This window comes from Roseateles sp. GW821-FHT09H11, from assembly GCF_059415845.1.
The window spans coordinates 1-57671 of the sequence record NZ_JBWKOA010000002.1 but is presented as its reverse complement, the minus strand read 5'-3'; the positions used below and the strand labels follow the sequence as shown (position 1 = coordinate 57671).

The window sequence follows — 57671 nt, the reverse complement described above, 5'->3', positions numbered from 1 at the left end:
CGAGCCCGGCGCCGCGCTCCGCGTTGACGACGCCGTGAGCGGCCGTGTCGTTGGCGGTGATGGTCCAGTGGCCGCCGCCGTTGCTGAAGGCGCCGCTGAGCATCACCGAGCGGCCCGCCGCCAGCGTCAGGTCGCCCGCCGCCGCGCCGCCGGGACCGCGGGAGATGCCCGTGAAGAAGGTCGACCAGGTGATGTCCTGGCTGGCCTGCAGACGCACGTTGACACCAGCGCCCAGCAGCGACGCGAGGTCGCCGGAATTCAGCGTCGTCGTCCCGCCGGGGTTGTCGTTGAAGCCGATGTCGCCAGGCGACGTGGCCGCCGCCGCGTCGCCGATGACGATGTCCTGCGGGTCCAGCAGCAGCCGCGCGCCGCGGCCCAGCAGCAACCGGTCCAGCGCCACCGCCTGCACGGTGGACGCGGACGAGATCTCCACCGCGCCGCCCGCGACCGTGCCGTGCGCATCGAGTCGACCCAGCATCCGGGTGGCGCTCGCGCTCCACACGATCGCGGTCCCGCCGACGCCTGACGCGCCGTGCGCGGCGACGTCGATGCGGCTGTCCGCGTCGATGCCGACGCGGTCTGCGGCTGCGAGCAGCGGCAGCACGCCGAAACGGCCGAGGTAGCGCCCGTCGCTGTCCGCCAGCGCCGCGTCCGCGCGTCCGCCCTGGAACGATCCGCCGACACGCACCAGGCCGCCGCGCGTCGCGCCGCTGGCATCGAGCGTTGCGCCGGCAAGGGCCACGTCATGCCCCGTGACGTCGATGCGCCCGCCGCCCGCCGTCGCCGAGGACGCATCCAGCGTGCCGCCGACACGCACGGTGCCGCCGGCCCCGCCGTCGAGCACGATGGACCCGTCGACGCCGGAGAGCGTGGTCGCGCGGATCGTGCCGGGCAGGTGGATCGCTTCGCGCAAGGCCTCGCGCACCGTCGACGCGCGCAGCGCGACCAGACCGGCCTCGATGCGGCCGCCGTTGCCGATCAGCGGCCGGCTGTCGCCGTCGACCGCGTCGGCCGGCAGCATCACCTGCAGGAAGCCGTCGCCGGAGAAGTCCAGCGTCGCGGCCGAGGCGCTGCCCAGCGCTACCTTGCCGAGCGGGGCGAGGATCAGGCCGTCGTTCTCGACCCGGCCGCCCAGCAGCGCGACCTGACCGCCCTCGCCGGTGACGATGCGCCCCTGGTTCAGCACGTTGGCGCCGCGGCCGTTGAAGCGCAGCCGCCCGGCCATGAAGTCGTCGTCGGACAGGCCCAGCGTCGAGGCGACGAAACCGGCCCGCGTATCGACGAGGCCGGTCGCCGTGATCGCGATGCCCTGCGGGTTGATCAGGAAGACGCTGCCATTGGCCTTCAGCGTGCCGGCGATCTCGGAGCCCAGCGGGCCGGTGACGACGTTGAGCGTCGCCGCCTGCCCGTTGGGCTGGTTGAAGTTGACGACGCCGCCCGCGCCGATCGAGAACGCGTCCCAGCGCAGCACCGCGCGCTGAGAGTTCTGCTGGATGTCGAGCCGGTTGCCGTTCGGCGCGACGATCGTGGCCTGACCGGCGCTGACACTGCCGCCTTTCGGCAGGACGGGCAGCACCGGCAGTGACGCCGTCTGCGCGCCGGCCAGCGGCATCAGGCCGGCCAGGATGGCGGCGGTCAGCGCGGTCAGGCGCGGGCGGGTCTGCGCCGAGGCGCGGGAGGAGTGCGGGGAGCGTGTCATGGTCGTCAGAACTGGACTTGCGCTTTCACGAACGCCTGGAACTCGTCCAGGCCGAAGGGGCGGTAGCGGCGGCGGCCGGCCTCGATGGAGAGCTCGGCGCCGCGCCAGCGCGTGCGCAGGCCCGCGCCGCCGGACGCGGCGAGGCGGTGGCCCTGCGTGCCGGCGAACTCCGACCACGGACGGCCCAGCGCCGCGAAGACGTAGGGCTGCAGTTGCAGGCCCGCGCCGCCGACGGTCGGCGTCCAGGCCCGCGACAGCTCCTGGCGCAGGGTCCAGCCGTTGTCGTCCGAGATCGCCCCGGACCGGAAGGTCGACAGCGCGTCCTCGCCGTCCAGGCTGAACAGCTCGGCGCTCGGCAGCACGTGGCCGAGCGCGCTCTGCAGCCGCGCCGAGGTGCGCGCGCCCAGGCCCCAGGGCAGCTCGACGTCGGCGCTGGCGTTGAGCTCCAGCTTCGTGAAGTAGGGCCTCGCGCCATAGCGCGACACCGGCACACCGGTGGCCGCGATGTCGGCCGCGGTGCGGGCGCCGAGTCCGGGCAGACCGCGCGACAGCGTCGCGCCCAGGCGCAGCCGGGCCGACTCGCCGTTGCGGACGTAATCCGCCGCGATCCGGCCGACGCGCAGCTTGTCCTCGCTCATGACGAAGTCGAAGTCCGGCAGCGAATCGATCTGCCGGCTCGCGTCGACACTGCCCGTGAGGGTCAGTTCTTGCGCCCGCGTCAGCAGCAGCGGATAGATCAGGCGCAGGCTGTAGCGTTCGAGCTGGCTGCGCGAGCGAAGCGCGCCGGCGGGCGCCCGCGGCTGCGTGTCGGAGACGGTGAATTCCGGGTTGAGGCTCAGGCCGTCGGCCGTCAGCGGCAGGATCGCCCCGCCGCCGAGCACCCGTCGCGGCGCGTCGTCGCGCCAGGCGGTGCCCCAGTCCTTGCCGCCCGACACGTAGGTGTAGAACTGCTCGCCGCGGCCCAGCGCCTGGTTCAGGCGCAGCTGGACCGTCGTCTGCCACGGCCCCAGCGACTCGCTCAGGCGCCGGTCCGCCGAGACGGTGATCGCCGAGCCGGCGTGCTCGCCTTCCAGCACCAGCACCGTGCCGCCGACTTCCCGGCCCGCGCCCAGCGCGCTGCGCATCTGCAGGCCGGGCCCGCGACCCGCCAGCGTCAACGCGCGTTCCAGCGCCTCGCCGCGCAGATGCCGTCGCCCCAGCAGGCCCGCCAGCGTCTGCTCGACGGCCCGGCGCGCCCGCTCAGGCACGGCCGTGGCATCGATGCGCTCGAGGTAGCCGTCCACCACGCGCAATTCGAAGACGCCGCCGTCCTTCACCTGCTGCGGCGGCACGACCACGCGCACCAGCGGATAACCGGCCTCGCGGTAGAGCGCCTCCACCGCGTCGGCCAGTTGATAGAACGCGGCCACCGTCTGCCGTTGACCGCGAAGCGGCGCCGCCAGCGCCGCGGAGGCCGCGGCCAGTTCCGGGAAGCCGTCGCTGAAGCGCACCTCGTCGACGCTGACCTGCAGGTCGCGCGCCTGCGCCGGCACCGCGTTGGGCGCGGGCACCGGCAGCGGCGCGGCGGACGCGGCCGGCTCGGGCGGGCGCAGATCGCGCGGCGTGACCTGCGGCGCCAGCGGCGGCGGACTCTGCTGGGCCAGCGGCGGCGGACTCTGCTGGGCCAGCGCCGCGCCGGCGGCCAACGCCAGGGCGGTGCCGCCGAGCACGGCGGAACGGAATGGACGCATGCGGATTCCCTCGGACCGTCGGCCTCTGCGCGGGCGGTCCCTCGTTGTTCTTGCTCGTTGTTCTTCTCTCGTGGAGGCTGTCGTGGCAGCGGCGCGATCGTAGGCGCGGCCCCTCCCGGGAGGCGTAGAACGAACGGACTACACGGCCACCTCCCGGGCGCCAGACAATCGCCATCCGATGCAAACCGCACACGCCACCGCCCCCGCCGCGCCCCTCCCGGCCGCCACCGCCGCCGGCTCTCCGTACGATGCGCTCATGACGCTCATCCACGTGATCCTGGTCGAGGACGATCCGGGCTTCGGCGACGCGCTGTGCCACGTCGTGGAGGACTCGCCCGGCATGCGCCTGGCGGGCCGCGCGGTCACGCGCGCCGAGGGCCTCGCGCTGCTGGCCGGTCCGCCGGCCGACGTGCTGCTGGTGGACCTGGGCCTGCCCGACGGCTCCGGCATCGACGTCATCCGCGCCGCCGCGCGCGACTGGCCCGCGTGCCACATCATGGTCAGCACGAACTTCGGCGACGAGACCCACGTGATCCGCTCGATCGAGGCCGGCGCCTCGGGCTATCTGCTCAAGGACAGCGCCCCGGCGCGCATCGTCGAGGAGATCCGCAGCCTGGCCGCCGGCGGCAGCCCGATCAGCCCCATCATCGCCAGGAAGGTGCTGTCGCGTTTCCGCCAGGACGCCGCGCGCGCCGTGCCAGCCGAGGCCTCGCCGCTGTCCGTGCGCGAGAACGAGGTCCTGGGCCTGATCACCAAGGGCTTCTCGACCGCCGAGATCGCGGACCTCATGGCGCTGTCCCCGTTCACCGTGCGCAGCTTCGTGCGCCGCATCTACGGCAAGCTGAAGGTCAGCTCCAAGGCCGAGGCCATCTTCGAGGCGCGCTCGCAGGGATGGCTGCCGGAGTGACGCCGTCCCGCTCTTCCCCCCGCCCCTCCCCGATCGCGTGGCTGGTGCTGCTCGTGTCGCTGGTGCTGGCGGCGGTGGTCGCCGCGGTCGCGTTCGGCGCTTTCATCGACCGCGCGTTCAGCCCCGCGCTGCACCTGACGGAAGCTGACTGGCAGGTTTCCGAGCATGCCGGACGAGTCGCGCCAACGGCGACCCTGGACGCCGCCGCCTTGCCGCAGGACTGGCATCCGGTGTCGCTGCCGCTGGCCTTGCCGGTGGCGCTGCTGGGCCAGGCCGAGGCCGCGCGTGAAGGCGACGCGGCCGTGCGCACGACCTGGCTCCGCGTGCGCGTGCCGCCGGCACCGCGCGGCTTGCTCGCGGGCCAGCTGGGCCTCTACGGTGCGCGCATCAAGACCGACGGCACCATCGCCGTCTATGCCGACGGCCGCCTCGTCCATCGCGCCCAGGAACAGGGTCCGCTGTGGAACAGCACCCGCACGCCGCTCTGGGTGTCGCTGGAACCGCCCGAGGACGGCCGGCCGGTCCATGACATCCTGATCCGGCTGGAGCACACCAGCCGCAGCCAGGTCGCGGTCTCCAGCCTGTGGCTGGGGCCCGTCGATGCGCTGCGCGCCCGCCATCACCTGCGGGCCTGGCTGCAGCTGGACCTGCCGGCGATCCTGGGCGCGGGCTTCGCGGCGATCGGCGTCTTCGCGCTGTTCGTCTGGATCCGCCGCCCGCACGAGACCGGCTACCTGCTGTTCTTCAACCTCGCGGCGACGTCCTACCTGCGCGGGCTGCATTTCTACGTCTCGCTCCCGGTCGCCAACGACGCCTTCGCCTGGCTGACCGTCAACTCGCTGTTCTGGCTGGTGACCGTCGTCCACTTCTTCCTGCGATCCCTGCACGGCCAGCCGATGCGGGGCATGACGCGGGCGCTGGTGGCGGTGACGGTGCTGGTCGGCGTGGCGACGCTGCCGCTGCCCGGCCTGCTGCCCAACACGCCGCGCGTGACGCCGCTGCTCTACCTGGTGGTCGCGGGCATGGGCATCGTGGTCGGCACCGCGGGTGCGCGCGCGGCCTGGAAGAGCTCCGGCGAGGGGCGGCTCGTGGCCGCGGGCATCGGCGTGTGCGTGCTGCTGGGGATGTCGGACTGGGCGCTGCAGAACAACGTCGTCAGCCCCGAAGGCTGGTACCTCGGCGCCTACGCCAACGCGGTGGCGCTGACGGTCTTCGGCCTGCTGATGTACCGCCGATACGTGCAGGCGATCGCCACCGTCGAGGACCTCAACGCCAGCCTGGCCGAGCGCCTGGCCGCGCGCGAGGCCGAGCTCGACGAGAGCCACCGTCGCCTGCGCGAGATCGAGCGTCGGCAGGCCGTCAGCGACGAGCGTCAGCGCCTGATGCAGGACATGCACGACGGACTGGGCGCGGCGCTGATCGGCGCGATCCGGAGCGCCGAGCGCGGCGCGCTGCCCGAGCGCGACGTGGCGCGTGTGTTGCAGGACTGCCTCGACGACCTGAAGCTGACGATCGATTCGATGGAGCCGGTCGAGGCCGATCTGCTGCTGCTGCTCGCGACCTTGCGCTTCCGGCTGGAGCCGCGGCTCGAGGGCAGCGGCGTCGCCCTGCGCTGGGACGTGCGCGAAGTACCGCAGCTGTCATGGCTGGAACCGTCGAGCGCGCTGCACATCATGCGCATCGTCCAGGAGAGCATCGCCAACGTGCTGCGCCACACGCGCGCATCGGAGATCTGCCTGAGCACCTCCACCCACGAAGGCGGCGTGCGCGTGGAGATCGTCGACAACGGCCAGGGCTTCGACGCGGCCGCCGAGCTGGCCGGCGGTCGCGGGCGCGGCCTGCAGAACCAGCAGCGCCGCGCGGCGGCGATCGGCGCGCGCGTGGACTGGCGATCGGGCGCCCAGGGAACGCGCTTCAGCCTGTGGTTGCCGCTGGCACCGCGAACCGGAGATCCCGCGTAGTCACCGATCGCCGCGGCTGACGCCGTTCGGCGCCCGACCACGCTTCAGACGTTGCGCATCCAATCCGCGGTATTCGCGAACGAGGCGGCCAGACGCCGCTGCAGCTCGACGTCGAGCTCGCACTCGGCCATCGCCTGCGTCATCGCCGTCATCCACTGATCGCGCTCGGCGATGCCGATGCGGTAGGGCATGTGGCGGGCGCGCAGGCGCGGATGGCCGAAGCGCTCGACGAAGTGGTCCGGCCCGCCCAGCCAGCCGCAGAGGAACCAGAACAGCTTGTCTCGCGAGCCGTCCAGCGTCGTCGGGTGGATCGCCCGCAACTGCGCGAAGCGCGGCTCCAGGTCCATCAGGTCGTAGAAGCGGTCGACGAGTCGCCGCACCGCGTCCTCGCCGCCGACCCACTCGAACGGGGTGGCGGGAGCGTCCCCCGTCGGGGTGTCCTCGGTGCTCGCCGTGTCGTCGGCGGCACCGGTATCGGTGGAATCGGTCATCAGGAAGCGGGGAGCAGGAAGCGCGAGGCGGAGGGGGTCAGGCGTGACCCGCAGAGTATTCCAGCACCTTCGACGCGAGTCCGCGGATCCCCTGCGCCGCGTCGCAGCCGGGGTAGTGCTCCAGCAACAGCTGCCGCTTGAGCACGGCCTGCCGCACCATCGGGTCGTTCTTGACCTCGCCGAGCAGCTCCAGCTTGAAGGTCTGCCCCGGCGTCGGTCCGACGAAACGCTGCAGCACCTGCTGCAGCTGGCCGCAGATCAGCTTGCCCTCGCCCGGCCGGTTGGCCTGGTTGACGATCAGGCGCACCAGGCGGCGCTCCTGCTGGGTCGCGAGCACCTTGATCGTGGCGTACGCGTCCGTCAGCGAGGTCGGCTCCGGCGTCGCGACGACCAGCACGTCATTCGCCATCGACACCGAGAACAGCACCACGTCCGAGATACCGGCGCCGGTGTCCAGCAGCACGTAGTCGAAACGCGGCCGCACGACCTCGAGGATGTGCAGCAGCTTGTCGCGCACGTCGGGCGTCAGCCGCGAATACTCGACCATGCCCGAGCCCGCCAGCAGCACGTGGAAGCCGCCCGGCGCCGGCAGGATCGCCTGCTCCAGGGTGCAGCGCTCGGTGAAGACATCGTGCAGCGTGAGCTTGGGGTGCAGGTTCAGCACCACGTCCAGGTTGGCCAGGCCGAGGTCGGCATCCAGCACCAGCACGCGCTCGCCGCGCGCGGCCAGGGCCGCCGCCAGATTGGCGGTGACGAAGGTCTTGCCCACGCCGCCCTTGCCGCTCGTGACGGCCAAGGTGCGAGCGCCTCCGCGGGCATGGGGTGCAGCAGGAGCTGTTGTATTGCTCATTCACTATCCTGTTGCGTTACGGCGAACAACATGCCCTTTTCCTCGGCGCTCACCAGCGAGTCCACATGGCTCTCGAGGCAGGCGCGGTTGCGGCCTTCGGCCTTGGCGCGGTAGAGCTGGCGGTCCGCCCGCTCCGTCCAGATCAGCGTCGACGACCGCACCCACTGCGGCGCGAACGCCCCGCCGATGCTGATCGTGCAGGTCAGCGGCGCATGGCCGGCGCCCGCGCTGATCGCCAGCGCCTGCACCCGCTGCCGGATGCGTTCCGCGACCGTCACCCCGAACGACGTCGGGCAGTTGGGCAGGATGATGGCGAATTCCTCGCCGCCGATCCGCGCCACCGTGTCCATCGGCCGCACCGTCTGCGCGATCGACTGGGCGACCGCGCGGATCACCATGTCGCCGGCCGCGTGGCCGTGCTGGTCGTTGACCGCCTTGAAGTGGTCGATGTCCAGCATCAGCAGCAGCGCCGGTTCCCCGGACCGCGCCACGCGATCGACCTCCCGGCCCAGCGCCATCTCGAAGCTGCGGCGGTTGACCAGCCCGGTCAACGCGTCCTTGCTGGAGAGATCGCACAAGGCGTCGAGGATGCCCTGCAGCCACGGCTCCGAATACGGCTCCGCGTCGGGCAGCATCGCACCGGCCTGCTGCAGCAGCTGCAGGGCCAGGTCCAGGCGCAGCTTGTGGGCTGCAATGAGACTTTGCGGAGCGTCCAAGGTCAGATCAGGCAATTTCGAGGGCAGTCTAGCGGCTTCCCCCTCAAATGAGCGCGCAGAAAAGAGGGGTTCCCCCCACCTCTTTCACACATCAAATGGACCAAACACAATCAAACTAGCATTGTCGACAATGGTGATCACCCGGTGCTACGGCATCTCCTCTTCGAAGAAACCAAACAGCCCCATGCGCCAAGGTCAACCGGTCTCGCTCGCGGCCCCGTCGCCGGTGGAGGCGATCGATCATGAGTTCAGCTTCAGCAAGGCCGACTTCGAACGCGTCCGCCAGCTGATCTACCAGCACGCCGGCATCTCGCTGCACGACGGCAAGCATGCGATGGTCTACAGCCGGCTGTCGCGCCGCCTGCGCGACACCGGCTACAAGAGCTTCGCCGACTACCTCCAATGGCTGGAGGGCATCACCGGCCCGCAAGGCGACCAGGAGTGGCAGGAGTTCGTGAACTGCCTGACCACCAACCTGACCTCGTTCTTCCGCGAGGACCACCACTTCACGTCGCTCACCGACGACCTCAAGACGCTCACCGGCAAGCCGATCCGCATCTGGTGCTGCGCGGCATCGACGGGCGAGGAGCCCTACTCCATCGCGATGACCTGCCAGGAATCGCTGGGCGCGAACAGCGGCGTGCAGATCGTCTCCAGCGACATCGACACCAACGTCCTGAACACGGCGCGCAAGGGCGTCTACGCGGCCGAGTCCCGCGGCCTGTCGCCGCAGCGGCTCAAGCAGTTCTTCCTGCGCGGCACCGGCGCCAACGAGGGCCGCATCCGCGTCCGCCCCGAGCTGGCGAAGATGATCGACTTCCGCCCGCTGAACCTGATGCACGCCTCGTGGTCGCTGGGAGATCCCTTCCACGTCGTGTTCTGCCGCAACGTCATGATCTATTTCGACGCCCCGACGCAGCGCAAGGTGCTGGAGCGCATCCACAAGGTGATGCGTCCGGGCGGGCTGCTGTTCGTCGGACATTCCGAGAACTTCACCGATTCCCGCGATCTCTTCCGCCTGCGCGGCAAGACGATCTACGAGCGCGTCGGCTGATCGCCGCGAACGATCCGCCGCACGACGATCCGAAGAACCCCCATTCAGCGACACCCCCATGACCCTGCCCTCCGCCTCCTCCGCGATGCAGCAAAGCGCGGCGCTGGCCAGCGCCGGCGCGGCCCGCGTGGCCCAGCTCAAGTCGGTGACGCGCAAGAACGGCGAGGCGTCGTTCTTCTTCTACGAAGCGCATTTCAAGAACGCCGCGGTCAAGGTACTGCCCGGCGAATACTTCGTCGACAACGACGACCTGCTGGTCATGACCACGCTGGGCTCGTGCATCGCCGCCTGCCTGTGGGACCGCCACGCGCAGATCGGCGGGATGAACCACTTCATGCTGCCCGAAGGGCACGGCGACTCGGGCCGTTACGGCTCGTTCGCGATGGAACTGCTGATCAACGAGATGATGAAGCGCGGCGCTTCCAAGAGCCGCATGGAAGCGAAGATCTTCGGCGGCGGCGCGGTGATCGCGGGCATGAACACGATCAACGTCGGCGAGCGCAACACCAACTTCGTCATCGATTTCCTGAAGCTCGAACGCATTCCCATCGTGTCCAAGGACGTGATGGACGTCTACCCGCGCAAGGTGTGTTTCCTGCCCAAGAGCGGCAAGGCGATGGTCAAGCGCCTGGCGCCGACCAACACCGATGCCCTGGTCCAGCAGGACAAGGCCGCGGCGCAGCAGGCGCAACCGGTGGCGAGCACCGGCGGTTCGATCGATCTGTTCTGAGAAGACACTGACACCACTGAGGCAGCACGGAGCAGCAGCGTGCCCGGAAGTACCGAGGAGTAAGAACCAATGGCCAAGACCACCGTCGTCGTCGTCGACGATTCCGCGCTGGTGCGGAGCATCCTGACTGAGATCATCAACCGCCAGCCCGACATGCAATGCATCGGGGCCGCCAGCGACCCGCTGGTCGCGCGGGAGATGATCCGCAACCTCAACCCTGACGTGATCACGCTCGACGTCGAGATGCCGAAGATGGACGGCCTCGACTTCCTGCAGCGCCTGATGCGCCTGCGACCGATGCCGGTCGTGATGGTGTCGACGCTGACCGAGCGCGGCGCCGAGGTCACGCTGAAGGCGCTGGAGCTGGGCGCGGTGGACTTCGTCGCCAAGCCCAAGATCGGCGTGGCCGACGGCATCCGCGCGCTGGCGCAGGACATCACCGACAAGATCCGCATCGCGGCGAAGGCGCAGATCCGTCGCCTGCACGCGCCGGGTCCGGCCGCCGCGCCGGGCGCCCCCGCGCCGGCGGGAGGGGCGACTCCGCCGCTCAAGCCCGCCTCGCCGATCGCGAGCCTGGGCCGGCTGTCGACCGAGAAGATCATCTTCATCGGCGCGTCGACCGGCGGCACCGAAGCGACCAAGGACGTGCTGATCAACCTGCCGGCCGACTGCCCGGCGGTCTGCATCACGCAGCACATGCCGGCGGGTTTCACCCGCAGCTACGCGGCGCGCCTGGACGGCCTGTGCAAGATCCGCGTGAAGGAAGCGCAGGACGGCGAGCGCATCCTCCCCGGCCACGGCTACATCGCGCCGGGCGGCATGCACTTCAGCGTGGAGCGCTCCGGCGCCAACTACATCGCCCGCGTGCAGGACGGCGAGGCGGTGAACCGCCACAAGCCGTCGGTGGAGGTGCTCTTCAACTCCGCCGCGCGCGTGGTGGGTCAGAACGCGCTGGGCATCATGCTCACCGGCATGGGCGCCGACGGCGCCAAGGCGATGAAGACGATGAAGGACGCGGGCGCCTACAACCTCGTGCAGGACGAGGCGACCTGCGTCGTCTTCGGCATGCCGCGGGAGGCGATCAACGCCGGCGCCGCCGACGAGGTGCTGCCGCTGCACCAGATCGCCACGCGGCTGATCGAGCGCCTGCGCAGCACGGCGGGCATGTCGATGAACCGCGTGTGATGTGCGGTTGGTCGGCGGTTGAATGACGGTTGACCGGCGGTTGACCGTCACTTCCCGGCGGGGATGTCCTCGCCGGACACGAAACGGGCGCCGACGAGGCGCCCGTTTGCGTTTGGGCTCATTGCGCGCGGCCCTTCTTGTCTTCGCTGGTCCGGTCGCTGGTCCGGTTCACAGCCGGCTGCACGCGAGGCGCCATGGCGCCCTGGCGATCGTTGGCCGCGGCGACCAGCGTCGCCTGCCGGGCGGCCTGCTCGCGCGCCACGCGCTGCGCCTCCACCCGGGCGACACGCTGCTCGCGGGCGGCGATCTGCAGTTCGGCGTTGACGTCGTTGAACGCGTTGGCGTTCGAGACCAGCGCCAGCGCCGAGACGATCGCGATCAGCACGGTCAGCGCCGGGCCGATCACCGGGAAACGCGCCCACGGCGAGTAGGCGTAGCACGGCACCTGCGGGGTCACCCGGGCACGGAGGCAGGAGGTGATGTCGGGCTCGTTCATGGTCGTTCCTTCGTTCATCGGTGGGAGTTTTGGATCAGTGCTGGTAATGCTAGATGCCCAACAAGCGGTCTCCAAACGCTATATCCTTGCCTCCTTGAGTAGCCAAACTTTCCAACGAGTCGCTACAGTCGCCCTCGCTTTCCCTTCCCGTTCTCCCGGAGGACACCCGATGCGACTTCCCCGCCTGCCGCTCCAGTACCTGGCCGCCTTCCGGGCCGCCGCGCTGCATCAGAACCTGCGCGCCGCGTCCGAGGAACTCAACCTGACGCACTCCGCGGTGAGCCAGCAGATCCGTGCGCTGGAACTGCAGCTCGGCTTCCCGGTCTTCGATCGACAGGGGCGACGCGTGGTGTTGAACGCCGCCGGCGCAGCCCTGCTGCGCGGCGTGGAGCGCGCCTACCAGGAACTCGACCAGGGCCTGCGCGCCGCGACCTCCGCGCACGGCGTCGGGCAGCGCAGCCTGCGCGTGACGGTGCTGCCCTCCTTCGCGCAGCGCTGGCTGCTGCCGCGGCTGGGCCGCTGGCACGCGCGGCATCCCGAAGTGACGATCGAGATCGAAGCGACGGCCCGGCTCGTCGACCTGGAGCGGGAAAAATTCGACATCGCGTTGCGACAAGGCCTCGGCCCCTGGCCCGGCCTGACGAGTGAACCGCTCTTCGACCTCTCGATGCTCCCGGTCGCGTCGCCCGCGTTGGCGCACCAGTTGATCGGGCAGCCGCTGGAGGCGCTGGCCCAGGCGCCATTGCTCGGCGATCCGGCGCAGTGGGAGGACTGGTTCGCGCAGGCCGGATTGCGGCGCCAGGTCGTGCCCGTCGCCATCTTCAACGACTTCGGCATCCTGCTGCAGGCGGCCGAGCAAGGCATGGGCGTCGGCCTGACGCGCGAATTGCTGGCGGCGGATGCGCTGCTCGACGGCCGTCTCGTCCGCGTCGCGCCGCGGCAGGCGATGCTCAAGGAGCCGCAGCGGTATCACATCGTCTACGCGCCGCAGTCGCGCGAGGAACCTGCCTTGCGCGCCTTCATCGACTGGCTGCACGAGGAGACCGCGCAGTCGCGCGCGGCGCTGGACGGGTCGATGACCTGCCTGGCGACCGGCCGTGTCACGGGCCCGGCCACCGGCAAGGTCACGATGCCAGAAACAGTTCCTGCAGATCGCTGAGGAAGTCGAAGCCGCGCGGTGTCGCGCGGATCACGGCGGGATCGAGGTCGAGCAGGCCCTTCTCGCGCCCTTGCGCCATCGCCTTGGCGATCGATGACGGCGGCAGGCCGGTGCGCTCGAGGAAGCTCTGCAGCGTCACGCCCTCGCGCAGACGCAACGCGTTCAGCATGAACTCGAAGGGCAGCTCGTTGCGGGCGACCTCGTTCTCGTTGGACACGGCCTGCCCCTCGGCCGCCTTCTGCATGAAGGTGGCGGGATCGCGCCAGCGGACCTGCCGCAGCAGCCGGTGCGCGAAGCTGAGCTTCGTGTGCGCGCCGGCGCCGATGCCGAGGTAGTCGCCGAACTGCCAGTAGTTGGTGTTGTGCGTGCAGCGATGGCCATCGCGCGCATAGGCCGAGACCTCGTAGCGCGACATGCCCTTCGCGCCGGTGCGCGCGGTGATCAGGTCCAGCATGTCGCTGGCGAGATCAGGATCGGGCAGGTGTTCCGGCGGCGAATTCGCGAAGCGCGTGTTGGGCTCGATCGTCAGGTGATAGACCGACAGGTGCGGCGGATCGAACGCCAGCGCGATGTCCAGGTCCTGGTCGAGTTCCGCCAGCGTCTGCCCCGGCAGCGCGTACATCAAATCGATGTTGAAGGTGCCGAAGGCACGGGCCGCCTCTTCGATCGCCGCGCGCGCCTGCGTGCCGCTGTGGATGCGTCCCAGCGCGTGCAGCTTGGCGTCGTCGAAACTCTGCACGCCGATCGACAGCCGCGTCACGCCCGCCTGCGCGAAGCCGGCGAAGCGGTCCTTCTCGAAGGTGCCGGGATTGGCTTCCATCGTGATTTCGCAGCCCGGCTCCAGCGGCAGGCGCGCGCGCAGGTCGGAGATCAGCTCGGCGATCTGCTCCGGCGCGAACAGGCTGGGCGTGCCGCCGCCGATGAAGATCGACACGACCGACCGGCCCCAGATCAGCGGCAGCGCCGCTTCCAGGTCCGAGCGCAGGGCGGCGAGGTACTGGCGCGCGGTCTCCACGTCGAGCTCGCGCCCGTCGCGGTATTCATGCGAGTTGAAGTCGCAGTACGGGCACTTGCGGATGCACCACGGCAGGTGCACGTACAGCGACAGCGGCGGCAGCGCCGACAGCGTCAGCGTGCCGGGCCGCATCATGCGGATGATGTCAGCCAAGGTGCCAGCTCTCGCGCATCTGGCGCAGCAGGTCTTGCGACGCGAGCGCGCGATGGCTCAGACGGTTCTTCGCCTCGGCGCCCAGCGCCGCGACGCTCTTCCCGAGTTCAGGAATGAACAGCAGCGGGTCGTAGCCGAAGCCGCCCTCGCCTTCCAGCGCATGCAGGATCTCGCCGTGCCAGCGGCCCATGGCGATCAGCGGTTCCGGGTCGTCGGCCGAGCGGACGGCGACCAGCGCGCAGACGAAGCGGGCGCGCCGATCCTCGATGCCCTCGAGCTTCTCGAGCAGCACACGATTGTTTTCGGCGTCGCTCTTCTCGCGGCCGAACAGCGTCGCGTAGCGCGCCGACAGCACGCCCGGCATGCCGCCGAGCGCATCGACGGCCAGGCCCGAGTCGTCCGCCAGCGCCGGCAGGCCGCTGGCCTTCGCCGCGTGGCGGGCCTTGGTCAGCCCGTTCTCGACGAAGGTGTGGAAAGGCTCTTCCGCCTCCGGAATGCCGAGGCTGCCCTGCGTCACGAGCTCGATGCCCAGCGGCTCGAACAGCGCCTGCAGTTCCTTCAGCTTCTTCGCATTGTTGGAGGCCAGGACCAACTTCATCGCTTGCTCCAATCGAACAGGAATCGCGGAATTACTTCAGACCGAGCGCCTCACGCTGCGCGACGAGCAGCTCGCGGATGCCCTTCTCGGCGAGGTTCAGCAGCACGTCGACCTCGGCGCGCGTGAACGCGACGCCTTCGGCCGTGCCCTGCAGCTCGACGAAGTGTCCCGCACCGGTCATGACCACGTTCATGTCGGTGTCGCAGGCGGAGTCCTCGACGTACTCGAGGTCCAGCAGCGCCTGGCCGTCCAGGATGCCGACCGAGATCGCGGCGACCGCATCCTTCAGCGGCGACGCGGTGATCTTGCCCTGCGCGATCAGCCAGCTCACCGCGTCATGCGCGGCCACGTAGGCGCCGGTGATCGCCGCGGTGCGCGTGCCGCCGTCGGCCTGCAGCACGTCGCAGTCGATCTGGATCGTGCGCTCGCCGAGCTTGGACAGGTCGAACACCGCGCGCAGCGCGCGGCCGATCAGGCGCTGGATCTCCTGCGTGCGGCCGGTCTGCTTGCCGCGCGCGGCCTCGCGGTCGCTGCGGGTGTGCGTGGCGCGGGGCAGCATGCCGTACTCGGCGGTGACCCAGCCCTCGCCGCTGCCGCGCTTGTGCGGCGGCACCTTCTCTTCGACGGAGGCGGTGCACAGCACCTTGGTGTCGCCGAACTCGATCAGCACCGCGCCTTCGGCGTGGCGGGTGTAGTGGCGGGTGATGCGGACCGGACGCAAGGCGTCCGCCGCTCGCCCTTGCGGGCGGCTGGCGTTGCTGCTCATGAGGAAATCCTTTGGTGCCTTCAGTGGGGCTTCTTGCCGGCCTTGCGGATCGCGTCCTGGATCTCGCGCACGGCGGAGTCGATCTCGGCTTCGTCGAGCTGCACGTCCTGGGTCGCCCCATGGATCGTGGAGGCGAAGCCTTCCTGGTCCAGGTCCTGCGTGGAGATCGAGTCGGGGGCATCGCCCTCGCCTTCCCACTCCACGGCCAGGGCCGTCACATTGTCGCTGCGCGCGCCGGCCTGGCGCAGGGCCTGCTCGACGAGCTCCGGCACCGCGTCGCCGACCGAGCGGCTGTCGGACATGTGGCGCAGGATGTCCACGTCGCTGACCGAGCTCCACAGCCCGTCCGAGCACAGCAGCATGCGGTCACCGTTCTGCAGCAGCACCGGGCCGTTGACGTCGATCATCGGTTTGCCGGGGCTGCCGAGACACGTGAACAGCACATGGCGGTTGAAGCGCTCGGCGCCGGTCGCGTGGCGGCCCAGCGCCTCCTGCAGCTCGCTGTAGGAGTGGTCGCGCGTGCGGGCGATCAGCTCGGTCTCGCGCAGCAGGTACATGCGGGAGTCGCCGCAATGCGCCCACCAGATCTGGCCCTGTTGCATCAGCCCGACGACGATGGTCGTGCGCGGCGTGTCGTTCATGCCGCGCTGCTGCGCGTAGGTCAGCAGCTGCTGGTGCGCGAGCAGCACGGCCGTCTCCAGGAACTGCGACGGCTCCCTGATCACCGGCTGCGCGTCGCGCTGGAACAGCGCCGCGACGTTCTGGAGCGCCAGATGGGCGGCGACCTCGCCGTCCGGATGGCCGCCCATGCCGTCGGCCAGCGCGAAGAGACCGGCCTCGCGGGTATAGCAATACCCCATGCGGTCTTCGTTCTTCTCCCGGCCGCCACGGCGGCTCACCTGGTAGACGGAGAACTTCACGCCTTCGCCCCGGTCTTCAGGTTCTCCAGCTGCAGCTTGAGGCGCTCGCTGAAGCTGAGCTTGGTGTAGCGACGCTCGGTCTCACGCGAGAGCTCCTTCTGCAGCGCGAAGACGCTCTGCGGACGGGTCAGCGGATCGAGCGACATGCACCACTCGGTCACTTCGAGCAGGTTGTCGGAATACACGTTGCGCAGGCGCGAGAGCGACAGCCCGAGGCGGTCCTTCTCCAGCCGCTGCGGCGCGTCGTTGGGCGGATAGCCCTGCATGCAGGCGTAGATGCAGGCGCCGATCGCGTAGATGTCGGTCCACGGGCCCAGCGAGCCGTCGCGTCTGTACATCTCGGGCGCGGCGAAGCCGGGCGTGTACATCGGCCGGATGAAGTTGCCTTCCTTGGACAGCACCTCGCGCGCCGCGCCGAAATCGAGCAGCACCGCCTTGTTGTCGTTGGTGATGAAGATATTGGCCGGCTTGATGTCCAGGTGCAGCATCTTGTGCTGGTGCACGATGCGCAGGCCCTTGAGGATTTCGTCGAAAAGCGACCGGATGGTCGATTCCCGGAACACCTTGTCACGCTTCAAATCGCGCGCGGTCACGATGAAATCCTGCAAGGTATCGCCTTGCAGGTAATTCATGACCATATAGACGGTCTCGTTCTCGCGCAGGAAATTCAGCACCGAGACGACGCTCGGATGCGAAATCTGCGCGAGGGAACGACCTTCCTCGAAAAAGCTGCGCAACCCCAGGCGGTATAGGGGCTGCTTCTCCGGTTTCACGCGAGGCGTGAGTTCTCCGGGAGATCGTTCTGCAAGGGACGAGGGGAGGTATTCCTTCAGAGCGACCAAGTGATGGTCGGGGTCTTCGGCGAGATAAACCACGCCGAATCCACCCGCAGCCAATTTCTTGATGATCTGATAGCCCCCCACCACCGTGCCTGCGGGCAAGGGCGCCGGTTTCGGCTTTGACATAATCGCGGTTCGATTGTTCTACCGATAGCTGATGCCAGTTTACAGCATGACCGGTTATGCCAGCGCCACGGCACAACCCGCGAACTCCGGCGAAACCCCTAGCCCGGCCACCCAACCTGCGGTCACGGTGGAGGCGCGCTCGGTGAACGGACGCTTCCTCGACCTGAGCTTGCGCATGCCCGACGAGCTGCGCTCGCTCGAGCCGGCCCTGCGCGAGCTTGTCTCGGGCAGCGTCAAGCGAGGCAAGATCGAACTGAGGATCAACACCCATCGAGACACCGACAATTCCTGGCCGAACCCGCAGCCAGAGCAGCTCAACCGGCTTTCGCGGCTGGAATCGCAGGTGCAATCCTGGCTGCCGAAAGCGCAGGGACTGAGCGTCCAGGAAGCCTTGAACTGGTGCAAGACCGGCGCGACGGGCGCCTCGGCGAACGACGAGACGGTGCTCGACGCCGCGCGTCAATGCATCCAGGGATTCCTCGAGGCGCGCGAGCGCGAAGGCGGCAAACTGGTCACGATGCTCAAGCAGCGCGTCGCCACTTTGCGGGACCTCGCCACACAAGCCGAGCCGCTGATCCCGGCCGCGGTGCAACGTCAGCGCGAGCGTTTCCTGGAACGCTGGCAGGAGGCGCTGAGCGCCACCAGCGCCACGCAGACGATCTCCGAGCAGACGCTGCAGGAGCGCGCCGTCAACGAGGCGGCCGCCTACGCGCTGCGCATCGACGTGGCCGAGGAGCTCACGCGGCTGCGCTCGCACCTGGACGAGATCGAGCGCCTGCTCAAGAAGGGCGGCGAGGTCGGCAAGCGGCTGGACTTCCTGATGCAGGAACTGCATCGCGAAGCCAACACGCTGGGCTCGAAGGCCGCGGCCATCGAGCTGACCAACATCTCGGTCGAGATGAAGGTCGCGATCGAGCAGATGAAGGAACAGGTGCAGAACATCGAGTAGCTCTGCGGGGGTCCTCCGCCGACATGGCGGTCATCGCACGAAGGTGTCAGGACCATTCCTTCCGGGCCGCCAGCCAGCGGTCCAGCGATGACTGCAGATGCGAGCGCATGGCGGTCTGCGCTGCAAGCACGTCGCGGCTCTCCAAGGCGCGCAGGATGACCTCGTGCTCGCGCACCGCGTCCATCCAGGTCCGCACGCTCTCCGACCGGACACTGAGCTGCACGGAGATCGGACTGTGACGTTCGTCGAACAACTCGCGAACGAGCCGTTCCATGACCGAGTTGCCGGTCATCGCGGCAATGGCCAGGTGGAATTCGCGGTCTTCGTCCATCGGGGACCGGCCCTTGGCGATCGCCGCGCGCATGTCGCCGATCGCCTTCGACACCTGGGCAAGCCCGTCGGGCGTGGCGCGTCCACAAGCGAGCGCAACGATCGAACCTTCCAGCGCCGAACGGGCCTGCATCAGTTCGATCGGGCTTTCCCCCAGCGAATCGCTCACGGGCGCCGCCCGTTCCGCCCCGGCGCAGACATAGACGCCGGCGCCCATGCGCACCTCCACGCTGCCTTCCACTTCCAACGCGATCAGCGCCTCGCGCACCGACGGCCGCGAGACGCCCAGTCGTTGCGCCAGGTCGCGTTCCGGCGGCAGCCGCGCGCCGACCGCGTAGTCGCCCCGCTTGATGAGACCGCGGATCTGGTCGGCGATCTGCTGGTACAGACGCCGGTTGTCGACGGGTTTGAGCTGACTGATCAAAGGCGGATCCCCTGCCGACGGCCGAGGCCGATTGGCCTTACCAAAGTGATGCGCCACAGTGTATGCGCTCGCCTTGCACCGCCTCCCTCGCCGCGTACGGCCCTCATTTCCAGGGCGCCAGGGTAAGTACGGTCAGGCCAATTTCATCAATCTCGTAAAGTGGCCTGACCAAGAGGGTGCTCCGGTTCCTGGGACGGTGGCATCGCGACACAAGGACCGCCTCATGCTGACCGTGATCTGCGAGACACCCGGCACGCTTCGCGCCGAAATCCGCCCGATGCCGCTGCGCGGCGATGACGAGGTACTGCTGCGCGTCAAACGCGTGGGCGTCTGCGGCACCGACCTGCACATCTTCACCGGCGACCAGCCCTACCTGAGCTATCCGCGCGTGATGGGGCATGAACTGTCGGGCATCGTCGACCAGGCGCCGGCCGACAGCCCTCTGGCGCCTGGCGATGTGGTGTACGTGATGCCGTACCTGTGCTGCGGCACGTGCATTGCCTGCCGCCAGGGCCGCACCAACTGCTGCGCCAACCTCCAGGTGCTGGGCGTTCACCGCGACGGCGCGTTCACCGAGTACCTCACGGTGCCGCAGGGCTTCGTGCACAAGGCCGAAGGCGTGTCGCTGGACCAGGCGGCGATGGTGGAGTTCCTCGCCATCGGCGCCCACGCGGTGCGGCGGGCCGACGTGAAGGCCGGGCAGCGCGTGCTGGTGGTCGGCGCCGGCCCGATCGGGATGGCGGCGATGATCTTCTCGAAGTTGCGCGGCGCCCAGGTCACGGCGCTCGACACGCGGCGCGACCGGCTCGACTTCTGCATCGCGCAACTGCACATGGCGGCGTCGGTGCAGATCGCCGATGACGACGAACAGCAGTTGGCGCGGCTGACCGACCACGAGTTCTTCGATGTCGTGTTCGACGCCACCGGCAATCCGAAGGCGATGGAGCGCGGCTTCAAGTTCGTCGCTCACGCCGGCACCTATGTGCTGATCTCGGTGGTCACTGCGACGATCGGCTTCTCGGACCCGGAGTTCCACAAGCGCGAGACCACGCTGCTCGCCAGCCGCAACGCGACGACCGAAGACTTCGAGACCGTGCTCGACGCGATGCGCGCGGGCCAGATCCCAGACACGGCGCTCAACACGCACCGGCTCACGCTGGTCGAGGTGCCGACCGACTTCAAGCACCTGCTGGACCCCGCCCGAGGCGTCGTCAAGGCCATCGTGGAGTGCTGAGCGCCATGACCCAGGCCATCCTCCAGTTCGGCACCAGCCGCTTCCTGCAGGCGCACGTCGACCTGTTCGTCTCGCAGGCGCTCGACCGCGGCGAGACGGGCCGGGCGGTCGGCGGCATCCTCGTGGTGCAGACGACCGACAACCCCGCGAGTGCCGAACGCGTCGCCGCACTGGCCGCCGGCGACGGCTACCCGGTGCGCGTCCGCGGTCTGCGGCGCGGCGAGCGCATCGACGAGACCCTCACATGCCGCGCGGTGCGGCAGGCGCTGCAGGCCGATGCCGACTGGCCGGCGCTGCGCGAGGCCATCGCGACCGATGTGCGCGTGATCGTCTCGAACACCGCCGACCGCGGCTACCAGCTCGACGAACGCGACGGCCCGGCCTGCATCGACGACACGTCGCCTGCGCCGCATAGCTTCCCGGCCAAGCTGCTGGTGCTGCTGCACCACCGCTGGCGCGCCAGGCCGGCGGCCGCCCTGTCGATCTTTCCTTGTGAACTGATCGAGCGCAACGGCGACGTGCTGCGCGATCTGGTGCGATCGCTCGCCACCCGATGGCACCTGGATGCGGCCTTCGTCGACTGGCTGGGCAACCATTGCATCTGGGCCAACTCGCTGGTCGACCGCATCGTCGCGGAGGCGCTGCACCCGGTCGGCGCCGTGGCCGAACCCTATGCGCTGTGGGCGATCGAACGGCAGCCGGGGCTGGTGCTGCCGTGTGCACACGAAGCCATCCTGCTGACCGACGACCTCGAGCGGTACGTGCGGCTGAAACTGCTCCTGCTGAACGCCGGGCACACCTGGCTCGCTGAACGCTGGAAGGTGGACGGCCGCGCCGCCGGCGAGACCGTCCGGCAGGCGATGAACGATGCGGCCTTGCGATCCGGACTCGAATCCCTCTGGAGCGACGAGGTGCTGCCGGTGTTCACGGCGCTGGGCCAGCGCGCCGAAGCCGACGCCTACCTCGTCGACGTGCGCGAGCGTTTTCTGAACCCCTTCCTCGACCACCCGATCGCCGACATCGCGCGGAACCACGCGCAAAAGAAGCAGCGGCGCTTCCTGCCCATCGTCGCGCTCGCCGGCCGGCTGCAATGCGGCATCGCACAGCCGCGCTTGCGTGCCGCGCTGGCCGACGCGGGTTGATCCGGCGCCGACGGGAGACACCCGCATGACCATCGATGCCAAGGCGGCCATCGACCCGGCCCGGGCGACCGTCGGCGCGCGGGTGATCCGCCTGCATCCCGATGACAACATCGTCGTCTCGCTCGACCAATTGGTCTCGGGCACCCACATCGCGGCCGAAGCCACGACCGTTTCCGGGCTGATCCCGCCGGGCCACAAGATCGCGACGCGCGCGATCGCGACCGGGGAAGCGGTCAGGCGCTACGGCCAGATCATCGGCTTCGCGAGCCGGGCCATCCGCCCCGGCCAGCACGTGCACTCCCACAACCTGGCGATGGGCGACTTCAAGCGCGACTACGCCTACGGGGTCGATGCGCGCGACACGCCTCCGGCAACGCAGCCGGCGCGTTTCGACGGCATCGTGCGCGCCGATGGGCGCGTGGCGACACGCAACTACATCGGCATCCTGACGTCGGTGAACTGCTCGGCGACGGTCGCCCGCGCCATCGCGGACCACTTCCGGCGCGACATCCATCCCGAGGCGCTGGCCGCGTTCCCGAACGTCGATGGCGTCGTGGCGCTGACGCACGGCACGGGCTGCGGCATCGACTCGGAGGGCGAGGGGCTCGCGATCCTGCAGCGCACGCTCGGCGGCTACGCCTGCCATCCGAACTTCGCGAGCGTGCTCGTCATCGGGCTGGGCTGCGAGACCAACCAGATCCCGACGCTGCTGGCGACGCAGGGCTTGCAGGAGTCCGGCACGCTGCACTCGTTCACGATCCAGGATGCGGGCGGCACGACGACCGCCATCGCCCGCGGCATCCAGCTGGTGCAGGCACTGCTGCCACCGGCCAACGCCATCCGGCGGCAGCGCGTTGCCGCCAGCCACCTCGTGATCGGGCTGCAGTGCGGCGGCTCGGACGGCTACTCCGGCATTTCGGCCAACCCGGTGCTGGGCGCGGCGGTCGACCTGCTGGTGGCGCACGGCGGTACCGCGATCCTGTCGGAAACGCCCGAGATCTATGGCGCCGAACACCTGTTGACGCGGCGGGCGCAGACCGTCGAGATCGGCCACAAGCTGGTGGCGCGGATCCGCTGGTGGGAGGACTACTGCCGCCGCAACGGCGCGCAGCTGGACAACAACCCGTCCGCCGGCAACAAGGCCGGCGGCCTGACGACGGTGCTGGAGAAGTCGCTCGGCGGCATCGCCAAGGGCGGCTCCACCAACCTCATCGAGGTCTACGAATACGCGCAGCCGGTGAAGGCGCGCGGTCTGGTGTTCATGGACACGCCGGGTTATGACCCGATCTCCGCCACGGGCCAGGTGGCGGGGGGCGCCAACCTGATCTGTTTCACCACCGGTCGCGGTTCGGCCTACGGCTGTGCGCCGTCGCCGTCGGTCAAGCTGGCGACCCACACGGCGCTGATGCGGCGGCAGGCGGACGACATGGACCTCAACTGCGGCGACGTGCTCGATGGCACGCAGACCATCCGGGGCCTCGGCGCGGAGCTGTTCCAGTTGCTGCTCGACACCGCCTCGGGCCGGCCGTCGCGCAGCGAGCTGCATGGTTACGGTCAGAACGAGTTCGTGCCCTGGCAGATCAGCGTCATCACCTGAGGTCCCGAGCCGGCGCTCCACCGGACCGGGGCACGCCGGCGAGGTCACGGGTGAAGGGGACCTGCCTCGATCTTCCTCCTGGAGAGCCCCCTTGTTACGAGGCGATCCCCCCAGTTCCGCAATTGACCTCTCCGGGGCGGTGGCCTAGCTTGGCGACTAGAACTGCGGCACCAACGCCCAGCGACAGGACACCGGGGAGGAGCAATGGCCAAGCGACGATCGCAGGCAGGTCGAATGCATCTCGAACCATCCGTTCGATCCGCCAACCAAGGCGCCTTTCCACGTTCGAAAGGCGTTTCGATGCAAGTCCCCCTGCGACGGGTCGAGGGTCCGTGGAACGGGCCGGCCGTGCTTCAGCCCCTGGGGCCCCTGCCCCCCACGGCCGTGCGCCGATGGCTGACGGGAGCGCCGCCATGCTGAGCGAGCGCTCGCCCCAGCTCGTCGGTCGCGCGCCGGCCTTCCTGCAGGCGCTGACGCTGATCGAGCGCATGGCGCGTTACGACGCGCCCGTGCTGATCGTCGGCGAGACCGGCACCGGCAAGGAACTGGCCGCGCGCGCGATCCATTACCAGTCGGAGCGGCGCGACGCGCCCTTCGTGCCGCTGAACTGCGGCGCCGTGCCGGAAACGCTGATCGAGAGCGAGCTCTTCGGCTGCGAGCGCGGCGCCTTCACCGACGCCCGCCAGGCCCGCAGCGGCCTCATCGCGGCGGCCGAGGGCGGCACGCTGTTCCTGGACGAACTCGACTCGCTGCCGCTGCGCGCGCAGGTGTCGCTGCTGCGATTCCTGCAGGACTACCGCTACCGGCCGGTCGGCGGCACGCGCGAATGCAGCGGCGACGTGCGCGTCGTCGCCGCGGCCAGCCCGCGCCTGCACGAGCTGCTGCAGACCGGCGCCTTCCGCGACGACCTGGCCTTCCGCCTCAACGTGCTGCTGCTGGAGATGCCGCCGCTGCGCGACCGGCCCGGCGATGCGCGCGTGCTGGCGGAGCACTTCATCGCGAGACATGCGCGGCAGCACGCGTTGCCGCCGCGTGCGCTCGCGCCCGGCTGCGTCGACTGGATCGCGCGTTACGCGTGGCCCGGCAACGTGCGCGAGCTCGACAACCGCGTGCAGCGCGCGCTGCTGCTCTCGGATGGCGAGGAGCTCGATCTGCGCCCGTGTGGCACGGGCATGTCCCACGCGGTCAGATCCACGTCCGACGGCCCTGCCTCCGCCAGCGACCTGCGCGCCTTCAACGACGCGCGCGACGAGGCGATGCTGCACTTCGAGCGCAGCTACCTCGAGCAGCTGATGCACTCCGCGCACGGCAACGTGACGCACGCCGCGCGGCTGGCCGGCAAGGAACGTCGCGCGCTGGGCAAGCTGCTGAAGAAGCACGGCCTCGAGCGCAACACGTTCGACGCGCCGAACTGAGCGCGCCACCGGGTCCGCGCCGACCCGGCGGGTGGCAGGAGGCGGGTCCGCGATCACCCACCCGGCAGCTTCTCGCGCCCGCCTCTCCTCTGAAAACGCTCGTCGACACCTTGCCGCAACACTTGGCACGTTCCTCGCATGGCGTGATCACAACGTTGCTGGAGACGCCGTTGTGCGAAGACGCAGGCACGAGAAGACGGCGAGCGGAGTCGGCCATCCTGGCCCACCTCGCCCGCCATCCGCTCGCCGCCGACACCGAGCAGGGCATCGCGCAATGGTGGTTGGGCTCGATGGGCGTGGACGTTCCGCTGGCCGACGTGCGGCAGGCGCTGGAGACGCTGCTGCGCGACGGCCGCATCGAACGCGCCACGCTGCCCGACGGGCGCGCGATCTTCCGCGCGCCGCGGTCGGCCGGCCCCTGACCTGGCGACGTCCGCCGGCAAGCATTCCCCGTCCATCCAGAGGCACTCAGAGGACTTCAGGCGCATGGCCAACATCCAGGCGATCCACTCGGTCGGCCACTCGATCGTGACCTACCTGCGCAACACCTACCCGGCCGACGCCGGCGGGACGGCGATGCCGGAGTGCGACGTCGTCCTGCTGTCGTCCGGGGAACTCGCGGGGCCGCAGGAGGACACGACGCGGATCTCCCTGTACCTGTACCGCGTGACGGTCAACGAGCACCTGCGCCAGCACCGCCCGGACCGCATGTCCGGCGAGCAGCAGGCACCGCTCGGGCTGGACCTGCACTTCCTGCTCAGCGCCTGGGCCAGCAACCCGCAGGACGAGCTGCTGCCCTTCGCCTGGGCGATGCGGCAGCTCTACGAGCACCCGATCCTCGACGCCTCCGCGCTGTCGCCGGAAGCCGGCTGGGGGCCCGACGAGGTGATCCAGATCATCCCGTCCGAACTGTCCACCGAGGACATGATGCGCATCTGGGACGCGCTGGAGCCGGCGTACCGGCTGTCGGTCTCCTACATCGCGCGCCGCGTTCGCCTCGATCCGGACAGGATCCTCGACGCCGGACCGGTCGTCGCCACGCGCTTCGGCTACGGCACCGCCGTGCCCGCGGGGAATGCGTCGCCGGGCGCGCCGGGAGCCGCGCCATGACGCTGCTGATCCGTGAACTGGAACGCATCGACACGCGCGTGCTGGGCGCGCTGCGCTGCATCGACGCGGCCACGCGCGTGCAGGTCGCCACGCTCCTGGACGTGCGCATCGCCGGCGCGACGGTGCGGCGCAATCGCAGCGGGCTGTACGTGATCGTGCGCGCCGAGGCCCCCCTCACGCTCGCGGCGCACGAGGCCGCCTTCGACAACGCGCCCGGCACGCCGACCGTCGGCGACGTCACGCTGTCCGTGACCGTCACCGACCCCGCCGGCCGCTATCTGCCGCGCCGCGCCGCGCTGGCGCTGCCGCGCGATCCGCAGCCCGCGAATGCCGCGTCGCCCGAGTCCCTGTTCCGCCCGGTCGAGTTGCCGCTGTACCCGTCCGCCATCGCGCCCACGGGCATGAACTGGTCGGTGCTGCGCCTGAGCGTGCACGAGACCGGCAGCCTCGACGCCCTCGGCGGCGCCCTGCTGCTGGCCCGCGCCGGCGGCAACGTGCTCGCGCGCGCGCTCACCGACTGGCGCGGCGAAGCGCTGCTGCCGGTGCCCGGCGTGCCGGTGACGACCTGGTCCGACGATCCCGATGAGGTCGTGGTCACCGAGCTCGCCGCGCGCATCGAATGGTGTTTCGACCCCGCCCCCGGCGCGGCCGGCACCCGCACGCCGGCGGCCCAGGTGCGCGCCGGTCGCGCGCCGGCGGTCCTGCCCCTCGTCGATCCCGACGACCTCGAATCCCGCGCCGCCACGCTGCCCAACGCCACGCTGGACGTGGCGCTGGCGGCGGGGCGTTCGCAGTCGTTTTCCCTTCCCCTCGCACTGCCATGAAGGACTTCCTGAAGGCCCCGCGAGTTGTTCGTCACGGCGATTCCCACCGCGGCACGGTCCGCGGATGCGCCTTCAGGCAAAGGAGATAGGCCATGCCCGAATACCTGGCACCCGGCGTCTACGTCGAAGAGACCAGCTTCCGCGCCAAGTCCATCGAGGGCGTGGGCACCAGCACCACCGCCTTCGTCGGTCCGACGCGACGCGGCCCCGTCGACGGCGTGCCGGAGATGGTGACCAGCCTCACCGATTTCGAGCACGTCTACGGCAGCCTCGAGAACCTCGGGCTGAGCGACGTCACCGACGCGCGGCGGCGCCTGAACTTCGTGGCGCACGCGGTGCGGGCCTACTTCGACAACGGCGGCTCGCGGCTCTACGTCGTGCGCACCTTCAACGCCGCCGGCACCGCCGCGGGACGGCTGCGCGACCCCGGCGGCACGCCGGCCGAAGGCGCCTTCATCCGCGCGCGCTTCCCCGGCGCGGCCTACAACGGCCGGGTGCTGTTCCGCGAGTCGCGCCGCCCCGCGACGCTGCGCACGATGGGCACGGCGCCGGCGGGCAGCGTCCTCGCGGTGACCCCGAACGGCGGCACCGAGACGCTCTACACCGGCAGCGGCGCCACCTGGATCGATGCGGCCTCCGCCGCGCTGTCGCTGGCGGGCCTCGGGCCGGATGACGTGCCCGGCGGCGCGGGCGCCACGGCCACCCTCGTGACGCTGGCGCTGGACGTGATCGACGCCGACGGCGGCGCGCAGACCTGGGAAGACATCGGCGTGGCGCGCACGCATCCGCGCTGGCTCGGCGCGGTGCTGGCGAGGACGCCGGCCAGCCGCGCGGACGCGCTCATCAACACGGTCTGGGCCGACATCGGCGACGCGGTCGACGGCTTCGAGCTGATCGCCGCGATCCGCGCCCTGCCGCTCGTGCCCGGCGACGCCGACGGCCGCCGTGTGCTCGCCCTGGGCGCCGGTGTCGGCAGCGAAGCGGGCAGCGACGGCGTCGCGCCGACGCTCGGCGCCGAGACCACGCCCGGCAGCTACGCCGCGGCGCTCGCGATCCTGTCCGGCATCGAGGACGTCTCCATCGTCGCCGCGCCCGGCAGCAGCGCCTACGCCGAGGCGCAGGCCGTGCAGAACGCGCTGATCGCGCATGCCGAGCGCCGCCGCGCCTACCGCATCGCGGTGCTGGACAGCGCGCCCGCGCAGACGCCGGGCGACATGCGGGTCGCGCGCGGTCGCGTCGACTCCAAGTACGCCGCGCTCTACTACCCCTGGGTCGTCGTCGCCAACCCGCTCTCCCGTCCGGGTCGCGACGACATCCCCAAGGAGATCGCGCTGCCGCCGTCGGGTTTCGTCACCGGCATCTACGCGCGCAACGACATCCAGCGCGGCGTCTACAAGGCGCCGGCCAACGAGGTCGTCACCGGCGCGCTGCGCTTCGAGTCCGACGTCAACTTCGCGCAGCAGGAGCTGCTCAACCCGCTGGGCGTGAACTGCCTGCGCTACCTCAGCGGGCGCGGCTACCGCGTCTGGGGCGCGCGGCTGGTCTCCAGCGATCCGGAGTGGAAGTACGTCTCCGACCGGCGCTACTTCAACTACCTCGAGGCCAGCATCGACCGCGGTACGCAGTGGGCCGTCTTCGAGCCCAACGGCGAGCGGCTCTGGGCCAACGTGCGCCAGACCATCTCGGACTTCCTCTACAACGAATGGCGCAACGGTGCGCTGCTGGGCAGCACGGTGGAGCAGGCCTTCTTCGTGCGCTGCGACCGCAGCACGATGACCCAGAACGACCTCGACAACGGCCGCCTGGTGTGCCTGATCGGCGTGGCCCTCATCAAGCCGGCCGAGTTCGTCATCTTCCGCATCGGCCAGAAGACGGCCGACGCGGCGTAACCCCCGGGCCCCGTCGCTTAGGAGCACCCCACCATGGCCAACCGCACCACGCCCTACGGCGCCTTCAACTTCCTCGTCAACTTCGACGGCGGCGAGGTCTTCGGCGGCTTCTCGGACGTCTCCGGGCTGGGCACCGAGCTCACCGTGGCCGAGTACCGCTTCGGCAACGACAAGGAGAACCACGTCCGCAAGGTCGCCGGCGTGCACAAGGTCTCCGACGTCACGCTCAAGCGCGGCATCCTCAACTCCAAGACCTTGTTCGACTGGATCGGCGAGGCCCGCGTCAAGGGCCCCGCCGCGCAGAAGAGCGTCACCGTCACGCTGCTCGACGAGGCGCAGAAGCCCGTCCAGTCCTGGGTGCTGCGCGGCGTGATCCCGATGAAGTACACGGGACCGACGCTGGCCGGCAAGGGCGGCGGGGACGTGGCGATCGAGGAAGTCGTGCTGTCGGCCGAGGCGCTGGAGTTGACGGTGTGATCTGCCGTCCTGCCACCGCCGCTGGCCCTCACCCCTGCCCTCTCCCGCTAGCGGGAGAGGGAGCAAGAGAGCGCCCATGAGCCTCGTCTTCGAACCCGCCGCCCCGGCCGCGCCGCCCGATGCGCAGCGTGCCGACGTTGCCTGCTTCGTGGGCTTCGTCGGCCGCCGCGCGGGACGACCGCTGCCCGACGCGCTGCGCACGCAGCTGGACGCGGGCGGCTGGGTGACGGGTCCGTGGGCGCGACCGGCGGCGCAGGTCGAGGCCCTGCTCAACCTCCCGCTCGTGCTCGACAGCTGGCATCTGTTCGACCGCTTCTACGCGTGGGACGAACGGCCCGTCGACGTGCCGGCAACACCTGACCCCCTCGATCCACTCGCCCCGCTCACGCTGGCCGAGGCAACGCCGCGCCGCTGTGCCACCTACCTGGGCGCTGCCGTGCGCAGCTTCTTCGCACGCGGCGGCAAGCGCGCGATCGTGATCCGCGTGGGCGATCCCTGGCCTTACCTCGAGGACGCCGCGCAGCGCGCCACGCAGCGCGCCGCCCGCCTGGCGCTGCTGCTGCCCGGCATGGTCTCGACATCCGCGCCCTTCGCGCCGCACGACCCCGCCACCTGGCAAGGCGTGCAGCACCTCTACGGCCTGCCGGACGACAGCCTGCTGCTGTTGCCCGACCTGCCCGACGCCGTCGCCACCGTACCGCCGCCGCCCGATCCGGACCGGCCGCCAGCACCGCAGCCGGAAGGCTTCGCGCCGTGCGACGTGGAAGCACCGGAGCCGCGGGACACCTCGCTGCTGCGCATCCCCGCGCCGCGGCTCGACGATGCCGGCTACACGCGCTGGCGCCAGGCGATCCGCGACACGCGCGATTTCCTCGACCGCCGCCAGCGCGCGGCGATGCTGCTGGCCGCGCTGCCCTTGCCGCTCGCGGGCAGCCTCGCCGCCAAGGGTCTGCATGCGCAGGCCGATCCGCGCACCTGGCTGGAACAGACGCAGATCCTGCGCAGCGCCTTCGACGAAGACACGCCGCAAGGCCGCCCTGCCGAAGCGCTCTCGCAGCTCGCCTGGCCGTGGCTGCGCACGCGCGCCGCGCGCACCGACCTGCCGCAAGGTCTGGAGCCTCCGGACGGCGTGCTCGCCGGCCTGATCGCACAGGGCGCGATCGCACGCGGCACCTTCCGCTCCGTGGCCGGCGACGCCTCGCTGCCGCTGCTGCGCGACCTCGGCGGCGCGGAGCCGATGCCCGCCTGGGGCCTGGGCGACGACAGCCCCGCCGGCCGGCTCGCGCAGCGCGTGTGCGTCTTCTCGCCGGGCGCGGACGGCTGGGCGCTGCAATCCGACGTGACGACGTCCGCGATGGACCCGTGGCGCTTCGGCGGCGCAAGCCGGCTGATCGGCACCCTCCTGCGCGCCGCGCGGCGCGCCGGCGACGGCGCCGTGTTCGAGCCCAACGGCCCGAAGCTCTGGGCGCATCTGCGCGGCACGCTGGAGGACCTGCTCGCCGGCTTCTGGCGCGAAGGCGCGTTCAACGGCGGCGCGATGTCCGAGGCCTTCGAGGTCCTCTGCGACCGAACGACGATGACGCAGAGCGACCTCGACGCCGGCCGGCTCGTCGCCTACGTGCGCGTGCGTCCGGCGATGTCGATCGAGCGCATCACCGTCGTGCTCCAGCTCGGCCAGGCGGCCGGCTCTGTTGCCGCCACTGTCACCCAACGGGAGGCCGCATGAGCGCCGACGACCTCTTCATCGGCCTGCATGTCTTCCGCTTCGAGGTCACCTTCAAGCGGGTCGGCACCGGCAGCGGTCCCGTCGAAGTCTGCGGCGGCGCGTTCTCGGACTGCACCGGGCTGGAAGCGACGATGGAGCCCAAGCTCATCAAGGCCGGCGGCGCCAACTACGGCGCCACGCAGCGCGCGGGCACGGTGAGCTTCGCGACGGTCGTCCTCAAGCGCGGCTTCACGCGCAGCCGCGACCTGTTCCGCTGGTTCCAGACCGTGGGCGGCGGCGGCTACGCCTACCGCCTGGCCGCCGAGATCGCCGTGCAGGACACGCAGGGCCAGACCGTGCTGACCTGGGGACTGGACCGCTGCCTGCCGGTGAAGTTCAAGGCCGCCGACCTCAACGCCAAGGGCAGCGACATCGGCATCGAGGAACTGCACCTGGCGCACGAAGGCCTGCGCCTGCTCGACGCGGGAGGCGCGTGATGCCCTGGCTGCCCGACGCTCCGACGGTGGCCTCGGCCACGTTCAAGGTGCTGGAAGGGACCGGCGCCGGCGGGCCCGCGTTCGACGTGCAGTTCAACCCCGCGTCGCTCGAATACACGATCAGCAATGAGTTCGACGACCGCAACGGCAACAACGGCGCCCGCCAGTTCGTCAAGAAGAGCAGCGCCAAGCTGACGATGACGCTGATCTTCGACACGACCGAAACCGGTGCGTCGGTGCGTGACGTCACGGCCAACATCGCCGGGCTGCTGGAGCCGGCGAAGGACGGCACGAAGAAGTTCGCGCCCAAGGTCGAATTCGGATGGGGCACCTACGCCTTCAAGGGCGTGGTCGAGCAGTTCAAGGAGACGCTGGACTTCTTCTCGCCCGAGGGCGTGCCGCTGCGCTCCAGCATCAACCTGACGCTGGGGAGCCAGGAGGTCGAGTTCCAGAGCAGCAAGAGCCCCGCGCCGGCGGTCGACCGCAACGCGCAGCCGGAGCCCGTCAGCGCGGCACCGGGGGCCGGTGCGGCCGACGTCGCCAATGCGCTCGGCGATCCGCGCGCGGCCCGCGCCATCGCCGGCGCCAACGGCGCGGCCAGCCTGCGCTTCGGCGCCGAGGCCGGCCTGTCGGTCGGCGGCAGCATCTCGCTGTCGGCGGCGGCGGACTTCTCGGTCGGCGCGAGCGCCGGGGCGGGCATCGGCATCGGTGGCGGCGCCGGGATCAGCGGAGGCATCGGCGGAGGCATCAGCGCAGGCATCGGCGGAGGCATCGGCGGAGGCATCGGCGTCAGCGCCAGTGCCGGCGTCGGTGTGAGCGCTGGTGTGTCGCTGACGGCCACCGCGGGTGCCGCCTTCGCCGACCTGCGCGTCTCGCCCCCGAGCATCAACGTCGACGTCCTCGACGCCCGCGCCGCCCTGCTGCCCGCGCCGCGGGTGGCCGGATCCGCCAGCTTCAGCCCCGGCGGTCGCGCCGTGGCGCAGGCCGGCGGCAGCCTCAGCGCCGATGTCGGCGCGCACGCGGACCTGCACGGCCGCATCCGTTTCGGGAGTTGATCCGTCATGCCCATCACCTTCGAGGAAGTCACCGCCGACATCGAGCGCGAACCGCAGGAGCGCGGTGCCGGACCGCAAGCGCCCGCCGCGGACGCCGCGCCCGACATCGGCGAACAGATCGAGCAGGCGCTGCGGCTGAAGGCCGAGCGCGCCGCGCGCCTCTGCGACCTCTGAACGCCATCCATCGTCATGACCGAAACCAGCGTCAGCCGTTCCGCCATCTTCAGCGCCCGCCCCACGCTGCGCATCGCCGGGCAGGCGGACGAACGCCTGTCGACGCTGATGACGGCGATGAAGATGGAGGAACGCGAAGGCGGCATGAGCGCGCTGGAGCTGCACGTCACCAACTGGATCGCGACGGGCGACGGTCGTGCCGAGCTCGCGTTCAACAGCGGCTCGTCGCTGAAGCTCGGCGCCGAGCTCGGCGTCTATGCCGGCGACGAAGCCACGCCGCGCGAGATCTTCAAGGGCAAGGTCAGCGCGCTGGAGATGGTCTGCAACTACGGCGTGCCGCCGGAGCTGGTCGTGCTCGCCGAGGACGGCCTGACCGCCGCGCGCCGCGCACGCCGCAGCAAGGTGTTCACCGACATGACGCCGGCGGACGTGGTGAACGCGATCGCCGGTGATCTCGGCCTGACGCCGTCCGTGACCGGCCTCAGCGCGCCGCAGGGCACCTGGGCGCAGCTGGACGAGACCGACCTCGGCTTCCTGCGCCGGCTGCTCGCGCGCTTCGACGCGGACCTGCAGGTCGTCGGCACGGCGCTGCAGGTCTCGCCGCGCAAGGACGTGCAGCGCGGCACGATCGACCTGACGCTCTACAGCCAGCTCGCCCGCGTGCGCATCACCGCCGACCTTGCCGACCAGCCCACCGCCGTGAGCGTGGCCGGCTGGAACGCGAAGGACGGCTCCGCGGTGAAGGGCGAAGCGAGCGCGGTGGCCAACGCGGGCCCCGGACAGGGCCGCACCGGCGTCGCCTGGGCCAGCGAAGTCTTCGGCGACCGCAACGAGCACCTCGCCGCCCCCGCCGTCTACAGCACCGATGAAGCGCGCGCGGTCGCCGAGGCGGCACTCGACCAGCGCGCGCGCCGCTTCGTCCGCGCCGAGGGCGTGGCCGAGGGCAACGCGCAACTGCGCGTCGGCGCCTGCGTGCGGCTGGCCGGCATCTCGCCGCAGTTCGACAACACCTACTACGTGGTGCGCGCCTGCCACCTCTTCGACATGAAGCAGGGCTACCGCACCGAGTTCAGCGCCGAGTGCGCCTACCTCGGGACCTGAAGCCGCGCGCCGCACGCAACACGCAACACGCCAGAAGCCAGAAGCCAGCAGACATACACCTGACACCACCCACGGCCACACGAGACCCCGTCATGCAACGCGACCTGCCCTCCCCCCTGCCCTTCGGCGTCCCGCTGCCCTGGGCCGCGGGCGCCCAACTGGCCAAGGTCAGCTCGATCGACGATCCCGAGCGGCTCAACCGCGTGCAGGTGCGGCTGCTCGCCTTCGACGACACCACCGGCCAGGACGCCGCGATGTGGGCGCGCGTGGTCGCGCCCTTCGCGGGCGACGACCGCGGCACCTTCTTCATGCCCGACGTGGACGACGAGGTGCTGGTGGTCTTCGCGCAAGGCGACCCGCGCCACCCGCTGGTGCTCGGCGGCCTGTGGAACGGCAGCGCCGCCGCGCCGGCCGACATCGAGAGCGGCGGCCTCAACCGCTACAAGCGCATCAAGTCGAAGAACGGCATCGTCGTCACGCTCGACGACCAGAGCGGCCAGGAGACGCTGACGCTGGAAACGCCCGGCGGCTGCAGCCTCACGCTCAAGGACGGGCCGGGCACGGTGACGCTCGAGGACAGCAACGGCAACAGCATCAAGCTGGAGACCTCCGGCATCACGGTCCAGGCCGCCGCCAAGGTCACGGTGCAGGCGAGCCAGGTCAACGTCACGGCCGGCATGGTGAAGGTGGACGCGGCGATGTCGGACTTCTCCGGCATCGTGAAGTGCGCCGTGCTGCAGACCAACGCGGTCATCAGTGCCAGCTACACGCCGGGCGCCGGCAACGTCTGGTGAGGGAACGGACCATGAACCACCCGCACCATCCTGTCGTAGTCAGCGCGCCGCGCGGCCTGGCCCGCAGTCTGCAGCCGTGGCTGCTGCAACGCAGCGACGACGACTTCATCCCGGCCACGCTGGACGACCTGCGCGGCGCGGGCGCACCCAACGGAACGAACGGCGCGAACGGCACGAACGGACTCGCGCGGCTGCGCGACCTGCGCGCGCGCGCCACCAACAAGAACGGCACGCTCAAGCTCTTCCAGCCGATCCAGCGGCAGTTCCACCTCGCGCTCGTCGAAGCCTGGTGCGACATGCCCGGCGAGCCGCGCGTCGACCCCGCCAAGATCGAATCCGCGGGCCTGGTGCTGCGGCGGCTCGGTGCCGGTGGACAGCCGGAGGGATGGATGAAGTCCAACGGCCGCATCCGCGGCTGGGTGCCGATGTCGCGCGTCGGCGGCGCGGATGCCGACCCCGCGCCGGCGCAACGCGCGCAGCGCGATCTCACCGGCGTGGCCGACATCGATCGCCAGCTCGTGGCGTTCTCGCGCGAGCGGCCCGACACCGTGCTGGAGGAACAGACGATCCCGCTGTACCTCGCTCCGCCAGACGTCTGCGCCGAGGCCGGCCAGACGCTTTACTACGGCCTGGTCCCGACCGTCAGCGGCGAAATCAGCGAGACGGACGCGAGCTTCGGCGCGGCCGAGGGCTTCGACTTCGGTCCGTCGTCATCGGCCTTCCGGGGGCATCTGGTGCAGGCGCTGCGCGGCGAGTCGATGACGCTGCCCAAGGTCGGCGAATCGGTCAGCCGCGGCTGGCTGGAAGAGAGCGAACAGCCCGGCGCCAACAGCAACCTCGTCCGCTTCGTGCTGATGCTGAGGCAACTCGCGGGCGAGTTCGATGCGTTCGGTCCCGCGGGCGCGGCCATCCTGCAGGCCCTGCATCCGCTGCAGCTGCCGCTGGTGCGCCGCAACGGCGAATGGCCGCAGCGCACCGTGCGCGCCGATGAGTTCCTGACGAAGGCCCACACGCTGATCCTGGCGCAGGGCAACGTCTCCGGCACGGTGGAGATGCCCGAGACCTGGCCCGCGATGAACGCCAGCCAGACGCAGCAACTGCTGGGCGCCATGCACGCCGCGATGCGCGCGCGCTTCACGGCGATGAAGGCCAAGACCGGCCGCTTCGACGAACCCGACGCGCGTTATCAGCTGCGCGCCTTCGTGCGGCTGAAGGCCGACGGTCCCTGCCCGGCCCGCGTCGTCTGGAGCGCGCCGAGCGAGCCCTTCGTCATCGCCGCCTGGTACGAGGGCGCGGGCGCGCCGCCGGTGCAGATCGCCCTGCCCGATCCGGCCGACAAGCAGCTGCTGGCCGCACTCAAGCCCAACGTGGCCTTCGTGGTGCCGCCGTCGCTGCAGAGCCTGCTGATGGGCTCGGCCAAGGACCTCATCGACGGCAAGAAGCCGCCGCCCATGAACCCGGCGCTGACGTGGATCTGCGGCTTCAACATCCCCATCATCACGATCTGCGCCTTCCTGGTGTTGAACATCTTCCTCTCGCTGTTCAACCTGTTCTTCGGCTGGCTCTTCGCGATGAAGATCTGCCTGCCGTTCCCCAAGATCCCGCCGCAGGAGTGACGCGATGACCTCCGCACTCATCGGCTGGCCGCTGCTGCCGCTCCCGGGCGACGACGGCGGCCTGGCCTGGCCCGACCTGGCGCGCAGCGTGCGCGACGGGCTGCGCCTGATCCTCAGCACCCGCCCCGGCGAACAGCTGATGCGGCCCGAGTTCGGCGGCGGCCTGGACCGCCTGCTGCACCAGCCCAACACGATCGCGACGCGGCGCGAGATGCGCGACCTGGTGCGGGACTCGCTCGCGCGCTGGGAGCGCCGCATCCTGCTCGACGCGGTCGAGGTGTGGGAGGTGCCGGGCGCGCCCGGCCAGGTGCGCGTCGAGATCGCCTACCGCCTCGCGCGCACCGGCGAGCCCGGCGCGATGAACGTCACCGTGGACCTGGAGGGCTGACGCCATGGCTATCCTGCCCCCCTCGCTCGACGACCGCCGCTTCGACGATCTGGTGGAGGAGCTGCTCGCGCGCATCCCCGCGCACACGCCGGAGTGGACCAATCCGCGCCTGGGCGACCCCGGCCGCTCGCTGATCGAGCTGTTCGCGTGGCTGGGCGACGCGCTGCTGTACCGCGCCAACCTGATCCCCGAGCGCCAGCGGCTGGTCTTCCTCAAGCTGCTGGGCCTGGGCCTGAAGCCCGCGTTGCCGGCGCGCGGCATCGTGAGCCTGGCCTTCGCGAAGGACACCGAACGCGGCGCCCACACGCTGGCGCCGGGCGGCACGCTGAAGGCGCCGATGCCCTTCGAGACGCTGTCGGAGACGACCGTCCTGCCCATCACCGGCGAGGCCTACATCAAGCGCCGCCTCAGCAGCACGGAGACCGCGCGGCGCAGCGACGTGCTGCAGGGCCTGGCCCGCATCCACCGGCTCAGCGGGACGCTGAAGGCCTACGAGACGACGCCCGTGTTCGCGCAGGGCCGCGCGGTGCCGGACGGCGTCGACGTCTTCGCGCAGAGCGCCGACCGCGCGCTGTGGATCGCGCTGCTCGCGCCCAAGGCGCCGCAAGCCGACCAGCAGGAGGCCGTCAACGAAGCCGTGAAGTCCGCGCTCGGCGGCGGCGACGCGGCGCTGCCGCCGCTGCTGTCGATGGGCGTGGTGCCGGCGCTGAAGGCCCCGGCGCTGTTCGAGGACGTCACCGCGCCGACGCCGGTCCCGGTGCTGTGGGAAATCACCACCCGCGGCCGCACCGACTTCGACACCGACTACCTGACGCTGCCGGTGCAGCCCGGCACCGACACCAGCAACGGCTTGTCGCGCGCCGGCACGCTGCGCCTGCAGATGCCCGACGAACGCCAGATCTGGGCGCCGAAGAACGACGTCGGATTGAATCCGCAGGCCGGCGTCGGCGACGCGCCGCCGCGGCTCGACGATCCGGAGCGCGCCGACCGGCTCGTGGCGTGGCTGAGGTTGCGGCCGCAGCCGGGGCCTTCCGCGAATGCCGCGGCACCTTCGGCGTTTGCAAGGTCCGCGGCCTCCGCGACCTCGGTCGGCGTCGCGGCGTCCGCGGCTTTCGCGATGTCGACCGCATCGGCGGCGGCGGGGGCTGCGGCCACGGCGGCAGGCGCGTCCTTCCAGGCGGCCTCCTCGGTCCAGCATCTGCCGCTCGCGTGGATCGGGGTGAATGCGATCGAGATCGACCAGCGCGCCACGGTGACCGGGCGCGTGCTCGGCGTGTCGACCGGCGCGGCCGATCAGCAGTTCCCGCTGCCGATGAGCGCCGTCGATCCGACGAGCTTGCAGATCGAAGTGGAAGCGCCCGGCCGCGGCTACCAGCCGTGGACGCGCGTCGATGATCTGGGCGCGCTCAGCGCCGATCCCGACGTCGCGCGCGACGCGACGGCCTACGAGCTCGACGCGGAGGCCGGCACCCTGCGCCTGGGCGACGGGATGCGCGGCAAGGTGCCGGAGTCCGGCATGCGCGTGCGGCTGGCGCTGGGCCGCTTCGGCGGCGGACGCGCGGGCAACCTGCCGCCCGAGTCGCTGGCCGAGCTGAACGCACGCCGCATCGACGGCCAGCCCGCGCCGCCGATCAAGGTGCTGCAGCCGCTCGCGCTGACCGGCGGCGAAGACGCGGAGACGCTAGCCGTCGCCGAGCGTCGCATCCCCGCGCGCCTGCGGCACCGCGACCGCGCGGTCACCGAGGAGGACTACCGCCGCCTCGCGCTGGAAGCGCCCGCGGTCGACGTCGGCCGTGTCGAGGTGCTGCCGCGCTTCAAGCCGCGCGACCGGCGCTTCCACGTGCCGGGCGTCGTCAGCGTGCTCGCGCTGCCGGCCGCGGCGCTGGCGCCCGCGCCGAACCCGCGGCCCGATCGTCCCTTCATCGAACGCCTGCATGCCTACCTCTCGGTGCGCACGCCGCTGGCCACCGAGCTCTACGTGATCGGCTGCGACTACGTGGCCGTGGGTTTGTCCGTCGCGGTCGCGATCCGCGACGGGTATGCGCGGGACCAGGTCCTGCTGGAAGTGCGCGAGTCGCTGCGCCGCCTGCTGTGGCCGCTGGCGCCGGGCGGACTCGACGGCCAGGGCTGGCCGCTCGGCCGCGCGGTGCGCAGCCGCGAGCTGGAAGTCGAGGTCTCGCGCGTGCCGGGCGTCGACGAGCTGCGCGGCCTGCGCCTGTTCCGGCAGGCGGGCACCGAGTGGCAACCCCTGCCCGCCATCGCCGCCGACGGCGCGCAGATCCTCGCGCTGCAGCCCTGGCAGCTGCCCGAACTGCTGTCGGTGGTCGCCATCGAAGGCAGCGCCGCGCCGACCGACCTGCGCGCGTTGCCCAACCCCTTCGCCGAGGCCGACGCCGTCGCGGTGCCGGTCGTGCCGGAGCTGTGCTGATGGACGCCAACGGCCTGCGCTTCTGGCTGCTCGGCGATGCCGCGCATTTCCCCGCCGTGGAACACGCGGTGTGGGATGGCGGCTGCCGGCGGTTGCGGCTCGCGTCCGAACGCACGCTGGTGCCGGCGATGTCGCCCGCCGATGCCTTCGCCGCCGCGCAATCGGCGCTGGAGCGCGTGCCGCGCGCGATCGACGCGCTGGAGTGCGTCGCCCGCTGGGACGCGGCGACGACCAGCGTGCTCGTCAAGAGCGTGCTGCCCGATGAGACCACGCTGCTGGTGCTGGACGACACGCCCACCGACCTCTGCGCCGCGCCGGACGGCGTGCTCTACCTCGCCTTGCCGAACGCCGCGACGCCGGGGGTTCGGATGCACGACCTGCGCGGTCGCTGGAACGACGTGAACGTGTCGCTCGCGGGCTTCGTGCCCTGGCGGCTCGCGCCCGCGGCGGACGGCGGCGTGTGGGCGCTGGAGCGCTCGACCGGTCGCATCGCCCGACTCACCGGCCGGCCAATGCGCACGGAGACGCCGCAGCCCGACGACTACGACCCGCGCGTGTTCAGGCCTGACCCCGAGAACGCCTGCGCGCCGCGGCTCGCGTTGATCGGCTCGACACCACTCGACGTCGCCGAGACGCCCGTCGCCATCGCCGGAGGGCCTGACGGCGCGCTCGCATTGCTGAGCTGGACCGGCGGCATCGGCACCGCGCGCGTCCGCCGCTGGTGGACCGACGAGCGCCGATTCGCTCCGCCGCAGACGCTGCTGGGCGCGACCTATGCGTATGCGGTCGCGTGGCTCGCGCCGGACCGCGTTGCCGTGCGCGTGCCCGGCCGTCGCGACGCGCCGGCCTTCGACCTGGGTCCCGCAGGCGCCAGTGCAGCCGCCGCAGCTGGTGGGGCCGGCGGATCAGGTGGATCGAGCGGGGGCTCGGGCGGCGCTGCCGTGGCGCCATTCCGCGAGCTGGTGCCGCTGGGCGATGTCTACCCGCTGGCCACCGACGCCGTCGAAGGCCCCTTCGCCAACGGCGCGGCGCAGCCGCCGCACTATCCGGCCGGCGCGGCCAGCGCGGAGCCGCTGCATGCGCTGTCGCTGCGGCAGCTCGCGCGGCGCGGCGAGGCGCGCCACTACGCCGACGGCCCCTCGGGCCTCGTCGCCCGCATGATCGACAGCGGCGACGGCGGCACGGTCTGGCACCGTCTCTTCGCCGAAGCCGCCCTGCCCGCCCACACCGGTTTCGTCGCCTGGCTCGCCGCCACCGAGGATCCCGTGCCGCCGGCCGACGACGACCGGCTCGCCTGGCATCCGCACGGCTTCGGGGCGGACATCCCCCAGCTCGACGACGCGATGCGGGCGCCGCAGGTGCCGATCGCGGTGTGGGAACCCACGCCCAGCGAGCTGCCGCACCACCCCGGCCTGCTCGGCGGCGAGCGCGAGGCCGGCGTGCGCGGCCTGTTCTCGGTGCTGGTGCAGAACGCGCGCCAACGGGTGCGCACGCTGTCCGGCCGCTACCTGTGGCTGCGGCTGGTGCTGCACGGCGACACGCGCGCCACGCCGGAGATCGCCGCGCTGCGCGTGTGGGGCAGCCGCTTCTCCTACGCCGACCGCTACCTGCCGCGGCTCTACCGCGAATCGCTGTTCGGCGCCGCCGCGCAGGCGCCGGGCGAGCGCGTCGGCCAGATCGACACGAGCTTCGCCGCGGCCCTCGATGCCGGCGGCGCGCCCGACGACGCGTTGCGCGCCCGGCTGCGGCTGGAGCAGGTGACGCTCGGCGACCGCGCGGCGGTCGAGGTCGAACACGCCGGCGACGCCTGGCTGCTGAGCGACGCCAGCCGCGCCTGGCGGCTCCGGCTCGAGCCCGATGCCATCGCGGTCTACCGCCCGCGCGCCACGCCGGCCGACTTCAACGCGCGGATGCTGGCCAGCTTCGAAGGCGTGCTCACGCGCCTCGAGGACCAGGTCGCCGCCGCCCACCTGCTCACCGATCCGAACGTCGTCGCCGATGCGCAGCTCGACTGGCTGGGCAGCTGGATCGGCGTCGCCTTCGACCCCGCGCTGCCGGCCGCGCGCCGGCGCGACTGGCTGCGCGCGGCGCCCGACCTCGCGCGCTGGCACGGCACGCGTCTGGGCCTGCGGCTGGCGCTCGACATCGCCACCGACGGCGCGGTGCGCGGCGGCGAGGTGCTCGTCATCGAGGACTTCCGGCTGCGGCGCATCCTGGCCACGCTGCTCGGCGTGGACCTGAGCGACGAACACGATCCGCTGCTGCCCGGACTGCAGGTCAGCGGCAACTCGGTCGTCGGCGACACGCTGGTCATCGGCGACCGCGAGCGCGTCGAACTCATCGCACTCTTCAACGCCGACGCCGACGTCACCAGCGCCACCGCCGCCGTGGAGAACCAGGCCGCAATCGACTTCGACGCCCGCCTCGCCTTCCGCGCGACGGTGCTGGTGCACCAGTCGGTGGCGCCGCAAGACCTGGCACTGATCCGGCGCATCGCGCAGCTCGAGGCGCCGGCGCATGTGGAGATGCGCGTCGTGTCCGCGACCTGGCCGCTGATGGTGGGCATCGCCGCGCTGGTCGGCGTGGACACCTACCTCGGTCCGCCGCGCCTGCCGCGGCCGGTGCAGGTCGAGCGCAGCGGCCTGGGGCTGGGCGACTACCTGATCGGCGCCGCCGTGCTCGATCCGCGGCTGTCCGGCGCGCCGCCGGTCAGCGCGCCGCCGCCGGAGGCCGACGCGGGCCTCGACGCCGTGGCCGCGCCCGGCGCCAGTTTCATGCTCGACGCCCGCGGTTCGCGCGCGGTCTCGGGCCGACAGATCACCGAGTACCGCTGGCGCCTGTTGCCGCCGACGGATGTTTGACCCCGCAGGAGAGTGGCCATGGCCGAATTCATTCCCGGCACCGACATCAGCACCGACGTCCCGACCATCGAGGTCACCGTCAACCCCGACAAGCCGCTGGCGATCGGCCGGCAGACCTTCCGGCTCGTCGTCGTCGACGACGCCGGCAATGCGTCCAAGCCCGACGAGGTGACCATCATCGTCGCCGACCAGGACGCGCCGACCGCGGTGATCCGCGGGCCGCGCATCGCGTCCTTCGGCAAGAGCTTCGAGCTGGACGGCTCCGCGTCCTTCGACGTGGGCGGCGGCAAGGTCGTCAAGTATGTCTGGACCTACCTGGGCCCGGTGACCTGAGCGGAGCGGCGCGATGGCGAAGTTCCCGCTCGGCAAGCCCGTGACGACGGAGACCGCGACGGTCGAGGTCGACGCGGGCCTGGCCGTCGGCGCGCACCGCTTCCGCCTGTCCGTCGTCAACGCGGCCGGGCTGCCCAGCCGCGCGGCCGACGAGGTCGTGGTGCAGGTGACGCAGTCGCGCGTGGTGTTGCCGCCGATCGGGCCGCCAATCGGGCCGCCGATCTCGCCGCCGGTTCGGCCGGCAGAGCCCGTGCCGCCGCTTGAACCGATGCGGCCCACCCTGCCCGCCCAGCCCGCGCAACCGGTGAAGCCCGCCCCGCCGCTGAATCCGGCTGAGCCGGTGAAGCCCAAGCGACCTCCGTCCCCACGCACGTCGAGGAGACCCTCATGAGCATCCAGGCGACCAACGCCGATCCGCTGGTGGCACAGCCGCGCGCGGACCGCCTCGCCTACGCCACCGGCATGCTGCTGGACGCGCAGGACTTCAGCGACGAGCAGACCTATCACCGCGGCCGTCTCGCGCGCGCGCTGGCCTTCGTGGCCGGACCGGGCACGCTGGCGGGCCTGGAGGTGCGGCACCTGCCGGCGTCGCCCACGCAGGTCGAGGAGATCAGCGTCCAGCCCGGCGTGGCGGTGGACCGGCTCGGCCGCCTGGTCGAGCTGCCGCGCGACGCCTGCCTGCGCCTGCCGCGCTGGTACGACGCGCAGCGCCTGGCCGTGATCGGCGACGGCACGCCCACCGGCAACGTGCCCGGCGGCGCGCTGACGCAGGCGGCGTACACGGACCTCGCGCGCTTTGCCTCGCCGCGCATGATCGCGTCGGGCGTCGCGCTGCCGGCGCTGGCGGTCGTCGCCGACGTGTTCCTGCGCTTCGCGGCCTGCGCGCGCGGGATGACGCCGAGCTTCGCGCAGGGTCCGTTCGATGCGCTCAACGCGGTGTCGATCTCGCGGCTGCGCGATGCCTACGAGCTGTTGATGATCCCGCGCATCGGGCTCGACGACGCCTACAGCGGTCTGCCGCTGCCGCCGGCCGATCCGGTCGCGGGCGATCCGGACGCGGCCCCCGAGGCGCGTCGCGATGCGCTGCAGGACGCCGTGCTGCACGGCTGGGCCGGCAGCGGTCACGCGGGCGGCGACGGCGGGCTGGAGCCTTCCCCCGAGCAGCCGCGCCACCTGGACCCGAGCGCGGTGTTCCTCGCCCGCGTCTTCATCCCCGTCGACAACGCGACGCCGCCCGCGCGCCTCGCGGCGGCGCCGCTGGTGGACAACTGGGGACGGCGCTTCCTGCCGCCCTCCGCGCTCTTCGCGCAATGGGCGGGGCTGTAGCAACGCCTGACCCCAGCAGCCACCAGCCGCCCCGCATCCGACTCCGCCGCAACGAGCCACCGACAGCAGCACGAGCCGCACCGAGCCTTTCAGGAGACCGACATGGCGATCAACCTCACCCTCGGCGCCGCCCGCGAGCGCATCGATCCCGTCGAGGCACCGACGCTGCGCAACCGCGGCGTGCTGGTCGAGGATCCGCGGCGCCAACGCCCGCGCTACTTCGACGGGCGCTTCCTGGCGGCGCGCGACCTGATCCGCGACCAGCAGTATTTCCTGACGCGCGAGGCCGACCTCGGTCGCGCCGCCGGCAGCGGCGTCGCGCACGGGCTGTCGGTGTCCGAAGGCGCGACGCCGCAGACGGTGCGCATCGCCGCCGGCGAGGGCCTGACCGGCGCCGGCGAGCTGGTGCTGCTGCCGCGCGAATTGACGATCGACCTGGCCGACATCCCGCAGACGGAACAGCTGTCGGCGCGCTTCGGCCTGTCGCGCCTGCCGGTGGCGCCGCTGCGCAGCCGCACCGGGCTGTTCGTGCTGGGCCTGCGGCCGGTCGAGTTCACCGCCAATCCGATCGGCGCCTATCCGACGACGCTCACCGGTGCGCGCACCGTCGAGGACGGCGACGTGATCGAGGCCACGGCCGTCGTGCTCGTGCCCTGGCAGGACGACGGCGCGTCCGATGCGCTCGACGCGCGCCGCGGCACGGCGGCGCGGACCATCTTCACGCAGCCGGGCGCGCCCGGCTGGTCGGCCAACGTGCTGCCGGTCGCGATGCTCGCGCTGCAGTCCAACTCGCTGGTCTGGATCGACGAGGCCATGGTGCGGCGCGAGCTCGGCGCCGACCGCGGCGACCTGCCCGGCCTGGGCTTCGCGCCGCGCGGGTTGCGGCTCGCGCACCTGATGCAGCACCAGAACCATCTCGCCGACGTCGTCGCGCAGTTCCACGGCCGCAGCTTCCCGGCGGCCACGCAGTTCCCCGCGCTGCCGCCGGCCGGCCCGCTGCCGGCGGGCATCATCGACACGGCCGACTTCACGCAGCGCTACTTCCCGTCGGAAGTCGACGTCGACTTCTCCATCATTCCCGAGGACGAACTGCCCGCGCTGGTCGAGGAGGCGCTCGCGCTGCCGCCGATCGACTTCCTCGCGCCACAGGCGGCGCTGGACCTGACGGCGGTGCTGGTGCTCGCGCCAGTGCCGCGCGCCGACTTCGCCGCCGTGCGCGCGAAGCTCACGACCGTGTCGCGGCCCCTCAAGGCGGCCGCGCCCAACCTCGTCGCGCAACGCAAGCCGCTGGAGATCCTGACCCGCCTGCGCATTCCGCTGCCGCTGCGTCCGGTCGATGTCTCCAACCCGTCCGATGCCGAATGGGCGCGGCTTGCGAAGCTCGACTCGCTGTGGTTCGTGCGGCGGCGCAACCTCGCCTACCGCGACGATCTGGTCGGCAAGCCGATCGCGGTCGCGGGCGGCTCGGACGTCGTCGTTGAACGCGCGATCACCGCGCGCATCGCGGAACTCGGCCTGACGCCCGCGCTCGACAAGGTGCTGGCCGCGTCGAGCGCACGGGCCGCGTCGAGCGTGATGTCGCTGCTGGCCTCGCCGCGCATCGCCGCCTCGCCTGCGCTCACCGCGGCGGCGCTCGGTGCGTTGAACGCGAAGCCCGCCGGCGAACGCGAGGCGGGCCGCGACGCCGGGCTGGACCATGCGCGCGTGCTGCAGGTCGGTGCGGAGCTCTCCGACGGCGCCGTCGGGAACGGCCTCGAGAAGCTCGAACGCCATGCCGGCGACGCCGTCACCCGCACCGCGCTGGTCAGCCTGGCGAGCAACGACAACTGGCGCAAGCTCGACACCGCCGCCAGCAGCGCCGAGGGCACGAAGCTCGATCAGTTGAGCGCCCGTCTCACGCGCGTTCCAGGCGCGCCCGCAACGCCAGCGCCGGCGCCCACGCCTGGACCGGAGCCGGTCGTGGTCGATCCCGCCTCGAAGGCCGGCCCTGCAGCGAGGGCACCGGCGACGTCGACGGGAAGGCCAGCAGCGAAGCCGTCTGCCACCGCGTCGACAGCATCCACGCCAGCTTCCGCTGCTTCGACCGCCACAAAGCCGTCGGCGGCGAAGACCACCGCTGCGAAGGCCACCGCCGCAAAGGCGACCGCTGCAAAGACGGCGACGGCCTCGGCGGCAGCAGCAGCGAAGAAGACACCCGCCAAGAAGGTCGCGGCGAAGAAGACCGCCGCGACCAGGCGCCCGCCGCAATCCTGATTCCAGGCTCCGAGGAGACCCATCGTGAGCACCACTCCCATCCGCGATCCGCTGCCCGGTGAGCGCGTCGTCGGGCTGTCGCCCGGCAGTGCGATCGAGGCCGCCGGCGACTGGCGCCGACGTCCCCACGTCTTCCCCGGTCGCGCCCTCACCGCGGGCGCGCTGACGCAATGGCAGGCCTGGCAGGCCGGCCATCTGGCCACGCGCGGTCAGGACTGGACCGCCGGCATCGTCAGCGGGCTCGAGGTCCAGGCCGGTCCGGTGATCCCCCCGCCACCACCACCGGCGCCCGCGCCCGTGCCGCCGGCGCCGACCGGCTTCAACGCGGTGGAACTGCAGATCACCCGCGGCCTCGGCCTGGCCTGCAGCGGCGAGGATCTGGTGCTGAACCAGCCGCTGCGCTGCGTGCTGGCCGATGTGCCGGTGGTCGCGCCGCCGGGCTTCTTCGTCGACGGCAGCGGCGTCGAGCCGGGCACGGAAGGCGCGCCCTCGACGCTGCGCGCGCGCAAGATCGGCGCCGCGCTGGGCGCGCTGGAAGCCGCCTCGCTGGCGACCTTGCCGCCCATCGGCGTGCTGGTGCTGCAACCGGTGACGGCGGACCGCTCCAGCGCCGACCCGATGGATCCCTGCGAGCGCAGCGCCTGCGACGAAGGCACCTACGGCGATGCCGCCGCTTTCGAGGACTGGCGGCTGGGCGACGGCGCGCGGCTGCTCTGGTACGTGTGGCCCGGCGAATGGCGCGGACTGCCCGCCGTGCCAGCCGTGCAGCTGCGCAACGCGCTCGCGTGGACAGTCTTCCAGGCCGAGGACGCCTTGCCCGAGGGCCAGGTCTTGCCCTGGGAGGAGTTCGGACTCCCGATCGCCCTCGTCGCGCTCGACAGCGTGACACGCGAGCCGCTGTGGCTGGATCGCGCGAGCGTCGTGCGGCGCGGCGGCAATGGTCGCGATTCGCGCCTCGCGTACACGGACGGCGCGCTGATCGCCGGCGCCCGCAAGCCGGCGCTGTGGCAGGCGCGCATCGAGCAGCTGGCCGAGCAGGTCGCCGCCGCCGGCGAACCCGCGCCGCTGCCCGAGACGCTCAACGACGCCTTCGGCCGCTTCCTGCCGCCGGTGGGCCTGCTGCCGCGCAACGCCTTCGATCCGGCGACGCTCAAGAGCGGCTTCTTCCCCATCGGCTTCGACCTCGACGCCGTGCCGGTGCCGGTGGAGCAGCTCGACCTGGCCGTGCGCGCGAGCGCGTCGCTGGCGCCGCTCTCGATCGCGGCGCCCGAGGCGGTGCGGCTGCTCGTGCCGGTGCCGCTGGGCTCATGGGAGCCGCGCCTGCTGCACAAGGAGATCGTCGATCCGCTGTTCCAGCAGACGCTCGACGAGAACCTGCTGCGCCGCGCCCGCACGCTGGGCCTGCGCCAGGGGCTGCGCAACAAGGCGGCGATGCTGTCGCATGCGCTCGACGGCAAGTCGCCGGTCGTGCCGCCGTTCAAGAGCGATCCCGACGCGGTGGAGAACGAATCGCTGAGCCCCTGGGGCGAGCCCCCGCCCGGTGGCGGCCATCGCAGCGATCTGCGCGCCGGCCTGCACCAGCATTTCTTCGACGGCGCCACTCCGCCCTTCGCGGTCCAGACTGGCGAATCGCTGTTCTGCTGGGTCTGCCTGGATCCCGACCATCCGCCGCGCACGCTGATGCTGCAGTGGCACACCGACGGCAACTGGGAGCACCGCGCCTACTGGGGCGAGGACCTGATCGGCTGGGGTTCGCCGGCGGGGTCGGCCGCGCACTTCCGCGCCGGCGACCTGCCGACGCCCGGCCAGTGGGTGATGCTCACCGTGCCCGCGTCCGCACTGGGCCTGGCGGCGAAGAATCTGGACGGCATGGCCTTCGCGCTCTTCGACGGCCGCGCGGCCTACGGCCTGACCGGCGCGCGCACGCCGCAGGTGTGGCGCAAGTGGTTCTGCAACTTCCTGCCGCCGGGCGCCCGCGTCCAGGGCGAGGAGCCCTGGGACCTGCTCACCGCCAACGACCTGTGGACGCCGTTCGAGCCGCACGACGGCGTCGTGCCCAGCCTGCCGCAGCTGCAGTCGCAGGACGGCGGCGACATCTTCAATCCCGGCGCGGGAACTGCGTCGGCGCTGGCGGTGCCGACCAGCGGTTTCAACCTCGCCTATCCGCCGGCGTCCGGCTGGCGCGGCCACACGCTGATGAACAAGGACGGCTCGCCGATCACGGTCATCGAGAAGGGCGCCGCCGACACGGTCACGACCTGGCTCTACCTGGACGAGTTGAATCCGCCGCGCTCGCTGTGGATCGGCGTCTACAGCCGCGGCCTGCGGGCGGACAACACGCCGACGTCCAGCATCCAGATCAAGTTCGCCTACTGGGGCGAGAACCGCTTCGCCGAGCTGCGCAAGGCGCTGCCCGGCCTCGAGACGCTGCAGGCGATGACGGTGCGCGGCGGCGCCCTGCCGCGCTCGGGCAGCTGGGTGGAACTGCCGCTGGCGATCCCCGACAGCAACGTCGTCGGCGAAGGCGGCGCGCGGATGTCGGTGTTCGGCATCGTCGTCATGGCCTTCGACGGCACGCTGGCCTTCAGCGACCTGCGGCGCAGGCCGGCCGCGGCCGGCGCGGCACCGGAGCTGATGTGGCCCAAGCAGGTCAGCGACGATCCGCGGCCGACCACCGTGCCGCTCTACAACCCCCTGCTCAACGCGCCGCTGCAGCCGCAGCACAACCTCGGCGTGCTGACGCCGACGCCGTCCTCGCGCATCGGCACCGTGCGCGTCTACACCGAGCTGGTCGCCGATCCGCTGATCCAGCGGCTGTCCGGCCACGAGCAGTCGCAGCTGCTGCTGCGCGGGCTGGAGGGCTTCGCCGACTACCTGCGCCGGCGCATCGACCGCGCGGACGACATCACCGACTTCGGCTTCGCGCACATGCAGGTCGACATGCACCGCATCCGCCAGCTGACGATGAGCGCCAGCGACGCGGGCCGGCTGGCCGTCTCGCCGACGCTGGCGGCGCTGGCCACCAGCGAAAGCGCGCTGGTCGTGCAGCAGCAGATCCAGGAGTACATCGGCAAGGTCAAGGCCACGGCGACCGCGCCGGCGCCCGCCGGCGTGCCCAAGGGCACGGCGGGCATCGCGGCGGCGGCGGGCTTCAGCGCCACCGCCGCGGCGACGGCGGCCGCGATCAACGCGGCGGCCAACGATCGCGTGGCCACGATGGCGCAGTCGAGCGCCGGGCTCAATGCCGGCCTCCGAGCCGACCTCAATGCCAACGCCAACTTCAATGCGCAGGCCAACGCGCCACTGAAGTCGCAGGTCAACGCCCAGTTCAACGCCCGCATGGATGCGCGCGCGCAGGTCGAGGCCGCGCTGATCAAGCCGCCCAAGGCGCCGCCACCGATCATCTATGCCAATCCGGTGGTGGGGCTGTCGGAGATCCGCACCACGGCGATCGCCGAGCGGCTGAAGAACCCGCCCTCGCCCGAGGCGCGCAACTACGCGCTGGCCAACCGGCAGCGCACGGTGATGTCGCTGCTCGGGCTGCTGGAGTCCTTCGCGGCCGAGGACAGCGGCGAGCTGCCCGCGCTGTTCCAGGACTTCCAGATCCCGGGGCTGGCGAACGATCCCTTCCTGGCCAACACGAACGCGCAGCAGCGGCCGCTGACGGACTTCCGCAACAACCCGACGCTGCAGGCCGCGCTGGCCAAGCCGCCGACGGGATCGGACGCCGCGCTGGACGAGGCCACGCTGTTCACGCAGGCGGTGAGCCTGTCCGACATCACCATCGCGATCCTGCGCCAGCTGGAGGCGCGGTTGACGGTGTACCGCGACGCACTCAACCGCTGCGACAGCGCGCTGGAGTCGCTGCGCGGCGAGATCGACACGATGACGGCGCGGCTGTCCCAGGTCGGCGACGCGCTGGCCGAAGCGCGGCACGACGTCAGCGTCGCTCGCGCGCTGCTCGCCGAGGAGACGGAGCGTGTCGCGGGCATCAACACCCGCCGCGCCAAGGTGCTGGCGGAGGAGGTGACGTTCATCGCCTTCATCCGGCCGCGCGAGGCCGACAACCTGCTGTCCGCGCCGACGCGCGCGGTCGATCCGGGGCTGGTGGATCCGGCCGTGCCGGCCTGCCTGCGCGAGCATCCGGACGCGCCCGACGAGCTGCTGGACATGCTGCGCGTGGTGCGCGAGGCGCCGGCCAGCTGGTTCGTGCGCGCGCCGCCGCTGCTGCATCGGCTGGACAAGGTCGATCACCTGGTGCGGCTGGTCGGCAGCGCGCAGGCCCGCGCGGTGGCCGGGCTCGCGGCGCCGATGCTGGCGGTGCAGACGATCGCCGCCAGCACCAAGGTCGCGGCCGGCATCGTGCAGGTCGCCACGCGCCAGGCCGAGGCGCTGGGGCCGCGCATCGCGACGCTGCGCACGCTGGACCTCGGCCTGCTGAAGGTCGCGACCTGGCAAGGCGTGCGGCAGCAGGCCGAGCAGGTCGTGAGCTTCGGAGACCTCGCCGAAGGCGGCCACGGCCGCGCCGACGTGGCACGCGAGGCCGCGGCGGAACTGGACCGCATCCGCGCCGTCACCGCCTGCCTGCATGCGGAGTTCAGCGGCGTGCTGCCGGTGATCCGGCTGCAATGGGCGGAGATGCTGTCGGAGTTCGACGCCGCGCCCAACCTGCGCAACCTCGCCAGCCTGCCGCGCTGGGGCGAGATCGCCTACCTCGACCGGCGGCGGATGCAGTCCTACGTGGACTGGCTGTTCGCGCAGATCGAGCCCGGCCAGCCGCAGGCGGTGGCGCTGGTCAACGACGTGGTGCGCATGGCGCTGCTGCTGGCCAGCCACGCGCCGGTGGACCGCATCGTGCAAGGCCGGATGGCGCGGCCCACGCCGGGCGTGATCCCGGGCACGCGCATCCCGCTGACGGTGCTGGACACGACCAAGCTGCGCGTGGGCATGCAGGCGCTGATGTACCGCGGCGACACGCTGGTGGCGCGCGCGACGGTCGAGGACCTCGGGCAGCAGGAGGTCGCGGCGCGCGTGATCCACACGGTGTCCGCCAAGGTCGACCTGGGCGACGACGTGCGGGTGCACTTCGACACGACGGCGATGGTCAGCCTGTCGGCGGGCGCGGCGAAACGGACGCTGTTCAAGGCGAGGTGATCGCATGGCCGCGCCTGAACGCATCGTCCGTCACCTGCGGCTGCGTGCGCCCGGCGAGGCCGCGGTGCGCCGGATGATGCCGACGCTGGAGGATGCATTGCGCTGCGCCAGTCTTGGCGACGACGGCGGCCGGCTGATCGTCGTGAGGAAGCTGGCGCTGGGGCCCGTGACGGCGCGCGCGACGTCGCAGGCGCTATCGCGATTGATCGAGGAGAAGACCGCCGCCGTCGCTCGACAGTGGGTGACGCCGGGCGATGCCACGGGGCACGCCACGACGGACATCGACGACGGCGCCGCGGACCGCGCGGGCTGCGTCGTCTTCGCCGGTGTGCTGGAAGCGCGGACGCAGCTGGCGTCGCGGTTGCTGCGGGGTCGGCGTGCCGACGCGTGGTACTGGCCGCTGGCGGTGCCGGAGTTCGATGGGCAGCTGCCGGTGCGGCACAACCTCGCGCGAATCGCGCTCGCGATCGCTCGCACGCCCGAGGGCCGCGTGGCCCTGCCCCAGTGGGCGGCGGCGCTCGTGCGGGGTGTCGGTGCCGCGCGCGTCGCCGCGTGCTTCGACGAGGCAGCGGGCCGTCGCCTGCTGGACCTGGCCGGCCTGGCGGGGGTGTCAGGTCTTGCGTCCGCCGGCGCGTCGTTCCGCTCCGCGCGGAGGGCGTCGAACGAAACCCCGAACGATGCGTTGAGCGAGGCCGCAGGTGCGATGGGATCGCGCGCGAATCCCTCGTCCTGGTCGACGACGTCCGCGACTCGTTCCCCCACGACGGGTGCAGACGACGAGGCGCTCGTGCCGCCCTGGCTGCACCGGCTTCTGGAGGCCGCCGGCGCCACTGCCGCGACCACCGGCGGTCGCGACGGAGCGTCCCGGACGTCCAGTTCCGATCTCCCGCCCAGCCCGACAAGCGGGGGCTCGCTCTGGAATCAGCGCCTCCCGGCACTCGGCCACCGCAATGACGACGCCATGTCTCCGAACGGTGCCGTCGATCGTGCCGATCCGGCGCTGCCGTCGGAGACTCCCCGCGCGTCGCCATCGACGTCGAACGATGCGCATCGCCAGACACGGTCCCGTTCGCACGCGCTTGCCGAGGACGACGCCGACGGCCCGGGCAGTACGCGCGTCACCATCGACCCGCTGCGATCGGGCGCCTGGCCCTGGATGCAGCCGACGAGTTGCGGCGGGCTGCTGTTCCTGCTCCCCGTGCTGGCGCACCTCGGCGTGCCGCGACGCGCGCCGGACGACGAGTCGGCTTGCCGCCTCGTTGCGGCGGTGCTCCGCCTGGCACTGCGACGCTCGCATGCGCCACGCGACGATCCGATGTGGCAACTCGCGACGGCGCCCTGCAATGACCCGACGATGGAGGCCGACGCTGCTGCGGCCTTGGCCGACGCGCGCCGCTGGCTGCAAGGCGCCGGGCGGATCGGACTGGTACGACTCGTCCGGCGCCGCGGACACGTGTGCGCCACGGCCACGCATGTGGACCTGCATTTCCCGCTCGGCGACTGCGAGCTTCGATTGCGCCGGCTCGGGCTCGACATCGATCCCGGCTGGCTGCCGTGGTTCGGGCGCGTGGTGGCATTCCACTTCGGCGCGGAGCGCCCGGCATGAACGCGCCGCTGCGTCCCGATCTGCGTCCGCCGACGGCCGACGCCGCGTCGCTGTCCGCTGCGACCGCCGATGCCGCGAACGCCGCCGCTGCCGCGACGCTCGCCGACCTCGCCTTCGCGCTGCTGGCGCCAGCGCAGGAGCACAGCCCGACGGCGGCGAGCGGCGCAAGCGCCGAGGCCGCCTGGCTGGCCGAGTGCGCCGCGCGTGTCGACCTCCGCGCCCTGGACGTCGCCGCCTGGCTGTCGCGCTGGCGCGCCGCGCCCCCGCCAGCCGACCGCCGGCTGGTCGCGCTGTCCGCCACGCTGCAGCTGACACTCGCCGAGGAGGTGGCCGTCGCCATCGCCCGCGCGGCCGAGACGGACGCGATGGCCGCGCGCGTCCTCGCCTGGCTGCAGGCGCCCGTCGGCGGCGCCCGGCCGACGGTGGGCTTGGCCGCGCAGGTGGCCGCAGCGCTCGGCGAGGCCTCGCCCTTCCCCGCGCTGGCCACCGGCGCGGCGCGGCGCAGCGGCCTGCTGCACATCGACGACGACCACCGCGCCCTGCCCGAGGCCACGCTCACCGTGCCGCAGCCGATCGTGTTCGCACTGTCCGATCCGCCGGCCTTGCAATGGCCGGGCCTGCGCATCGGCCGCGTGGACGACACGCCGCTGCCGCCCAGCCTGCAGGACGCCGCCCGCTCGCGGGCGCAGGCGCTGGGCCGCGGCGCGAGCGCGGTGCTCGTCGTGCGCAGCGGCCATCCGAAGGAGGCGCAGGCCGCCGCCGCCGAGGTCGCCCGCCAGTTGCGCGCCCGCGCCGTGTTCATCGAGGGCGACGTCCCCGAAGGCCTCGGCCCGTGGCTCTGGCTCGCCGCGGCGGTCCCGGTCGTGAGCCTCGAACTCGCCCCCGGCGAACGCCGCCGCGTGGCCGCGATCCCCGGCTGGCACGGGCCGCTGCTCGTCGCCGCCGGCCCGGACGGCAGCATCGAGTTCAACGGCGACACCGCCCCCGGCTGGTCCGTCCCGATTCCGCCGGCGGAAGAACGCAGCGCGCTCTGGCTCGACGCGCTGGGCGATGCCGGCTTCGCCCAGACGCTGGGGCACCGGCACTGCCACGCGGCGGGCCGCATCGCGGAACTCGGCCGCGCGGCGCGCTTCGAGGCGCAAGCCGCCGGCGCCGAGACCGTCACCCCCGCCCACGTCGTGCAGGCCGCGCGAGGCGGCAGCGCCGGCGACCTCGGCGCCCTGGCCGAACTGCTCGCCGACCCCGTGCCGGACGAGGCGCTGGTCCTGCCCGCGCCGCTGCGCGTCGAGCTCGACGCCTTCGCCGACCGATGCCTGGCGCGCGACACCGCCGCCCGGGGCCTCGGTCCGGCGATGCGCGCGCGCTTCCGCACCGGGGTGCGGGGACTCTTCGTCGGGCCGTCGGGCACCGGCAAGTCGCTGGCCGTCGGCTGGCTCGCGACGCGGCTGGGCCTGCCGCTGTACCGCGTCGACCTGGCCTCGGTGACCAGCAAGTACATCGGCGAGACCGAGAAGAACCTCGCCCAGCTGTTCGCCCGCGCCGAACACGCCGAGGTGGTGCTGATGTTCGACGAGGCCGATTCGCTCTTCGGCAAACGCACCGACGTGAAGGATTCCAACGACCGCTTCGCCAACGCGCAGACCAACTACCTGCTCTCGCGGATCGAGTCCTATGCGGGCATCGCCGTGCTCACCAGCAACAGCCGCGCGCGTTTCGATTCGGCCTTCACGCGGCGGCTGGACGTGATCGTCGAGTTCCCGCCGCCCGGTCCCAAGGAGCGCCGCGCGCTGTGGCTGGCGCATCTCGGCGACGGGCACCGGCTGGACGGCGGCACGGTGAACCAGCTGGCGGCCGGGTGCGAGCTGGCCGGCGGCCATGTCCGCAACGTGGTGCTGGCCGCCGCGGCGCGCACGCACGGCGGGCCGGTCGGCGCGGCGGATCTGCTGCCGGCGCTGGTCGCGGAGTACGGCAAGCTCGGCAAGCCGCTGCCCGCCGCGCTGCGGGTGCTCGCGTCCGACGGAGCCGCGCCGGAGGGGCCATGAACACGGCGGCGCCTCAGGCCAGGACCCAGGCTGTCGCGCCGACGTCGGCCGGACATCGCGGCGCCTCGCACTGCGATTGCGCGGCGGGCGAGTCGGCGGCAGCCGGACTGCCGCGCTTCCTCGCCCGCCACGGCGCGTCCGGTCCGGGCTGCGGCGTCCAGCCCAAGCTCACGATCGGACGGCAGGACGATCCCTTCGAGCGCGAGGCCGATGCCGTCGCCGACGCGGTGATGCGCAACGAAGCGGTGAACGTGCCCGGACTGCCCGCTGCGTCGGGGGCTGCTGGTGCATCAAGCGCATCGGGTGCATCAGGTGCATCGGGTGCCGCCGGCGCATTCACGGTCTCAGGCGAGACGCCCGTCGTCCAGAGGCTCTGCGCGGAATGCGCCGCCGAAGCAGAGACGCCGCTCGACGACGCGCTCGTGCAACGCAGCGGCACGGGCAGCAGCTCCGGCAGCGGGGCCGACACGGCGGGCGAAGCGCCCGGCGCCGCGGCACTGCCGCAGGCGCCCGACGCCGGCAGCCCGCTGCAGGCGGGCGTGCGCACGCGGCTGGAGTCCTCGCTCGGCGCGGATCTCGGCGACGTGCGCGTGCACGCCGGCCCCGCCGCCGACGGCATGGCGAAGGCGCTGAACGCGAAGGCCTTCACCCACGGCGAGCACATCTGGCTCGGTCCGCAGCAGCGCGCGGACGACCTGCCGCTGATGGCGCACGAGGTCGCGCACGTGATGCAGCAGGGCAGCGGCCGCGCCCGTCCGGAGGCGGTGCAGCGCGCGCCCGCCGACTATCGCCACCCGGAGGACGGCGGCGGCGTGCTGTCGCGGATGCAGGGAAAGATCAGCGCGGCCAGCGAGGGCCACGAGGACGAGCAGCCGACCGGGGACGCGGCGGCGCGGGCGCACACGGCGCGCAGCGCGGCCGGCGGCGTGGACCGCGGCGAACTGGCGCAGGAACGCGGCAAGCTGGAGCCACAGGCCAAGCCGTCGGTGGACCGGCCGGCGCAGGAGGCGCCGAAGGTCGAGGAGGCCGCCGCCCAGACGGAGCAGGCCGCGGACGCCCCCGCCGATCCGCTGGTGGAGGCGGACGGACCGCCCGCGGCCGGCGGGAAAGGCGGCGGCAAGGGCGCGGCGGGCGGTCTCGCGGACGGCGGTGCGGGACAGGCGCAGGCCGCCTTCGGGACCGCGGCGGGGACCGCGATGCCGGCGCCCGAGATGCCGGTGACCGTGCCCGCCGCGGTCAGCGCGCCCACCGATGCGGGCGGTGGGCCGTTGCCCGCCGATCCCGCCGCCGACGAGCAGGTCGCCGGCCTCGCGGCACAGGCGCAGAGCCTGCGCGAGCAGAGCGGCCGCATCCGCTCCTTCGCCACCGAGGAACGGCGCAACGCCACCACCCTGCGCGGCAATCTGGCGCTGGTGCGCGGCGGCGTCATGCAGGCCGAGATGGGCGTCTCGAAGTCGCGCGAGCACCTGGCCTTCCGGCAGGAGCTGCTCGGTCAGGCGCGGCAGGGACTGGGCGTGTCGCAGGAGAAGGCCGCGACGGTCGCGGCCGAGGCGCCGAACTTCGAGTCCAAGGCGGACGAAGGCAAGGCCGAATCCGGACCGATGGCCAGCGAGGCCTCCGGCCTGGCGGCCGAGAACGCCGCCAACACGCCCGACGACGCCGAGGCCGCGGCCAACGCGCGCGAACAGGGCGGCGCGATGAACCAGGCCGGCAGCGACATCGGCACGACTGACGACGCCGTCACGCAGACGCGCGCCAAGGCCGGCACGCTGGGTCAGGACGCCGCGCAGGCGCAGCAGCAGAACGCGGTCACGCAGAGCCGGCTGGAGGGCATGGACCAGACGCTGGCGGCCACCAGCGACAAGCTCGGCACGATGGGCGAGCAGACGGGCGCGGCGCGCGGCGAGATGGAATCGCTGGCGAGCGCGCCCGACGAGCACACCGGCCAGGCCGCCGCGATCGACGACCGCGGCGCGGCGCTGGCGGAGACCTCGAACGAGCTCGAATCGCGCCTGCAGACGGTGCAGGGCGACTACGCCGCCAACATGGCGGCGGTCCCGGCGCCGGAACCGTGGACCCGCGAGAAGGTCGTCGAACTCTATGGCGAGGAAGCCCTCGGCGAAGAGGCGGCCGGCGACGCGCCCGCGGCGACCGCGGACGAGACCGTTGCCGCCGACGATGCGGCGCAGGCCACCGGGGCCGAGCCACCGGCGGCGATGGCAGCGCAAGCCGAAGCGGCAACGGAAGCGGGCGCTGGAACGGGAGTGGAAGTCGAGCCGGCAGATGCGGGGTCGGTCGACGGCGGTGACCAACTGGTGCAACGCACGCCCGCGGACAGCGGTGACGTGGAGACGCCGCCACCGCCCCCCGCCCCACCGCCGCAGGCGGCAGCGGGCGGCGGCAGCGCCGCGGACGGCTCGCCGGACGGCGGCGCAAGCGGCGCTTCCGGTGCCACAGGCACAGGCACGGGCGCAGCCCCGGAGGCCGACGCGAGCGCCGGACCGGACGCGCCGTCGCCGCAAGGCGATGCCGACGCGGGAGCTGATGCGGGCGACGCCGGCGATGCCGGCGCGATGGCGGCCGAGGGGAGCAGCGACGGTGGCGCCGATGCGTCCGGCGGCGCCGCGGACGGGGGTCCCATCGCCGCGGCGGCACCGGCCGCGCCCGCGGCGCCGGAACGCGAGCGCGTCGATGCGGCCGGCGCGGTGTCGGGCGCCCTGCCCAGTTGGCTGACCGGCGTGGAGCCGCCCAACGAGGAGGCGCGTCAGCAGGCGCAGCAGGCCGCCGCCGAGCGCCGCGCCGCGCAGATCGCGGACATCGAGAGCCAGACCGAGGGCGGCTTCGCCGCCATGACCGCGACCGACCGCATGGGCTGGGCGCTGCGGCAGACCGGCCGCAACCTGTTCGGCTCGGTGGGCAACATCCAGTGGCCCGGTTTCGGCCACCTCGCGCTGGGCCTGATCGACCCGCGCGGGCCGATGATGGGCGTGGTCAGCGGGCTGGGGATGATGCTCTCCGGCGGGGCCAACCTGCTCAGCGCGGAGCAGTGGCGGCGCGATCCGCTGGGCAACCTGCTGAAGTCGGCGGCCGACATCGCCACCGGCCTGACGATCGTGCTGGGCTCGATCACCGCGCTGGCGGGCGTGATCATCGCGATCATGACGGCGATCACCATCCTGTCCTTCGGGACGGCGGCGCCGGTGACCGGCCCGGTGATCGCGTTCTGCACCACGGTGCTCACGACGGTCGGCGGCTGGACCATCGCCGTGGGCAAGGTGGCGCTGGTGCTGCAGGCGCTGGTGTTCATCAAGAACCTCATCGACGCGGCCTGCGCGCAGACCGCGGCGGAGCTGCAGTCCGAGGCCGACCAGATGACGGAGAACGTCAGCGACGCCGGCAACGTGCTGATGCAGATGGGCATGGCCAAGGCGGGACAGCTCGGCGGCCGGGCGGCGGCGTCGGAGATCCGCGCGGCGGGCGGCGGCGTGCGCTACGCCGCGCAGATGGGCGCGCGGGCCGGCGTCGGCGGACGGGCGGCGCTCGGCGCGGCGG

The 57671-nt window shown here is 71.9% G+C and carries 46 protein-coding genes (1 of these 46 running past the window's edge); 34 read left to right on the top strand and 12 right to left on the bottom strand.

Annotation, left to right across the window (positions count from 1 at the left end):
- Both AC07PR_RS07325 and AC07PR_RS07320 read right to left on the bottom strand, forming a co-directional pair.
- Positions 1 to 1699, bottom strand: partial view of a beta strand repeat-containing protein gene (locus tag AC07PR_RS07325; RefSeq protein WP_495134888.1) — the 5' end (the start) only. Its footprint begins 6551 nt before the window's first position; the window shows 1699 of its 8250 coding nt (coding positions 1–1699); it begins with the start codon at positions 1697 to 1699; its stop codon lies off the left edge, out of view.
- A gap of 5 nt (positions 1700 to 1704) precedes the next feature.
- A complete protein-coding gene (locus tag AC07PR_RS07320) occupies positions 1705 to 3429 on the bottom strand; it encodes a ShlB/FhaC/HecB family hemolysin secretion/activation protein (protein ID WP_495134887.1) in 1725 nt (574 codons plus the stop codon).
- Between the two features lie 256 nt (positions 3430 to 3685).
- On the opposite strand from AC07PR_RS07320, the gene AC07PR_RS07315 reads away from it, so the two are divergent.
- Both AC07PR_RS07315 and AC07PR_RS07310 read left to right on the top strand, forming a co-directional pair.
- The gene (locus tag AC07PR_RS07315; protein WP_495134886.1) at positions 3686 to 4336 is read left to right on the top strand and encodes a response regulator; all 651 of its coding nucleotides are present in this window, start codon (positions 3686 to 3688) and stop codon (positions 4334 to 4336) included.
- Positions 4337 to 4395: 59 nt separating this feature from the next.
- Positions 4396 to 6297 (top strand): sensor histidine kinase, encoded by a 1902-nt coding sequence (locus tag AC07PR_RS07310; RefSeq protein WP_495135294.1) that lies wholly within the window; start codon positions 4396 to 4398, stop codon positions 6295 to 6297.
- A gap of 44 nt (positions 6298 to 6341) precedes the next feature.
- Here the strand turns inward: AC07PR_RS07310 and AC07PR_RS07305 are convergent, their stop codons facing one another.
- Genes AC07PR_RS07305 through AC07PR_RS07295 form a run of 3 tightly spaced genes read right to left on the bottom strand, consistent with a single transcriptional unit; the run spans position 6342 to position 8354 of the window.
- The gene (locus AC07PR_RS07305) at positions 6342 to 6788 is read right to left on the bottom strand and encodes a group II truncated hemoglobin (protein WP_495134885.1); all 447 of its coding nucleotides are present in this window, start codon (positions 6786 to 6788) and stop codon (positions 6342 to 6344) included.
- A gap of 37 nt (positions 6789 to 6825) precedes the next feature.
- A complete protein-coding gene (locus AC07PR_RS07300; protein ID WP_377152984.1) occupies positions 6826 to 7638 on the bottom strand; it encodes a MinD/ParA family protein in 813 nt (270 codons plus the stop codon).
- A complete protein-coding gene (locus tag AC07PR_RS07295; protein WP_377152982.1) occupies positions 7635 to 8354 on the bottom strand; it encodes a GGDEF domain-containing protein in 720 nt (239 codons plus the stop codon). The genes AC07PR_RS07300 and AC07PR_RS07295 overlap by 4 nt, the downstream gene beginning before the upstream one ends.
- A 184-nt stretch (positions 8355 to 8538) precedes the next feature.
- Here AC07PR_RS07295 and AC07PR_RS07290 point away from each other — a divergent pair, with 184 nt between their 5' ends.
- From AC07PR_RS07290 to AC07PR_RS07280, 3 genes are all read left to right on the top strand, one after another.
- Entirely contained in the window at positions 8539 to 9408 is an 870-nt protein-coding gene (locus tag AC07PR_RS07290; protein ID WP_377152980.1) for a CheR family methyltransferase, read from the top strand.
- A gap of 58 nt (positions 9409 to 9466) precedes the next feature.
- On the top strand, positions 9467 to 10138 hold the full coding sequence (gene cheD / locus AC07PR_RS07285; protein WP_431104602.1) for a chemoreceptor glutamine deamidase CheD: 672 nt from the start codon (positions 9467 to 9469) through the stop codon (positions 10136 to 10138).
- A 69-nt stretch (positions 10139 to 10207) separates the two neighbouring features.
- On the top strand, positions 10208 to 11323 hold the full coding sequence (locus tag AC07PR_RS07280) for a protein-glutamate methylesterase/protein-glutamine glutaminase (RefSeq protein WP_377152976.1): 1116 nt from the start codon (positions 10208 to 10210) through the stop codon (positions 11321 to 11323).
- Between the two features lie 118 nt (positions 11324 to 11441).
- Here AC07PR_RS07280 and AC07PR_RS07275 read toward each other — a convergent pair whose 3' ends face one another.
- A complete protein-coding gene (locus AC07PR_RS07275) occupies positions 11442 to 11819 on the bottom strand; it encodes a hypothetical protein (protein WP_483107196.1) in 378 nt (125 codons plus the stop codon).
- 169 nt (positions 11820 to 11988) lie between these two features.
- On the opposite strand from AC07PR_RS07275, the gene AC07PR_RS07270 reads away from it, so the two are divergent.
- A complete protein-coding gene (locus AC07PR_RS07270) occupies positions 11989 to 12978 on the top strand; it encodes a LysR substrate-binding domain-containing protein (protein ID WP_495134884.1) in 990 nt (329 codons plus the stop codon).
- On the opposite strand, the gene hemW is transcribed toward AC07PR_RS07270, so the two are convergent.
- From hemW to AC07PR_RS07245, 5 genes are read right to left on the bottom strand one after another with little or no spacing between them, the layout of a single operon-like run.
- Positions 12944 to 14128, bottom strand: coding sequence for a radical SAM family heme chaperone HemW (gene hemW, locus AC07PR_RS07265; protein WP_495135293.1), 1185 nt, complete (start codon positions 14126 to 14128; stop codon positions 12944 to 12946). The two genes, AC07PR_RS07270 and hemW, sit on opposite strands and share 35 nt — an antisense overlap.
- Positions 14129 to 14138: 10 nt before the next feature.
- Entirely contained in the window at positions 14139 to 14744 is a 606-nt protein-coding gene (gene rdgB / locus AC07PR_RS07260) for an RdgB/HAM1 family non-canonical purine NTP pyrophosphatase (protein ID WP_495134883.1), read from the bottom strand.
- Positions 14745 to 14775: 31 nt separating this feature from the next.
- Positions 14776 to 15510, bottom strand: a complete 735-nt coding sequence (gene rph, locus AC07PR_RS07255) for a ribonuclease PH (protein ID WP_431104606.1) — start codon at positions 15508 to 15510, stop codon at positions 14776 to 14778.
- A gap of 20 nt (positions 15511 to 15530) precedes the next feature.
- A complete protein-coding gene (locus AC07PR_RS07250; protein WP_495134882.1) occupies positions 15531 to 16430 on the bottom strand; it encodes a PP2C family protein-serine/threonine phosphatase in 900 nt (299 codons plus the stop codon).
- A complete protein-coding gene (locus AC07PR_RS07245; protein WP_058936168.1) occupies positions 16427 to 17395 on the bottom strand; it encodes a serine/threonine protein kinase in 969 nt (322 codons plus the stop codon). Before AC07PR_RS07245 ends, AC07PR_RS07250 begins: the two co-directional genes overlap by 4 nt.
- Positions 17396 to 17426: 31 nt before the next feature.
- On the opposite strand from AC07PR_RS07245, the gene AC07PR_RS07240 reads away from it, so the two are divergent.
- The gene (locus tag AC07PR_RS07240; RefSeq protein ID WP_495134881.1) at positions 17427 to 18344 is read left to right on the top strand and encodes a YicC/YloC family endoribonuclease; all 918 of its coding nucleotides are present in this window, start codon (positions 17427 to 17429) and stop codon (positions 18342 to 18344) included.
- A gap of 46 nt (positions 18345 to 18390) precedes the next feature.
- On the opposite strand, the gene AC07PR_RS07235 is transcribed toward AC07PR_RS07240, so the two are convergent.
- A complete protein-coding gene (locus AC07PR_RS07235; protein WP_495134880.1) occupies positions 18391 to 19155 on the bottom strand; it encodes a FadR/GntR family transcriptional regulator in 765 nt (254 codons plus the stop codon).
- Between the two features lie 166 nt (positions 19156 to 19321).
- Between AC07PR_RS07235 and AC07PR_RS07230 the strand changes: the two genes are divergently transcribed.
- The 27 genes from AC07PR_RS07230 to AC07PR_RS07100 all read left to right on the top strand — a co-directional run.
- Positions 19322 to 20332 (top strand): zinc-binding alcohol dehydrogenase family protein, encoded by a 1011-nt coding sequence (locus AC07PR_RS07230; protein ID WP_495134879.1) that lies wholly within the window; start codon positions 19322 to 19324, stop codon positions 20330 to 20332.
- A 5-nt stretch (positions 20333 to 20337) separates the two neighbouring features.
- Positions 20338 to 21474: a mannitol dehydrogenase family protein gene (locus tag AC07PR_RS07225; RefSeq protein WP_495134878.1), complete on the top strand. Its 1137-nt coding sequence runs from the start codon at positions 20338 to 20340 to the stop codon at positions 21472 to 21474.
- Positions 21475 to 21499: 25 nt separating this feature from the next.
- On the top strand, positions 21500 to 23071 hold the full coding sequence (locus AC07PR_RS07220; RefSeq protein ID WP_495134877.1) for a UxaA family hydrolase: 1572 nt from the start codon (positions 21500 to 21502) through the stop codon (positions 23069 to 23071).
- 413 nt (positions 23072 to 23484) lie between these two features.
- The gene (locus tag AC07PR_RS07215; RefSeq protein ID WP_495134876.1) at positions 23485 to 24486 is read left to right on the top strand and encodes a sigma 54-interacting transcriptional regulator; all 1002 of its coding nucleotides are present in this window, start codon (positions 23485 to 23487) and stop codon (positions 24484 to 24486) included.
- A 170-nt stretch (positions 24487 to 24656) separates the two neighbouring features.
- Positions 24657 to 24908, top strand: a complete 252-nt coding sequence (locus tag AC07PR_RS07210; RefSeq protein WP_483107204.1) for a hypothetical protein — start codon at positions 24657 to 24659, stop codon at positions 24906 to 24908.
- 64 nt (positions 24909 to 24972) lie between these two features.
- Positions 24973 to 25596 carry a Pvc16 family protein gene (locus AC07PR_RS07205; protein WP_377152952.1) on the top strand — a complete coding sequence of 208 codons (624 nt, stop codon included), beginning with the start codon at positions 24973 to 24975 and terminating at the stop codon, positions 25594 to 25596.
- Complete coding sequence (locus AC07PR_RS07200; RefSeq protein WP_495134875.1) at positions 25593 to 26420, top strand: hypothetical protein; 828 nt, start codon at positions 25593 to 25595, stop codon at positions 26418 to 26420. The genes AC07PR_RS07205 and AC07PR_RS07200 overlap by 4 nt, the downstream gene beginning before the upstream one ends.
- A gap of 92 nt (positions 26421 to 26512) precedes the next feature.
- A complete protein-coding gene (locus AC07PR_RS07195) occupies positions 26513 to 28309 on the top strand; it encodes a phage tail sheath family protein (protein WP_495134874.1) in 1797 nt (598 codons plus the stop codon).
- Positions 28310 to 28342: 33 nt separating this feature from the next.
- Entirely contained in the window at positions 28343 to 28786 is a 444-nt protein-coding gene (locus AC07PR_RS07190; protein ID WP_377152942.1) for a phage tail protein, read from the top strand.
- 76 nt (positions 28787 to 28862) lie between these two features.
- Positions 28863 to 30512: a phage tail protein gene (locus AC07PR_RS07185; protein WP_495134873.1), complete on the top strand. Its 1650-nt coding sequence runs from the start codon at positions 28863 to 28865 to the stop codon at positions 30510 to 30512.
- On the top strand, positions 30509 to 30988 hold the full coding sequence (locus AC07PR_RS07180) for a phage tail protein (protein WP_431104618.1): 480 nt from the start codon (positions 30509 to 30511) through the stop codon (positions 30986 to 30988). Before AC07PR_RS07185 ends, AC07PR_RS07180 begins: the two co-directional genes overlap by 4 nt.
- The gene (locus AC07PR_RS07175; protein ID WP_495134872.1) at positions 30988 to 32043 is read left to right on the top strand and encodes a CIS tube protein; all 1056 of its coding nucleotides are present in this window, start codon (positions 30988 to 30990) and stop codon (positions 32041 to 32043) included. Before AC07PR_RS07180 ends, AC07PR_RS07175 begins: the two co-directional genes overlap by 1 nt.
- A gap of 6 nt (positions 32044 to 32049) precedes the next feature.
- Complete coding sequence (locus AC07PR_RS07170; protein WP_377152936.1) at positions 32050 to 32217, top strand: hypothetical protein; 168 nt, start codon at positions 32050 to 32052, stop codon at positions 32215 to 32217.
- Positions 32218 to 32232: 15 nt separating this feature from the next.
- On the top strand, positions 32233 to 33318 hold the full coding sequence (locus AC07PR_RS07165; RefSeq protein ID WP_495134871.1) for a phage late control D family protein: 1086 nt from the start codon (positions 32233 to 32235) through the stop codon (positions 33316 to 33318).
- A 92-nt stretch (positions 33319 to 33410) separates the two neighbouring features.
- Positions 33411 to 34112: a phage baseplate assembly protein V gene (locus AC07PR_RS07160; RefSeq protein WP_495134870.1), complete on the top strand. Its 702-nt coding sequence runs from the start codon at positions 33411 to 33413 to the stop codon at positions 34110 to 34112.
- Between the two features lie 11 nt (positions 34113 to 34123).
- The gene (locus AC07PR_RS07155; RefSeq protein WP_495134869.1) at positions 34124 to 35728 is read left to right on the top strand and encodes a hypothetical protein; all 1605 of its coding nucleotides are present in this window, start codon (positions 34124 to 34126) and stop codon (positions 35726 to 35728) included.
- Positions 35729 to 35732: 4 nt separating this feature from the next.
- The gene (locus AC07PR_RS07150) at positions 35733 to 36116 is read left to right on the top strand and encodes a GPW/gp25 family protein (RefSeq protein ID WP_331616352.1); all 384 of its coding nucleotides are present in this window, start codon (positions 35733 to 35735) and stop codon (positions 36114 to 36116) included.
- A 4-nt stretch (positions 36117 to 36120) separates the two neighbouring features.
- Positions 36121 to 38544, top strand: coding sequence for a baseplate J/gp47 family protein (locus tag AC07PR_RS07145; protein WP_495134868.1), 2424 nt, complete (start codon positions 36121 to 36123; stop codon positions 38542 to 38544).
- Positions 38544 to 41405, top strand: a complete 2862-nt coding sequence (locus tag AC07PR_RS07140; RefSeq protein WP_495134867.1) for a phage tail protein — start codon at positions 38544 to 38546, stop codon at positions 41403 to 41405. The genes AC07PR_RS07145 and AC07PR_RS07140 overlap by 1 nt, the downstream gene beginning before the upstream one ends.
- Positions 41406 to 41423: 18 nt before the next feature.
- Positions 41424 to 41738, top strand: a complete 315-nt coding sequence (locus tag AC07PR_RS07135) for a hypothetical protein (protein WP_431104626.1) — start codon at positions 41424 to 41426, stop codon at positions 41736 to 41738.
- A 13-nt stretch (positions 41739 to 41751) separates the two neighbouring features.
- Complete coding sequence (locus tag AC07PR_RS07130) at positions 41752 to 42129, top strand: hypothetical protein (RefSeq protein ID WP_495134866.1); 378 nt, start codon at positions 41752 to 41754, stop codon at positions 42127 to 42129.
- A complete protein-coding gene (locus tag AC07PR_RS07125; RefSeq protein ID WP_495134865.1) occupies positions 42126 to 43064 on the top strand; it encodes a hypothetical protein in 939 nt (312 codons plus the stop codon). The genes AC07PR_RS07130 and AC07PR_RS07125 overlap by 4 nt, the downstream gene beginning before the upstream one ends.
- 102 nt (positions 43065 to 43166) lie before the next feature.
- Positions 43167 to 45317 carry a hypothetical protein gene (locus AC07PR_RS07120; RefSeq protein ID WP_495134864.1) on the top strand — a complete coding sequence of 717 codons (2151 nt, stop codon included), beginning with the start codon at positions 43167 to 43169 and terminating at the stop codon, positions 45315 to 45317.
- A 24-nt stretch (positions 45318 to 45341) separates the two neighbouring features.
- Positions 45342 to 50471: a hypothetical protein gene (locus AC07PR_RS07115; protein WP_495134863.1), complete on the top strand. Its 5130-nt coding sequence runs from the start codon at positions 45342 to 45344 to the stop codon at positions 50469 to 50471.
- Positions 50472 to 50475: 4 nt separating this feature from the next.
- Positions 50476 to 52077 carry a hypothetical protein gene (locus AC07PR_RS07110; protein ID WP_495134862.1) on the top strand — a complete coding sequence of 534 codons (1602 nt, stop codon included), beginning with the start codon at positions 50476 to 50478 and terminating at the stop codon, positions 52075 to 52077.
- Positions 52074 to 54119 (top strand): ATP-binding protein, encoded by a 2046-nt coding sequence (locus AC07PR_RS07105; protein ID WP_495134861.1) that lies wholly within the window; start codon positions 52074 to 52076, stop codon positions 54117 to 54119. Before AC07PR_RS07110 ends, AC07PR_RS07105 begins: the two co-directional genes overlap by 4 nt.
- Positions 54116 to 57671: eCIS core domain-containing protein (locus AC07PR_RS07100; protein ID WP_495134860.1), on the top strand; the 3556-nt coding region annotated here is incomplete at its 3' end. The genes AC07PR_RS07105 and AC07PR_RS07100, both read left to right, overlap by 4 nt.

Bases quoted from the DNA above. Each gene is read 5' to 3' on its own strand.
- AC07PR_RS07320 (WP_495134887.1), bottom strand. From the start codon at position 3,429: ATGCGTCCATTCCGTTCCGCCGTGCTCGGCGGCACCGCCCTGGCGTTG.
- AC07PR_RS07315 (WP_495134886.1), top strand. From the start codon at position 3,686: ATGACGCTCATCCACGTGATCCTGGTCGAGGACGATCCGGGCTTCGGC.
- AC07PR_RS07305 (WP_495134885.1), bottom strand. From the start codon at position 6,788: ATGACCGATTCCACCGATACCGGTGCCGCCGACGACACGGCGAGCACC.
- AC07PR_RS07300 (WP_377152984.1), bottom strand. From the start codon at position 7,638: ATGAGCAATACAACAGCTCCTGCTGCACCCCATGCCCGCGGAGGCGCT.
- AC07PR_RS07290 (WP_377152980.1), top strand. From the start codon at position 8,539: ATGCGCCAAGGTCAACCGGTCTCGCTCGCGGCCCCGTCGCCGGTGGAG.
- cheD (WP_431104602.1), top strand. From the start codon at position 9,467: ATGACCCTGCCCTCCGCCTCCTCCGCGATGCAGCAAAGCGCGGCGCTG.
- AC07PR_RS07280 (WP_377152976.1), top strand. From the start codon at position 10,208: ATGGCCAAGACCACCGTCGTCGTCGTCGACGATTCCGCGCTGGTGCGG.
- AC07PR_RS07275 (WP_483107196.1), bottom strand. From the start codon at position 11,819: ATGAACGAGCCCGACATCACCTCCTGCCTCCGTGCCCGGGTGACCCCG.
- AC07PR_RS07270 (WP_495134884.1), top strand. From the start codon at position 11,989: ATGCGACTTCCCCGCCTGCCGCTCCAGTACCTGGCCGCCTTCCGGGCC.
- hemW (WP_495135293.1), bottom strand. From the start codon at position 14,128: ATGATGCGGCCCGGCACGCTGACGCTGTCGGCGCTGCCGCCGCTGTCG.
- rdgB (WP_495134883.1), bottom strand. From the start codon at position 14,744: ATGAAGTTGGTCCTGGCCTCCAACAATGCGAAGAAGCTGAAGGAACTG.
- rph (WP_431104606.1), bottom strand. From the start codon at position 15,510: ATGAGCAGCAACGCCAGCCGCCCGCAAGGGCGAGCGGCGGACGCCTTG.
- AC07PR_RS07245 (WP_058936168.1), bottom strand. From the start codon at position 17,395: ATGTCAAAGCCGAAACCGGCGCCCTTGCCCGCAGGCACGGTGGTGGGG.
- AC07PR_RS07240 (WP_495134881.1), top strand. From the start codon at position 17,427: ATGCCAGTTTACAGCATGACCGGTTATGCCAGCGCCACGGCACAACCC.
- AC07PR_RS07230 (WP_495134879.1), top strand. From the start codon at position 19,322: ATGCTGACCGTGATCTGCGAGACACCCGGCACGCTTCGCGCCGAAATC.
- AC07PR_RS07225 (WP_495134878.1), top strand. From the start codon at position 20,338: ATGACCCAGGCCATCCTCCAGTTCGGCACCAGCCGCTTCCTGCAGGCG.
- AC07PR_RS07220 (WP_495134877.1), top strand. From the start codon at position 21,500: ATGACCATCGATGCCAAGGCGGCCATCGACCCGGCCCGGGCGACCGTC.
- AC07PR_RS07215 (WP_495134876.1), top strand. From the start codon at position 23,485: ATGCTGAGCGAGCGCTCGCCCCAGCTCGTCGGTCGCGCGCCGGCCTTC.
- AC07PR_RS07205 (WP_377152952.1), top strand. From the start codon at position 24,973: ATGGCCAACATCCAGGCGATCCACTCGGTCGGCCACTCGATCGTGACC.
- AC07PR_RS07200 (WP_495134875.1), top strand. From the start codon at position 25,593: ATGACGCTGCTGATCCGTGAACTGGAACGCATCGACACGCGCGTGCTG.
- AC07PR_RS07195 (WP_495134874.1), top strand. From the start codon at position 26,513: ATGCCCGAATACCTGGCACCCGGCGTCTACGTCGAAGAGACCAGCTTC.
- AC07PR_RS07190 (WP_377152942.1), top strand. From the start codon at position 28,343: ATGGCCAACCGCACCACGCCCTACGGCGCCTTCAACTTCCTCGTCAAC.
- AC07PR_RS07185 (WP_495134873.1), top strand. From the start codon at position 28,863: ATGAGCCTCGTCTTCGAACCCGCCGCCCCGGCCGCGCCGCCCGATGCG.
- AC07PR_RS07180 (WP_431104618.1), top strand. From the start codon at position 30,509: ATGAGCGCCGACGACCTCTTCATCGGCCTGCATGTCTTCCGCTTCGAG.
- AC07PR_RS07175 (WP_495134872.1), top strand. From the start codon at position 30,988: ATGCCCTGGCTGCCCGACGCTCCGACGGTGGCCTCGGCCACGTTCAAG.
- AC07PR_RS07170 (WP_377152936.1), top strand. From the start codon at position 32,050: ATGCCCATCACCTTCGAGGAAGTCACCGCCGACATCGAGCGCGAACCG.
- AC07PR_RS07165 (WP_495134871.1), top strand. From the start codon at position 32,233: ATGACCGAAACCAGCGTCAGCCGTTCCGCCATCTTCAGCGCCCGCCCC.
- AC07PR_RS07160 (WP_495134870.1), top strand. From the start codon at position 33,411: ATGCAACGCGACCTGCCCTCCCCCCTGCCCTTCGGCGTCCCGCTGCCC.
- AC07PR_RS07155 (WP_495134869.1), top strand. From the start codon at position 34,124: ATGAACCACCCGCACCATCCTGTCGTAGTCAGCGCGCCGCGCGGCCTG.
- AC07PR_RS07150 (WP_331616352.1), top strand. From the start codon at position 35,733: ATGACCTCCGCACTCATCGGCTGGCCGCTGCTGCCGCTCCCGGGCGAC.
- AC07PR_RS07145 (WP_495134868.1), top strand. From the start codon at position 36,121: ATGGCTATCCTGCCCCCCTCGCTCGACGACCGCCGCTTCGACGATCTG.
- AC07PR_RS07140 (WP_495134867.1), top strand. From the start codon at position 38,544: ATGGACGCCAACGGCCTGCGCTTCTGGCTGCTCGGCGATGCCGCGCAT.
- AC07PR_RS07135 (WP_431104626.1), top strand. From the start codon at position 41,424: ATGGCCGAATTCATTCCCGGCACCGACATCAGCACCGACGTCCCGACC.
- AC07PR_RS07130 (WP_495134866.1), top strand. From the start codon at position 41,752: ATGGCGAAGTTCCCGCTCGGCAAGCCCGTGACGACGGAGACCGCGACG.
- AC07PR_RS07125 (WP_495134865.1), top strand. From the start codon at position 42,126: ATGAGCATCCAGGCGACCAACGCCGATCCGCTGGTGGCACAGCCGCGC.
- AC07PR_RS07120 (WP_495134864.1), top strand. From the start codon at position 43,167: ATGGCGATCAACCTCACCCTCGGCGCCGCCCGCGAGCGCATCGATCCC.
- AC07PR_RS07110 (WP_495134862.1), top strand. From the start codon at position 50,476: ATGGCCGCGCCTGAACGCATCGTCCGTCACCTGCGGCTGCGTGCGCCC.
- AC07PR_RS07105 (WP_495134861.1), top strand. From the start codon at position 52,074: ATGAACGCGCCGCTGCGTCCCGATCTGCGTCCGCCGACGGCCGACGCC.